Genomic DNA, 57,671 nt, shown 5'->3' with positions numbered 1-57,671 from the left:
CGGTGTGATGCAAATACCCGGTTACGACGTCTCCGCCGTCAAGAAAGCGGTGGAGGCGAGCGGCCATGCTTGATGCCATCCTCAAACAGGCCGGCGCGTCCGAACCCGGCTTCACCCGCAAGACCGTCAAATGGGCCATCACCTGCACTCGGGACGGACGTTACACCGGCGTGGTTCCGCTCGGTGAGGATAAGGGGCAGACGTTCGACGGCTGTCCCCAGCTGAGCCAGCCCGAGTTGGTGGGCGGCGACGGCGCCCGCGCGCATTTTCTGGTTGAAGGTTTGCCCACCATCGCCTTGTTTTGGAAGGAGGGCCTCGATGACAAGGAGCAAGAAAAATTCCGCGCCAAACATGCCTATTTTCGCGGGCTGCTGGCACAGGCTGCGGAAGTCGCGCCATACCTCAAGGCTGCTGCCGCCCTGCTGAACGACGAATCCGCAATGAATGAGGTGCGGGCCGACTTGAGTCGGCAAAAGGCCAAGCCTACCGAATCCGCTTGTTTTCGCATCGATGGCCTAAACCCGCTGGAGCAAACCGATTGGCACGACTGGTGGCGCGCCTTCCGTGGCACGCTGAAAACGCCGAAAGCCAAAGCCGCCCCCAAAATGCGTTGCCTGCTGACCGGCGAAATCGTCGAACCCATGTCGACCCATCCGAAAATCAAAGGGCTAGCCGGTGTCGGTGGGTTGGGAACGGGCGACGTGCTGGCCGGCTTCGACAAACAGGCCTTCCAATCCTTCGGACTGGAACAGGCGGCCAATGCAGCGATGTCGGAGGAAACCGCCACCGCCTATGCCGAGACCCTCAACCGCTTGATTGCCGAGAAAAGCATCAAGCTGGGCAACGTGCTCGCCGTGTACTGGTTCGATCGAAACATCCCCCTCGATGACGATCCATTGTCTTGGCTGAAGGAGCCGGAAGCGCAAACCGCCGCCGGCGCCGAACTCAAAGCCAGGAAGCTCTTGGAAGCCATCCGCAGCGGCCAGCGACCGGACTTGAGCAATAACGTGTATTACGCCCTGTTGTTGTCAGGTGCGGCGGGTCGGGTGATGGTGCGTGAGGTCATGCACGGGTCGTTCGAGGCGCTGACCGCCAACGTGGAAAACTGGTTCAGAGACTTGGCCATCGTGGCGCACGACGGGAAAATGCTGGCGCCTACGCCCAAATTCCTCGCCGTGGCCGGGAGCTTGGTGCGCGATTTGAAAGACCTGCCCGCGCTCATGGTTCAACACCTCTGGCGAGCCGCCATCACCGGCGGCGATATTCCTTATGCCGCTTTGGCCCAAGCCACGTTACGCGCACGCATCGATGTCATCAACGATACCCCCGTCTCCCATGCCCGCATGGGACTCATCAAAGCCTACCACCTGAGAAAAGGAGACTCGTACATGCAAGCTCATGTAAACCCCGAACACCCAAGTCCCGCGTACCACTGCGGCCGACTCCTCGCGGTACTGGCCCGGCTGCAACGCGCGGCATTGGGCGATGTCGGCGCGGGCGTGGTGCAGCGTTATTACACCGCCGCCAGCCAGACTCCCGGCCTGGTGATTGGCCGTCTCGCCGCCAATGCCAAGAACCATTTGAACAAGCTGGAGGGTGGCTTGGCGTACTGGTACGAAAACCAGATCGCCGACGTGATGGCGGCCATGAACGACATACCCGGCATTCTCACGCTGGAACAACAAAGCCTCTTCGCCCTCGGCTATTACCAGCAGCTTGCCGCGCTCAACGCGGGCAACAAAAACAAGCCCGCCGAATCTGAGAACAAAGCCGAACCCCCTGCCGACCTGTTCGCAGCCCATGCCTAACCTCACACCTCAAGGAGAAACCTATCATGGCAATCGATAACCGCTACGAATTCCTCTTTTTGTTCGACTGCGAAAACGGCAATCCCAACGGCGACCCGGACGCCGGCAACGCGCCGCGCATCGATCCCGAAGATATGCATGGGCTGGTATCAGATGTAGCACTCAAACGGCGGGTGCGCAACTACGTGCAAATTGCACGTGGAAATCAGGCTCCGCATGCGATCTTCGTCGAGCACTCTACAAATTTGAACAAACCCATCGCCCTAGCCCATGAAACCGTCAACGGTTCTGTTCCAAAGGATGGCAAGGCCACCAAACGCCAGGCTGGGGAGGCAAGACGATGGATGTGCCAGAGCTTTTACGACGTGAGAACGTTTGGGGCCGTGATGAGCACTGGAGCCAATGCGGGACAAGTTCGTGGACCTGTTCAGTTTTCTTTTGCTCGTTCCATCCATCCGGTTCTTCCTATGGACATCGGAATTACACGGATGGCGAAAACTCCAACTACCAAGGAGATCAAAAGTGATGCGAGCTACCAGGAACACGCCGAATGGGAGTCTAAACAGCCGGAGGATGAGCTCCGCACCATGGGCCGCAAAAACCTGATCCCCTATGGACTCTATGCCGCCAAGGGTTTTATCAGCGCCAACTTGGCCCAGGAGACCGGCTTCGGTGAAGAAGACCTTGCCCTCTTTTGGGAAGCGCTGGCGAACATGTACGACCATGACCGCTCCGCCAGCAAGGGCATGATGTCGTGCCGAGGTCTCTACGTGTTCAAGCATGTGGGCACCGACAGTAACGAGGAGCAGCGCCGGCGTCAGGCCATGCTCGGTTGTGCTCCCGCCCATCGATTGTTGGATTACACCCGTGGTGCGGACGACAAGGAGCAAGCAATCATAGAAATCCACAAGCTCGAAACCCCCCCTCGCACCTTTGGGCATTACCAGGTCAGCATGTTTCCAGAACGTTTGCCGGCCGGGATCGAACTCTGGTCCTGGGTCGATGGCGGGCTGAGGCGTATTTAATCCTGACCCTACTCGGAGAACCCTCATGGGCTTATCCCACATCACAACCACCGTAACCAACCTGTCGAAAACTCAACCGCCCTACGAAGCCGAGTTCCTCGTCGACACGTGCGCCATCGATTGCCTGGTGCCGGCATCGGCCCTGAAGGCCGCAGGTGTCGAGATAGAGGGGCGCGATGCCTACGAACGCGCCAATGGCGAAGTCGTGGAATATCCCTATGACTTTGCGAGGATCAACTTCATGGGGGCGGAAACGGTTGCGCAGGTCATTTTCGGGCCGGAGGATTGCGAGCCGATACTCGGCGTTGTCGCACTGGAAAACACTGGCATCGGTGTCGATCCGGTTTCTCGTGAACTTAAGCGCATGGCCGCCAAGCCGCTCAAATAGCGGGCGGGAGCGGTAACTGAGTGGCGAAAACCGTTCTCCCGTCGCCAACCAATTCCGTTACGGCTGCTCGAACGACGCGACAATCACTTCGCTCAATTTCAACCCCACCGAGGTACACCATGAACTGGAAAGACCGCATTGTCGTCGACCCCGATATTTTGGTTGGCAAGCCCATCATCAAAGGCACGCGTATTTCGGTCGAATTGCTTTTGGATCGGCTGGCCGATGGGTGGTCCATCGACGATATTCTCCGATCCTATCCACATCTTACGCGCGACGATGTCTTGGCGGCGCTGTCCTTTGCGGCCGAGTTGTTCCGCGAGGAAAGATTCGTCGCCGTGGGTAAGGTCACGTCGTGAGCGTGCGCATCCTGCTCAATGAAAATTTTCCTGCGCCTTCGGTGCAGCCATTGCGCGACGCCGGGTTGGATGTGCTTGCCATCGCGGAATCGTGTCCCGGCATGAAAGACCCCGAGGTACTTGAACTGGCCGTCGCCGAACAGCGATGGCTGGTGACATTCGATCGGGATTACGGCGAGCTGATTTTTGCCCGGAAGAATCCCGCTCCACCTGCGGTGATATTGTTTCGGGGAGCGTCTTACCGACCTGAAGAACCGGCGGAATGGATGTTGCGCCTACTTCAGAACCGTGAGGAGTGTCTGGGCAAATTTGTGGTCTTCGACGGCGAGACCAGCAGAAGCCGACCCTTGCTTCGTCGGATCGTCCATGGACAAGAATGACGGCTCCGCCGGCAGGAAACCCACTTGAGTACCCACGGAGAATCCTTATGTGCCCAGGTATTTTGAAACTTTCCAGGAATTTCGCATGAGTACTGCAGAACAGGTCTATGAACAGGTCAAGGCGTTACCGGAACCTCTGGCGCGCGAAGTCCTGGATTTCGTCGGCTATCTCGCCATGAAAGCGCATCGCGAGGAGGTTAAGGACCTGGTTTTTGCGCAGGAGAGCAGTCTGGACGAAATCTGGAACAACACGGAAGACGATGTGTGGAACGATGTGTAAACCGGCTTCCATCGTCGTGCTGCCTTATCCGTTTTTCCGATGCAGCGCAACACAAAAGGCGGCCGGTTCGGGTGCTGACTACGCCTGACGAATTTGGCGACTTCATCGGCCTTGCGGTCACCTCCAAGGGACATCTTGAGGCTGCTGTCGTGCTTCTTCAGCAAGAGATAACCTCGGGTACCTTGCCCAAATCCTGTTGGATACGCACGGACAAGGTTTTCACCTTGTATTCGGAAATTGATCGTCAAAAGTGTCGGCGAGGTGGGACAGACTGTCTTCCTGCAGGCGCGACGGGCGATCTGCGGCAAAATCGGCTGTCACCCGGGCACACCCGAATAAACCAGGCTATTGAGTAGGAACGTAGATGAGCCGGCCCACGGATGCATTGCTGCAGATTCCGCTTTCCAGCCTCAACCAATACGCCTACTGCCCGCGCCGTTGTTATCTGATTCACGCCGAGGGTGAGTTCAAGGACAACGTCCACACGGTCAGTGGCACTCTGGAACATGAACGGGTGGATCAGAGCGAAAGCCGGGGACAGGTGGGGATTCGGATCGAATACGCGCTGTCGGTCTGGTCAGACAGTCTGGGCTTGAGCGGCCGTTGCGATGTCGTGGAGTTCCATCCCGACGGCACGATTTATCCCGTGGAATACAAACACGGCAAGCGCAAGCAGTGGGACAACGACGATTTGCAGCTCGCCGCGCAGGCTCTGTGTCTGGAAGAGATGACCGGCAAACCCGTGATCCGCGGGGCCATTTTTCACCAGCAGTCGAAACGTCGGCGCGAGGTGCTTATCACCGAAGCGTTAAAGCAAGCCGTGCGCGAAGCCGTCCCCCGTATTCGCACGCTTCTGAACGGAGCCATCCGCCCACCTCCACTTCAGGGAGCGGACACCAAGCGCTGCGGGGAGTGCTCACTGCGGGACATTTGCGAGCCGGAATTAGCCGGCGCCGACCCAACCTTGAGCGCTCTCGCAAAAAGTTTATTCGAACCGGAAGAGGACCTTCCATGACCGTGCTGCAAAATACTCTCTATGTCACCACGTCCGAGGCCTATCTGCGACTGGAGGGCGAGACCGTGTGCGTGATGATCGAGGATCAAAAGCGCCTGCAAGTCCCGCTGCATCACTTGTCCGCCTTCGTGCTGTTCGATCACGTCATGCTCAGCCCGGCGCTGCTCGGCCGCTGTGCCGAGGATGGCCGTTCCGTGGTGTGGCTCAATCGCTCGGGAAAATTCAGCGCCCGCTTGGAGGGGCCGGTCAGTGGTAATATCCTGCTGCGACAGGCGCAATTTCGGGCGGCAGAAGATGGCGCCCAAACCTTGCGCATCGCTCGGGCGGTTGTGGCCGGCAAGCTGCGCAACAGTCGGCAGGTGTTGATGCGCGGCGCGCGCGAAACGGATGATGGTGACGAAAAAGAGGCTCTAGTGCGCACCGCTAAGCTCATCGCCAACCAGGTGCGTAAGATTCCTTTGGCTGAAGACCTCGATACCCTGCGCGGGCTGGAAGGCGATGCGGCCAGGCTTTATTTCGAGGCCCTGCCCAAGGTCATGAAGCCGCAAGCGCGCGCCGAATTTCCCTTCGACTGCCGCAACCGGCGACCGCCGCGCGACCGCTTCAATGCGCTGATTTCGTTCCTTTACGCGCTGGTGCTGAGCGACTGCCGCGCCGCCTTGGAAACCGTGGGGCTCGATCCGCAACTGGGTTTTCTGCATGCGGTGCGGCCGGGTCGCCCGGCCTTGGCGCTCGACCTTTTGGAGGAATTCCGCGCCCCGCTGGCCGACCGGCTGGCTTTGACTCTCATCAATCGCGGCCAACTGCAGGCCGGCGATTTCGACGAACGGGAGGGTGGGGCTGTGCTGCTCAACGACAAGGGGCGCAAGACCGTCATCGCCGCCTACCAAACACGTAAACAGGAGGAAATCACTCATCCGGTGCTCAAACAAACCCTGCCGGTTGGCCTGCTGCCGCATTGGCAGGCGCGCCTGTTGGCCCGTTATCTCCGTCAGGACGTGGCGCATTACGTGCCTTATCTGTACCGGTGAACCGTCAGCAAACGATGCGCAAAGCGTTTTCCTCCCAGGACGCCATCGGCGACCCCTTGTTCTCGTCGGAGCCCGCTTGCGGGCGATGGGACCTATAGGATTGATGGCATGTTGATTTTGGTTTCCTACGATGTCTCCACCGAATCCGCCGCCGGCCGCCGGCGTTTGCGCCGGGTTGCCAAGGTATGCCTGAATTACGGTCAGCGGGTGCAGAAATCCGTCTTCGAATGCAAGGTCAACCTTGCGCAGATGGAAATCCTCAAGGCCGAACTGTTGGACGAAATCGACGAGGAAGAGGATAGTCTGCGCATTTACCGCATCAGCGAACCGCTGGATAAAAACCTCATGGAATTCGGCAAGTTCAAGGCGGTGGATTTTGAAGACACCCTCATCGTTTGACAGGCGCGAACCCCAAGCCATGCTGTTTTGGCGGGAGGTCCGCGCAGCGCCCAAGAGATTGAAATGCAAGCAAATCAGCGTCTGCCTCTCAGTCTTCGTCGCCGCCGCCCGGGCCTCGTCCCGCCACTTCGCGCTTTGCTCACCCAAAAGTCTTTCGTATCATACGCCTGCGGCCAAGCTGTATCTCCCGGCTAAATAGCCGGGAGTGGATTGAAACGCGCAGGCGGGCAGCAGACGCGCGTGGACTTCGGAGTATCTCCCGGCTAAATAGCCGGGAGTGGATTGAAACGTCAGCCGCCACGTACAAGTGGGAACACCGCGTCCGTATCTCCCGGCTAAATAGCCGGGAGTGGATTGAAACTCATTAACGTTGCCAAATACTGCTTTATCTTTTCGTATCTCCCGGCTAAATAGCCGGGAGTGGATTGAAACCAGGTCGTCAACCCGGAGACCGGGCAGGCATCCATGTATCTCCCGGCTAAATAGCCGGGAGTGGATTGAAACATGACGTAGACCCGCGAAGATAATTTCGCTCTTGCGTATCTCCCGGCTAAATAGCCGGGAGTGGATTGAAACGTTTTGATGTTGATTGCCATGGTATCTCCTTCAGGGTATCTCCCGGCTAAATAGCCGGGAGTGGATTGAAACGTATTCCTCACGGGCCTGGATCAAGATCAAATCAGTATCTCCCGGCTAAATAGCCGGGAGTGGATTGAAACTAGGTCTTGCTCATGTCTATCTCCTTTTCGATGCTGTATCTCCCGGCTAAATAGCCGGGAGTGGATTGAAACTTCGTACTCTGCGAGTGCCTCTGGGTGAAACTCGTATCTCCCGGCTAAATAGCCGGGAGTGGATTGAAACGTCGGGCCGCAGGCCGGCGACGCGGAGTTGGGCGTATCTCCCGGCTAAATAGCCGGGAGTGGATTGAAACCTCGCTCGCGCCTTTCCGATTCCAATTTCCGCATACGTATCTCCCGGCTAAATAGCCGGGAGTGGATTGAAACCCCTCCAGCGCCACCGGAGCCGGACGGATGCGGCAGGTATCTCCCGGCTAAATAGCCGGGAGTGGATTGAAACTTCGCTCACTCCGTATCGTTTGAGCTGTACTGCGTATCTCCCGGCTAAATAGCCGGGAGTGGATTGAAACTCAGTGGCGTTGGGCTTGCGTTCGAGGAGGTAGGTGTATCTCCCGGCTAAATAGCCGGGAGTGGATTGAAACACTTCGTCATCTGATAAATGCCATTGCCCATAATTGTATCTCCCGGCTAAATAGCCGGGAGTGGATTGAAACCCATCGCATCGACCACCTGTTCGGCGGTATGCACAGTATCTCCCGGCTAAATAGCCGGGAGTGGATTGAAACCGGCTGGTCTACGCCGAGCAGTTGGGCATTGATCGTATCTCCCGGCTAAATAGCCGGGAGTGGATTGAAACCCGAGCAAATCCGGGAGGCAATCCTATCGTATCGGGTGTATCTCCCGGCTAAATAGCCGGGAGTGGATTGAAACTCGTCGACGACCGCGCCATCAACCAAGAATGGCGTATCTCCCGGCTAAATAGCCGGGAGTGGATTGAAACCTTGTCGTGCACGAAGTCCTTGCGACCCAGACTGGGTATCTCCCGGCTAAATAGCCGGGAGTGGATTGAAACTTCGGCAAGCCGAACCTGCTCAAGAATTCCACCTGTATCTCCCGGCTAAATAGCCGGGAGTGGATTGAAACCGCTCATCTCATCCACTCCGCCAGCCGGGCTAATACGTATCTCCCGGCTAAATAGCCGGGAGTGGATTGAAACCATTACGGGGCGCAGATTCTCCGTGCCGGCTTTGGTATCTCCCGGCTAAATAGCCGGGAGTGGATTGAAACATCATGCGGACGGCGGATGTGGCTGAATTCCAACGGGTATCTCCCGGCTAAATAGCCGGGAGTGGATTGAAACATGCGGCCCGTTCATTTCTTCATCTCCTCTCGCTGTATCTCCCGGCTAAATAGCCGGGAGTGGATTGAAACAACCTCCAGCTCGGCGAATGCTGGGAGGACCGCGGGTATCTCCCGGCTAAATAGCCGGGAGTGGATTGAAACCATCGAGCCGCTGCTGCGCAGGACCGTGCAGGACGTATCTCCCGGCTAAATAGCCGGGAGTGGATTGAAACCCGGTCGCCTACCACATCCGCAAGGCCCACCCCGGGTATCTCCCGGCTAAATAGCCGGGAGTGGATTGAAACGACAAATTGAGCGGCGACGTGCTGCCGGCTTTGCAGGTATCTCCCGGCTAAATAGCCGGGAGTGGATTGAAACCCTCCTCGATCCAGCAGATGTCCACCCCCTCCAAGGTATCTCCCGGCTAAATAGCCGGGAGTGGATTGAAACCATCCTGGCATGACGAGGTGAACGGCATCATCCGGGTATCTCCCGGCTAAATAGCCGGGAGTGGATTGAAACTGCGCGGAATGAAGAACAACGCCCAGGCCCTGAAGTATCTCCCGGCTAAATAGCCGGGAGTGGATTGAAACAGGCCCGAGCGATGGCTTGAACAAATCTCCCAGGCGTATCTCCCGGCTAAATAGCCGGGAGTGGATTGAAACGTCTTGAACCTGGAGAATTTCGCCGCCGGCATCGGTATCTCCCGGCTAAATAGCCGGGAGTGGATTGAAACTTCATGCGCAAGGGAAAGAGCCGGTTGCCCATCGGTATCTCCCGGCTAAATAGCCGGGAGTGGATTGAAACTTCGAGGCTGGAGTCGAATTGTCGTGTCCGCTATAGTATCTCCCGGCTAAATAGCCGGGAGTGGATTGAAACAAGTCTGCCTCCGTTTCAATGCGGACGCTCGACGTATCTCCCGGCTAAATAGCCGGGAGTGGATTGAAACGCCAAGGCCGCCGCTGATGCGACCGCGCAAATGGCGTATCTCCCGGCTAAATAGCCGGGAGTGGATTGAAACCGTCGATACCTGGTCGTCGTTGCCGTAGCTCAGCGGTATCTCCCGGCTAAATAGCCGGGAGTGGATTGAAACAAAAACGGCAATCCATTGTCATCGAATGAGGCGCATGTATCTCCCGGCTAAATAGCCGGGAGTGGATTGAAACTACGATGGACGATGGGCGTAATGTGACGCTTGCCACGTATCTCCCGGCTAAATAGCCGGGAGTGGATTGAAACCCAGGCGGCCTGCCACTCCGCCAGCATTGCGGGGTGTATCTCCCGGCTAAATAGCCGGGAGTGGATTGAAACCCGAGAAATGCCCGAACGTAGTCCAGCTCTTGGGGTATCTCCCGGCTAAATAGCCGGGAGTGGATTGAAACCCGGTATCGATTGGTGACGGCGCAAACGTGTTCGGCGTATCTCCCGGCTAAATAGCCGGGAGTGGATTGAAACAACGTGGGATTGGCGGCCACCGCATCGGCATAGACCGTATCTCCCGGCTAAATAGCCGGGAGTGGATTGAAACCGTCGAGCAGCAGAAAAAGGCCATCCTCGACCAGGTATCTCCCGGCTAAATAGCCGGGAGTGGATTGAAACTTGGTTGCCTGCGCCCCGGTGCAGGTCGGGCCGAAAGTATCTCCCGGCTAAATAGCCGGGAGTGGATTGAAACATCGTCATTCCGCCATCATCGGGCCACATCCGGGTGGTATCTCCCGGCTAAATAGCCGGGAGTGGATTGAAACGTCCACGGGGCGGATCGTGCCATCCATTGCCAGGTGGTATCTCCCGGCTAAATAGCCGGGAGTGGATTGAAACGAGCAGTCCGTGACGCTGATGCAAGCCCCGAACATCGTATCTCCCGGCTAAATAGCCGGGAGTGGATTGAAACATTAGCGACTTGGCGTAATCCGCGATATTCTTGATGTATCTCCCGGCTAAATAGCCGGGAGTGGATTGAAACATGTACTGCCCCATCTCATCCTGGAGCGTGCTTACGTATCTCCCGGCTAAATAGCCGGGAGTGGATTGAAACGGATTGAAGCCGGCGGAGGAATCGAAGCCGGCGGGTATCTCCCGGCTAAATAGCCGGGAGTGGATTGAAACAGGTCTTGCGCGTCTTTCGTAGCTTGGGTCGCAGCGGTATCTCCCGGCTAAATAGCCGGGAGTGGATTGAAACGGTTACCGCCAGAGGCGAATTCGAGTTCCGCTTGGGGTATCTCCCGGCTAAATAGCCGGGAGTGGATTGAAACACATCAATGCCGGCGAAGGAATCAAGGCAGGCTTAGGTATCTCCCGGCTAAATAGCCGGGAGTGGATTGAAACCCGATACCGGCGGCAGATACGGCAGAACTCAAGGCGTATCTCCCGGCTAAATAGCCGGGAGTGGATTGAAACATCGGTCATCAGCTCCGGTTGATGGCGACGCCAGAGTATCTCCCGGCTAAATAGCCGGGAGTGGATTGAAACTACGAATTCACACGCGACAAGCTGCGCCGCAAAGGTATCTCCCGGCTAAATAGCCGGGAGTGGATTGAAACGCGATGCTCACGGCTTGCTGCATGTATTGGCCAGCGGTATCTCCCGGCTAAATAGCCGGGAGTGGATTGAAACATGTGGACGCGCTCGTCGCCGACAACGTTGCGGTGTATCTCCCGGCTAAATAGCCGGGAGTGGATTGAAACACGACCGCAGGTCTGGAAGACCTGCTCCAGGGAAGGTATCTCCCGGCTAAATAGCCGGGAGTGGATTGAAACTTCGCTGGCGATAAGCCGATGGATTGCGATGAGTGTATCTCCCGGCTAAATAGCCGGGAGTGGATTGAAACTTTTTCAAATATTTTTATCGCCAGCCTCTATAGGTATCTCCCGGCTAAATAGCCGGGAGTGGATTGAAACCCTGGTCGTAGAGGTTGCACTGATTTCATGGTTGAGGTATCTCCCGGCTAAATAGCCGGGAGTGGATTGAAACTCCGATGCCGGTTAGCTGAAAAAAGCGGATTAGGCGTATCTCCCGGCTAAATAGCCGGGAGTGGATTGAAACCGCCCAGACGAACAAAAACTTGACGCCCTTCTTGATGTATCTCCCGGCTAAATAGCCGGGAGTGGATTGAAACTCCATCTGCGCGGCAGTGCGGACGATCTCGCCACGTATCTCCCGGCTAAATAGCCGGGAGTGGATTGAAACACCTCACAAAAGATACAGGCCGGCACGCCCGCCAAAGGTATCTCCCGGCTAAATAGCCGGGAGTGGATTGAAACTGGCGCATCGCGGCGGTATTGATGCCAATTCCAGGTATCTCCCGGCTAAATAGCCGGGAGTGGATTGAAACAATCGGACAAGTACGGCGGTCTGCTTCTCGTACTCGGTATCTCCCGGCTAAATAGCCGGGAGTGGATTGAAACAGCAGATTGCGCTGACTGTTGATATCATCATCGGTATCTCCCGGCTAAATAGCCGGGAGTGGATTGAAACATGGAATCGCTGAATCCGAGCGTTGGCGCAGACTCGTATCTCCCGGCTAAATAGCCGGGAGTGGATTGAAACCTCACACCCGAGGTACATCTATGAGCACCAAAGAAGTATCTCCCGGCTAAATAGCCGGGAGTGGATTGAAACGAATGAGAACGTGCCGACCTGGCGGACGCTCAGGTATCTCCCGGCTAAATAGCCGGGAGTGGATTGAAACGCCTACCACATCCAGAAAACCCATCCTGGTGACTGTATCTCCCGGCTAAATAGCCGGGAGTGGATTGAAACGAGGAGGACCCAAGCGTCCGCTATCTGCTGATGCAGTATCTCCCGGCTAAATAGCCGGGAGTGGATTGAAACCTCCTGATCAGCCCGCAGCTCGCCGGTGTTCGCGCGTATCTCCCGGCTAAATAGCCGGGAGTGGATTGAAACTCCGCCGCCTTCCTCGAGGTGGGTGTTGTACAAATGTATCTCCCGGCTAAATAGCCGGGAGTGGATTGAAACGCCCGCTTCGGCTGTTTTGGGTGCAGATTAATTACGTATCTCCCGGCTAAATAGCCGGGAGTGGATTGAAACCACCTGCACGACAAAGACCGCGACGGACAGACCCGCGGGTATCTCCCGGCTAAATAGCCGGGAGTGGATTGAAACGTCAGCCCGGTGAGCAATGAGCCCCACCCGTTATGTATCTCCCGGCTAAATAGCCGGGAGTGGATTGAAACTTCGCCGGCTACGGTGCCAACATCGGACAGGGATTGAGTATCTCCCGGCTAAATAGCCGGGAGTGGATTGAAACAGATCAAGGCGCTGCTGGGCAAAGCGGATCAGTTCGTATCTCCCGGCTAAATAGCCGGGAGTGGATTGAAACTCGATCCAGCCCCGCTTCGGCCTGGCCCAGGTGACGTATCTCCCGGCTAAATAGCCGGGAGTGGATTGAAACCCAGAGGGATATGGCGGGCGGCTGACCGGGCAATGGTATCTCCCGGCTAAATAGCCGGGAGTGGATTGAAACTTCGCCGGCTACGGTGCCAACATCGGACAGGGATTGAGTATCTCCCGGCTAAATAGCCGGGAGTGGATTGAAACATGCTTTCGTCGGGCGACGACATCGAGACTTGGCAGGTATCTCCCGGCTAAATAGCCGGGAGTGGATTGAAACCTTGTCGTGGACGAAATCTTTGCGGCCCAGACTGGGTATCTCCCGGCTAAATAGCCGGGAGTGGATTGAAACCTGACCGTTGCCGCGCCAGATAATCCCGCGCCTTTGTATCTCCCGGCTAAATAGCCGGGAGTGGATTGAAACGATGAAATCGGAGCGGGTGCGATCTATGCGATTGGGGTATCTCCCGGCTAAATAGCCGGGAGTGGATTGAAACATTCCAGGGCGCGGCCTTGATGATGGATCGCAATGGTATCTCCCGGCTAAATAGCCGGGAGTGGATTGAAACATGCGGCTGCGGCTGGAAAAAGAGCAGGCCGACTTGTATCTCCCGGCTAAATAGCCGGGAGTGGATTGAAACCGTTCGGGGACATCGACTGGATGATAGGCACGCCGGTATCTCCCGGCTAAATAGCCGGGAGTGGATTGAAACATGCCGAGAGCGGCGGCCATGGCCACCATTCCGCCGTATCTCCCGGCTAAATAGCCGGGAGTGGATTGAAACATTGCGGAGCCGGATTTCAGTGCGCGTGGCGTCGTCCGTATCTCCCGGCTAAATAGCCGGGAGTGGATTGAAACGATCTGGCGGGCACTGGATAACCGGGAACTGTGCGTATCTCCCGGCTAAATAGCCGGGAGTGGATTGAAACCCAGTACGAGCAGCGGGAACCGCAGAAGCCCGAGTATCTCCCGGCTAAATAGCCGGGAGTGGATTGAAACTTGTATGGTTGATGACGGTGGACCCGTCTTTGATGTATCTCCCGGCTAAATAGCCGGGAGTGGATTGAAACACCGATCACGGCTACTGGTCGCGGCTAGTCATCGGTATCTCCCGGCTAAATAGCCGGGAGTGGATTGAAACGCGATGCGCGTCCAATTTTGGTGGCAGCGCGCGCCCGTATCTCCCGGCTAAATAGCCGGGAGTGGATTGAAACCTGCCGCACTGGATCGAGGCCGGAGAACCACGGCAGTATCTCCCGGCTAAATAGCCGGGAGTGGATTGAAACTCAGCCGACGATGAAACCGGGGAAATCCGAGAGGTATCTCCCGGCTAAATAGCCGGGAGTGGATTGAAACAACAGATAGATGCGGCCGCCGTGCCCATCCTTCCGTATCTCCCGGCTAAATAGCCGGGAGTGGATTGAAACAAAGACTGTTGCCCGTGCCGCAGCCACTCCGGAATGCGTATCTCCCGGCTAAATAGCCGGGAGTGGATTGAAACCGGTATCGCCAAGCATGAGGGCGAGGAGCAGGCGGGTATCTCCCGGCTAAATAGCCGGGAGTGGATTGAAACTTCGGGAAGCCAGCCGATCAATACGAGCCCATGCTGTATCTCCCGGCTAAATAGCCGGGAGTGGATTGAAACTGCTTGGCATGCGATAGTCGGCTGTAGCCCTTACAGTATCTCCCGGCTAAATAGCCGGGAGTGGATTGAAACCCTGGAACGGCTGACCCGTGACGGCCGCGACTTCTGCGTATCTCCCGGCTAAATAGCCGGGAGTGGATTGAAACAAAACACATGGACGCCAAGATGGACTACGACTACCGTATCTCCCGGCTAAATAGCCGGGAGTGGATTGAAACCATCCGGCCTTCGCCGAACAGCGCGAGCTGGGGAGGTATCTCCCGGCTAAATAGCCGGGAGTGGATTGAAACATGATCGCCGCCCTTTGCCACCATGCGGCCACGGGAGTATCTCCCGGCTAAATAGCCGGGAGTGGATTGAAACACTGCGCCGTTGCGGATGTGCACGTCCTCAATCGGTATCTCCCGGCTAAATAGCCGGGAGTGGATTGAAACAAAGGCCTGCTGGGCGATGTGAATACGTACATCGGTATCTCCCGGCTAAATAGCCGGGAGTGGATTGAAACCATTTCATGCCCTCAAAGTGATTCAGAAAGAAAGGTATCTCCCGGCTAAATAGCCGGGAGTGGATTGAAACAGCCTGCGGTTCGCCGAACCGTAGGCTGTACTGCAAAGTATCTCCCGGCTAAATAGCCGGGAGTGGATTGAAACTGTCGAGCCCGGACGCTATGACAGGGATTACCGAAGTATCTCCCGGCTAAATAGCCGGGAGTGGATTGAAACTTCGTCCGCCGATGGCGGTAATGATCCCTTGATCCGTATCTCCCGGCTAAATAGCCGGGAGTGGATTGAAACTGAAAAAGAGGCTTGCAACACATGCAATGTAAACGTATCTCCCGGCTAAATAGCCGGGAGTGGATTGAAACCGGCATATTGCCGCGCTCGATCTGACCGCCAAGCGTATCTCCCGGCTAAATAGCCGGGAGTGGATTGAAACAAGGCGAGCAAGATGGAGTTCGACGGCTATCTGGGTATCTCCCGGCTAAATAGCCGGGAGTGGATTGAAACTCTTTCGCCTTGGGCATGCCCTGGAAGCCGAAATCGTATCTCCCGGCTAAATAGCCGGGAGTGGATTGAAACAACTCGACGTTCATTTGCCATCCTCCCCGGAAGCGGTATCTCCCGGCTAAATAGCCGGGAGTGGATTGAAACATCGAGCTTCGCCAGGTGGTGGCCGATCTGGTGGAAGTATCTCCCGGCTAAATAGCCGGGAGTGGATTGAAACTCCGAATTGCCGGAATTGCCGGTTCGTATCTGTCGTATCTCCCGGCTAAATAGCCGGGAGTGGATTGAAACCCACGTGATCCAGCGACCCGCGAAACCGAGGAAGTGTATCTCCCGGCTAAATAGCCGGGAGTGGATTGAAACACGACGACGAACCAGACCTACACCTACACCGACAACGTATCTCCCGGCTAAATAGCCGGGAGTGGATTGAAACGAAAGTGCTGCCTTGGGATTTATGCGCCGTCATGGTATCTCCCGGCTAAATAGCCGGGAGTGGATTGAAACGGCTCGTGGCCCGACACCGTCGCCGTCAGCGTCACCGTATCTCCCGGCTAAATAGCCGGGAGTGGATTGAAACATTGCCGGCTGGGACATCACCGGCTACACCTACCGTATCTCCCGGCTAAATAGCCGGGAGTGGATTGAAACCATTGACCGAATGGCGAATGGTCTCAAGGGGATCGGTATCTCCCGGCTAAATAGCCGGGAGTGGATTGAAACAGCGTAACTGTCAATACCTGGAGCAACCTGGAAGGGTATCTCCCGGCTAAATAGCCGGGAGTGGATTGAAACCTGTACTGTCGGGCGGTAGTACGTCGACAGCAGGATGTATCTCCCGGCTAAATAGCCGGGAGTGGATTGAAACGTTCCACACCTCAATGCAAATGCCGCCTGCTGGGGTATCTCCCGGCTAAATAGCCGGGAGTGGATTGAAACCTGGCCGGCCGGATTCACGTGGGACGACATCACGGTATCTCCCGGCTAAATAGCCGGGAGTGGATTGAAACCGCATAGCCGGACACCCTACTCGCACCGGCACATGTATCTCCCGGCTAAATAGCCGGGAGTGGATTGAAACCATTCTCGGCGCCTATGACGGAAACCTCTATTACGTATCTCCCGGCTAAATAGCCGGGAGTGGATTGAAACCGTCAACGGCCTTGGGAAGACGCGCTACCCCACACTGTATCTCCCGGCTAAATAGCCGGGAGTGGATTGAAACTCCGGGCTGCTCGACCCCATGATCGACGATTTCAGGTATCTCCCGGCTAAATAGCCGGGAGTGGATTGAAACTACGTGATGTCGTCCCACGTGAATCCGGCCGGCCAGGTATCTCCCGGCTAAATAGCCGGGAGTGGATTGAAACTTGGATTGGCGGCCGCGCTGGACGACCCTGTGATTTGTATCTCCCGGCTAAATAGCCGGGAGTGGATTGAAACCCAAGAGACGTACTTCCGTTTAACCATTCGATCTCGTATCTCCCGGCTAAATAGCCGGGAGTGGATTGAAACTGCGCCATCGAGCGCCGGGAGTTTCGGGGCCGAGTATCTCCCGGCTAAATAGCCGGGAGTGGATTGAAACTTCAACAAGCCCCGGCCGCGACTGAGGGAGGCACGGTATCTCCCGGCTAAATAGCCGGGAGTGGATTGAAACTCGGACGGGGACACCATCACCGTGCTCGATGCCTGTATCTCCCGGCTAAATAGCCGGGAGTGGATTGAAACTTGAGGATCTTGAACTTCTCTGCCGTGACCTGGCCGTATCTCCCGGCTAAATAGCCGGGAGTGGATTGAAACAAGCGATGCTTGACCAATTTCCGGAGTACTGGCCGGTATCTCCCGGCTAAATAGCCGGGAGTGGATTGAAACAGTTTGATCCCACTCAGCCGGTTTGGCGTGTGGAGTATCTCCCGGCTAAATAGCCGGGAGTGGATTGAAACCTCTGCTTTGACTTGGCCGAGCGTCATCCGATACCGTATCTCCCGGCTAAATAGCCGGGAGTGGATTGAAACCCCGGATGGACAGATTCATGATTACGAAACTGGGCAGTATCTCCCGGCTAAATAGCCGGGAGTGGATTGAAACCAGGGCGGTACGCAGGGAAAACTTTAGCCAGTCAGGTATCTCCCGGCTAAATAGCCGGGAGTGGATTGAAACCAGGGCGGTACGCAGGGAAAACTTTAGCCAGTCAGGTATCTCCCGGCTAAATAGCCGGGAGTGGATTGAAACTCGAGAATCTCGAAATCCTCTGCCGCGACCTTGCCGTATCTCCCGGCTAAATAGCCGGGAGTGGATTGAAACGTGAACTGCTTTCCCGAGCGGGTGAAGTGGGGCTGTATCTCCCGGCTAAATAGCCGGGAGTGGATTGAAACAGTAATTTCACCAGTATCCAAGACGCCAACCAGCTTGTATCTCCCGGCTAAATAGCCGGGAGTGGATTGAAACTGGCAGCCTATGACACCGACGAGGCGGACTGGCAGTATCTCCCGGCTAAATAGCCGGGAGTGGATTGAAACTCTCCGACACCTTGGCGGGTCTCTCGCTCCTTAAGGTATCTCCCGGCTAAATAGCCGGGAGTGGATTGAAACGTTCAGTGCCCCCTATGATTTGGTCCAACAGGTATCTCCCGGCTAAATAGCCGGGAGTGGATTGAAACTTCTCTCTTTTTTCCGGTTTTTCTCTCTTTTGGGGAGTATCTCCCGGCTAAATAGCCGGGAGTGGATTGAAACTTCATATTCTTTCCTCAAAAAACCTACCGCGGCTAAGTATCTCCCGGCTAAATAGCCGGGAGTGGATTGAAACTTTGAAATCAAAAAAAGTGCAAAATCCCCATGGCGTATCTCCCGGCTAAATAGCCGGGAGTGGATTGAAACCCTGCCAGAGCGAAGCCGGCCATGGATGGCTGGCGTATCTCCCGGCTAAATAGCCGGGAGTGGATTGAAACTCTTCGCGTACTCAATGACGCCGTGACGCTGATTGTATCTCCCGGCTAAATAGCCGGGAGTGGATTGAAACACGGAAGACAGAAATTTTCTTTACGCTGCCGTCGGGTATCTCCCGGCTAAATAGCCGGGAGTGGATTGAAACCGCGAAGCGCGGCGGCGAGTGGCCCCATCATCCAGTATCTCCCGGCTAAATAGCCGGGAGTGGATTGAAACAGTGCATTGATTCTTTTATCATGATTGCCGCTCTGTATCTCCCGGCTAAATAGCCGGGAGTGGATTGAAACCTTTCAACGCGGCTGCCAAGACCGGCATCATCCAGTATCTCCCGGCTAAATAGCCGGGAGTGGATTAAAACGGCAGTCGGATAGGGATGGCGGTGATCGCTGCGGGCGGTATCTCCCGGCTAAATAGCCGGGAGTGGATTGAAACTGGTTGTGAGTTCGGCAGGTCTTCAGCCCACTGCGGTATCTCCCGGCTAAATAGCCGGGAGTGGATTGAAACCTGGTGGTGGGGTTGTTGGGGTGGCTGGCTCGCTGTATCTCCCGGCTAAATAGCCGGGAGTGGATTGAAACCCCTCTCCCTCGCTGGCAGCGGCCAATTCGAAGTCCGTATCTCCCGGCTAAATAGCCGGGAGTGGATTGAAACCTCCAGCCCGCCCAAGACGACGCCCAGAATCACTGTATCTCCCGGCTAAATAGCCGGGAGTGGATTGAAACGAATACCATGCCGTCGAGCCAGTTGGCGTCGGAGATTGTATCTCCCGGCTAAATAGCCGGGAGTGGATTGAAACATCCTATTTCTACTCCTACGCCCACGCCTACTCCGTATCTCCCGGCTAAATAGCCGGGAGTGGATTGAAACCTTGGCGCTGGAGGTCCAGGACGCGCTGGTCGACAGTATCTCCCGGCTAAATAGCCGGGAGTGGATTGAAACGATACCGGGGAGAACCTAACCCATGCTCCCCCAAGTATCTCCCGGCTAAATAGCCGGGAGTGGATTGAAACCTCGACCGCGACCGTCGCCTTGCGGTCGCCGCCCGTATCTCCCGGCTAAATAGCCGGGAGTGGATTGAAACCTGGGTGTTCGGCTTGGCCTTCGGCCTGCTTGTCTGTATCTCCCGGCTAAATAGCCGGGAGTGGATTGAAACCGACGCCGAATGGCGCGCTGGCGTGACGCTGTGGGTATCTCCCGGCTAAATAGCCGGGAGTGGATTGAAACAATGCCCCTGAAGCAGAGCAGCCAGATATGAAGCGTATCTCCCGGCTAAATAGCCGGGAGTGGATTGAAACCGAGCCCTATCAAAAGTATGCACGAGAGACGAAAGGTATCTCCCGGCTAAATAGCCGGGAGTGGATTGAAACTGAATCCGGTGACCTGCGTCGAAACTCTGGTGAGGGTATCTCCCGGCCAAATAGCCGGGAGTGGATTGAAACCGATATTCTTATCCTCAACAAGCCTAATAATTTCAAGCCATCAGTCGGTCTTCATAAACGTTGCGCTGAGCAATTCGCTGCCGCTGGCGTCTTTCAATAGTACGACGTCGCCGGGTTTTACATCGGGGATTGCCTGCTCGGCGATTTCGGTCGAGATATCCGGATCGCATATGCCGGATTTGATTTGCAGTATGCCGCGTCGATAGAGTTCTTTGGCTGAGAAAACAGCCTCTCTCGTCTTGGCTTGTTTGAGGTCGAGTTCGCATTCGGCAAACGCAGCCCCGTCGGAGTGCCGGAATTCCACCAGGAAGTCATGCCGATTCTTCGCTTCGTCGGCCGTCATGAGCTTCAGGGTGGAGTTTGGTATTTTCACCGTGAGGGAAACTTCGATTCGGTCTTTGTTGGCGGACCACCAGGTTCGCTTCACCGTCAGCACGGCTCCGTCCTGCTTCCGCTTGGCCACAGTCACGAGAGGCTGGGCTTGTGGTCGGGGCGTCGGCGTCGCCACGGGATTCGTGGCGCTGGCGACGGCATCATAAACCGGGAAGTCCGCTTGCAATGTGCTTACCGCGACCGACAGCGCCACCGCGCCGCTCAACGGTATCCACGAGTGCCTGGTCCGCATGGATGGTGACATCGAATTACCTCTTCATCGTAGTTTCATGGAACTCGCCGGAGTACCGGCTCACGGTTGCCGCCAGCCATGAACCGCCACACAAGCCCAGGCCGCGAGAAAAGCCACGCCGCCGAGGGGCGTGATCAAGCCCAACCAGCGGATGCCGGAGACGGCTAGCAGATACAGGCTGCCGGAAAACAGAAAGATACCGGCGAGCATCAGCCACGCCGCCCAGGCCAACGGCCGGGACTGAGGAGCCTGTTGCCTCAAGAGGGTGATCAAACCCAGCCCCAGCGTGTGCCAGAGATGGTACTGCACGCCCGTGTGGTAGACCGCCAGTATCTCTGGCGCGAGGACGTTTCTGAGCCCATGGGCGCCGAAAGCACCCATGACCACGGCGGTAAAGCCGGCGATGCCCGTCGTCACGAGCCAGCCGTTGGTTCCTCTCCTCTTATTCATTGTATCTCCTGTCCTCCAGGGCCTTGGCGATAATTGCAGCCTGCCGGAAAATAGTTCAGGCTACCGCTCTTCGAGTGTAGCGCCTTCGCTTTTTTCGCATATCCAATATCATGATCAGACATTTTGCTTCCGGATGCGCCGCTGTATTTTTCACCGCCGCGGTGTCCGCCAATCCTGCCCCGGACTGCCAATTGACCCGGTATCAGGACGGGACTCCCCTGAATATCGCCGGATTCAAAGGCAAGGTGACCTATGTCGACTTCTGGGCCTCCTGGTGCGGCCCTTGTCTGCAATCGTTCCCGTTTATGGCCGAAACCTACAAGGACTTCAAGCCCAAGGGTTTCGAGCTGATCGCGGTCAACCTCGATGAGGAGCGGGAGGGCGCAGACGCTTTCCTGGCGAAACAGCCGGCCGACTTCACCATCGCCTCCGATCCAGAGGGCGATTGTCCCAGACGGTACAACGTCCAGGCGATGCCGTCCTCCTTCCTCATCGACCGGAAGGGCAATATTCGCCATGTCCATCTGGGGTTCAGGGAAAAGGACAAGATGGAAATCCGTGCCCAGATCGAAGCGCTGCTCAACGAGCCGTGACCGCTGTCCGAACATACCACAATGAAGCCCTCCCCGGTTCGACGGCGAGGACGGGATGCCTCTATGAAACAGGTGATTTTGCTGTGCTGCTTCCTTGCCTTTCTATCCGGCTGCGTGCAGACGGTCGCTCCGTGGGAGCGAGGCACACTGGCCAAACCGCAGATGGCGCTGGTGCCTGACGTCCAGCATTCGGCGCTCATGCTGCACACCTATGGTTCCAAGGAGACCTCGTCGGGCGGCTATGGCGTAGGCGGTGGGGGCTGTGGCTGCAACTGAAAGGCTGGCGGCTTTCACGGCGGCGGCCCTGGCGCTGCCGGGCATGGTGGCCGCGCAAGGGCTGGACCTCAACCCGGAAGCGCTGGCCATCGACGGCAGCTATTCGAACTATCAGGAAAGCAAAGGGCGCATGTCGGTGCAAGCGTTCCAGAACGACGCCGCGCTTCAGCTAGGTGATGACGTCAATTTCCGGGTAAACAGCACGCTGGACTTCATCGGCGGCGGCTCGAATCCGATGAACCTCGACCAGATCGGCGGCGCTTCCCCCACTTTCTACTGGGGGAGAAACAACAATTACGGCAGAAAATACGGCGAGCTGGAACTATCCCAGGCCACCCAGGGCCCGCAGCGCGGCCGGCAGGGTGGCATCCACGACCAGCGTCTGGCCATCGACGGTGCCCTGAGCGTGGTGCTGGACGACCTGACCCTGGGCCTGGCCGGCGGCAACTCCAGGGAGTGGGACTATATTTCCAACTTTTTTAACCTGGACGCGCGCTGGAACCTCGACCGGAAAGCGACGACCCTCGCCGCCGGCTTCGGCTATGCCTCCGACACCGTATGGGCCGACGGCGGCAACCAGGGCCGCATCCACCAACAATACACCGACGGCACGGTAATCGGCGGCGACAAGAACACCTACCAGGGGCTGCTGGGCCTGACCCAGGTGCTGGACAAAAACTCGCTGCTCCAGGTCAATCTGACCGTCAGCAATAGCTCAGGCTTCCTGTCCGATCCCTACAAATCCGCCTGGGTGAATGACGTGCCCGCGGTCCGCTCGCCATCTCCCCGTTCCGCGTCGGCTCGGGCCGCTCCGGACATGTCGACGCGTAGCGGTGCCAGCGGTGGGAGCCCCGAGCCGTCGCCGAGTCCCGTTCCCTCGCCCGACCGGCCGGCCGAGGTTCCCGCTACGCCGGTCAACACGTTTTGCCGGCAAAACGTGCCGTTTTCCTTCCAGGCCAATCTTTGCGCCGATACCAGGCCGGGCTCGCGCATTCAGTCCGCGGTGCTGCTGCGCTACGTGCGCAACATCCCGGAGCTCAATGCGGCCGCCCTGCACCTGGACTACCGATTCTATTCGGACAACTGGAACATCGACTCGCACACCTTCGAAGCCGGCTGGCTGCAGCCGCTGCCGTACGAGACGATGCTGACGTTCCGCCTAAGGTATTACACCCAGCGCTCCGCCTATTTCTACCAAACCGTTTACGACCGACCCACCGCCGATGGCCTGTATTCCTCCGACTACCGGCTCGCCAGTTTCGGCGCGGTCGGTGGCGGACTCCAGGTGAACAAGACCTTCTTCGGGATGTTGCAGATCGGCGGTGGGGTGGATCTGTATCAGCGCACCCAAGGCATGGGCTTCATGGGCGGCACCGGCAGTCACGTGGACAATTTCAGTTTCGCCCTGTATTCGGTCAACCTGAATCTCAAATTCTGACGAACCTTTGGACCTGCAGCCCTTCCGTTTCCCATTCCGGGCGATGGGTTCGCCCTGCCACCTGATCCTCTATGCCGAAACCGAAACCGAGGCTCAGGCCGTGGCGAGGGAAGTGATCGGCGAAGTGCAGGTCCTGGAAGCCCGCTACTCGCGCTACCGGCCGGACAGTCTGCTGTCCAGGATCAACGCTCGGGCAGGACGCAAAACCGGGGTAGTGGTCGATGAAGAGATGGCGGCATTGCTCGACTACGCCAAGACCTGCTACGAACAGAGCGGCGGCCTGTTCGACGTGACCTCCGGCATCCTGCGCCAAGCCTGGAATTTCGCGGGCGACCGGCTACCCGAGCCAAGCGAGATCGAAGCCCTACTGGAACGGGTCGGCTGGGACAAACTGCGCTGGGACCGGCCGGTGCTGAAATTCGAGGTGCCCGGCATGGAGCTCGATTTCGGCGGCATCGGCAAAGAATACGCCGCCGACCGGGCGGCAACGCGCTGCCTCGAACGCGGCATCACGGCCGGCGTGGTGAATTTCGGCGGCGACCTGCGGGTGATCGGGCCGCACCCGGACGGTACGGCCTGGGAGGTTGGCATCAACCATCCGCGCGAACCCGGCAAGCTCCTGGCCACCCTCAGCGTTCGCTCCGGCGCGGTCACTACCAGTGGCGACTACGAACGCTGCATCAGCGTGGCTGGCAAACGCTACGGCCATATCCTCGATCCCCGGACCGGCTGGCCCGTGCAAGGGCTGGCCTCGGTCAGCGTGGCCGCCTCTCATGCGCTCATCGCCGGCAGCGCCTGCACCATCGCCATGCTGAAGGCATCTGACGGCCCGGAATGGCTGCGGAGCCTGGGGCTGCCGGCTCTGTGGATGGACTTGGCCGGCCACATCGGGCAACATGAAGCGTCCGCAGGACGGGCTGGGTTCAAAAGGTAAGTCAAAGATCGCTGTCATGCCGTATCGGATTCCGCCTGCCAAGCTCCAGATGGGAGACCGGGCGGACTCCGCGGATGCAGGAACAGCGCCTGAAGTAGAATACGCGCCTTCAGAACTGGCGGACTCTCCCCTCCCATGTGCGAACTGCTGGGCATGAATTGCAACGTGCCGACGGACATTTGCTTCTCTTTCCGCGGCTTCACTCTGCGGGGCGGGCGCACCGGGCACCACACCGACGGCTTCGGTATCGCCTTCTTCGAGGATCGTGGCTGTCGGCTGTTCCTGGACTACCAGCCCTCCGCCGGATCGCCGATCGCCGAACTGATCCGGAACTACCCGATCAAGTCGACCCATGTCATAGCCCACATCCGCAAGGCCACGGTCGGCGGGACTACACTCGCCAACTGCCACCCTTTCCAGCGGGAGATGTGGGGACGGAATTGGATCTTCGCGCACAACGGCAACCTGGAGAACCTGCCGGTCTTGCGCCAGCGCCATTACCGTCCGGTCGGCACCACTGACAGCGAGCGGGCATTCTGCCTGATCCTGGAAACCCTGCGTGACCGTTACGCCGAGCCCCCCGGAAGCGCGGATCTGGCCCGCATGATCCTCGAGGTCACGCGGGATATTGCCGAACACGGCACTTTCAACTACATCCTGTCCGACGGCGATCTCATGTTGGCACACTGCTCCACCCATCTCCACTACATCGTGAGACAGGCACCGTTCAGCCATGCTCACCTGGTCGACGAAGACCTCACGGTGGATTTCGCCGACCTCACCACGCCGGAGGACCGGGTAGCGGTCATCGCCACCCAGCCGCTGACCGACAACGAATCCTGGACCGCCATGGAGCCCGGCGAACTGATCGTGTTCAAAGACGGTGCGCCCGCGGCCTTTCCGACCCGAGACATCGAATGACCCATCGCATCCACATCGTCGGCTGCTCGCCTCGCAGCGGCACGACACTGCTCAACGAACTCATGGTGACCTGCTTCGAGATCGGTGGTTATGCCGAGCACGAACAGAGCATCTACCAGCCCTATGACTACAGCGACGAGATCCTGCTGACCAAGTATCCGCTGCAAACCACCGTGGTCGCCCCATTCCTGGCGGTGGACGCCGACCTGTGGGTGATCTACCTGCTCCGCGACCCAAGGGACGCTATCTCCAGCCGTAGCCACCGCAAGGACACGCAGCGCTATTGGAGCAACCTGGGGCTCTGGCGCGAACTGCACGGTGCGGCTAAGAAACTCATGGACCATCCGCGCTTCATCACCGTCCGTTATGAAGACCTGGTCACCGGCCCCGACGCTGTGCAACGCGAGTTGATGGCGCGCCTACCGTTCCTCAAGCAGCGCCATCCCTTCAGTGAATTCCACCGCCATGCCCGGCCCTCCCGGGATTCGCTCGATGCCTTGGGGAGTCTGCGGCCGATCGACCCCGGCAGCATCGGCAACTGGCGCCAGCACAAGCCGCACTTGGTGGCGCAGATGGCGAAGTACGGCGATCTGTCCGAGCTTCTGATCGAGCTCGGCTACGAGAAGGACAAGAGCTGGCTGGCCGAGCTGGAAGGCGTGACGCCTGATGAGAGCGGCGCTCTGGTGCTGCCGGAGCGGCCCTGGTATTGGCATCTGGGCAAGCGTCTGGACCTTTACTGGCGCGCGGCGGTGTACTGGCTCACTCGACAGCCTGCGCTGACCCCGACACTCTACCAACTGCGCACCCGCCGCCGGCAAAGGAAGTCCGCTCGATGAACGATGCACCTTTGATCTATGTTGCCCGCTGTCGTTTGCACCGCAATGGCGCCAACCTGATCCAGGCGCTGCACGTGGCCGAAAGCTTCGCCCGGATCGGCGTGCCGACCCGGTTATACCTGCCGCCCGCCAAAGGCGTCACCGTCGCAGCGCGTCTGCGCGATTTCGGCATCGACGAAGCCCTGGACCTGCGGCTCGATCCCTGGCTGCACACCCGTTTCGGCCTGTGGCCGTTCTTCGTTCGCAAGTTCGGCGAGCTGCGCCGGGCCCGCGGCATCTTCACCCATAACCTGATGGTCAGCCGCTGGCTGGCACAGTTCGGCCTCAAGCACGTGCTGGAAATCCACGATGCCGACCGCGACCTGATCCAGGGGGGCTGGATGCCCTATGTCATAGGTTACCATCGGCGCCGCATCATCGACTGGCTGGTTCCGGTCAGCCGCGCCGCCGCGCGGGTGCTGATCGAGGCCGGGGCCGAACCGGAACGCGTGCTGGTCGCTCCCAACGCAGTCGACCTGAAAGCCTACGCCGCGCTGTCGAAATTCGACCCCACCCGACTCGATCACCCGACTTTCGTCTATCTGGGAACGCTGGCCGCGGACCGCGGGCTGCACATCTTCGACACCCTGGCACAGCGCGGCATCGGTAAAGCCGTGCTGATCGGCGAGGTCGAACCGGGCTCCGGCTTCGCCATGCCGGCCGGCGTGGAATCCCACCCCTTCGTGCCGCACCACGAGGTGCCCGGCTGGTACGGCCGCAGCGACATCACCCTACTGCCCTATCCGCCGCACTTGGCTACCGCCGATTCCATGAGCCCGATGAAGCTGTTCGAGGCGCTGGCCGCCGGGCGGCCGATCATCGCCAGCGACCTGCCGGTACTGCGGGAGTTGCTGGAGCACGAGAAGACCGCCCTGCTGGTCGACCCCGAAGACGTGGAGGCCTGGATCGCCGCCGTCCGGCGGCTTCAGTCCGACCGCGGACTGGCTGTCCGTCTCGCCCAGGCCGCTGCCGAACGCGCGCGCGGTTTTTCCTGGGAGAACCGGGAAGAGAAGATCGCTCGGGTCTGCGGCTGGCTGTGACGGTCTTTCAGGGAAAGAACGTCTCCAGATGCATCCGGATGCTGTTTTCGACGGTATAGCCCTGCACCGCCTCCCGGAGTACGGCGGGGGGCAAAGGATGATCCAGGGTCGCCGTCATCGCCCCGGCCATCGCCTCCGCATCGCGCATCGGCACCAACGGGCCGAAACGACCGTCCTGCAGGATTTCCCGCGGTCCGCTGCGACAGTCGGTGGCGACTACCGGCGTACCGACCGCCATCGCTTCGATGAGCACGTTCGGGCAACCCTCCCATAGCGAGGACAGCACGAACAGCCCGGACCGCGCCATGTAGGCGTAAGGGTTGGAAACGAAACCGGCCAGCGTGAAGTCCGCTTCGACCCTAAGCTCACGGGCTTGCGCCTCCAGACGTTCCTTCTGACGGCCCTGGCCGAGGATCATCAGTCGGCAAGGGCGGTTGCGCCGCAGCAAGGCGAAAGCTTTGAGCAGTGTCCCGAAATCCTTGGCCCGCCCCAAGCGACCGGCGCCGAGAATCACCGGCGGCTCGCCGGCTGCGAACCAGGGATGGGTGAGGGGTTCCTCCGCCGCCGCCAGCAGTTCACGGGTGATGGTGGGATTCGGCAACACAGCGATGCCGTCACGGGGCAGGTCCAGGAACGTCACCAGATCGTCCGCCACCCCTTCGGAATTGCAGATCACACCATCGCCATGACTGTAGATCCGCCGGAGTCTGCGCCGGTACAGCGAGCGGTTCAGCCGGAACCGGTATTGGTTCGCCAGCCGTACCGACAAGGTCGTGACCATCCGCAGGAAGAAACGGACCCGGTTGTCCCCGAGCTCCTCGCGCACGGCAACCGCGATCCCGTCGTCACGCTCTTCGGTCGTCAACACGACATCCGGCCAATAGGCCCGGATGAAGGCCAGCAGTTCGCGCGCCAGACCCCGGTCGCTGCGGCTTGGCAGCACCACTTGGCGTACCTGCGGATACAATTGCTCAGTGAACAGCTCGTTCGGGCGGTTCACCAGAACGCTGACTTCCATACCAGCCCGTAGGAAACCGTTAGCGAGATTGACGATGTCGCGCGCAACGCCCCCTTCCCCGAAACTCGGGCCGAACAGGACGATGTGACGGGACCCGCTGGCAAGCGTCTGCATGGGAAAATCCGCTTAGCCTTCAGCGGAAGGCGCGGATGATCTCCAGCGCCGCCGGCAGGGCTTCCGTGCCCGCATAAACCGCCAGCGCCAGAAACAGAACACCACTGAGCCGGTGTAACCAGATCAGCGGGATCGTCTGAAGGACTGTCCGCCCAGCCCAGATGCCCAGCACCGAGGTCAGGGCCAGGGCGAACGAAGCCCCGGCCCACACTGCCGAAGGCGGGACCGAAGTACCCAGCCCGGCCACCGCCAGCTGAGTCTTGTCTCCGAACTCCGCGAACAGGATCATGAGGAAAGTCGTGACGAAGACCCCATGTCCGGGTTTTTCCTCGACCGCTTCCCCCTCCGCATCTTCCCGCGCCAGCACCGATTTCAGACCGAATCCCAGGAACAGCAGGGCGACCACACCGGCCACGAGGGGCCGCGGAATCCAGTGGACCAGGGCCGCGCCGAACAGCACGGCCGCCAGATTGAGCAGGCCGAAGGCCGCTGTCGCACCCAGCAGCACCGGCAGGCCGCGGTGACGGGCCGCCAGTGTCATGCACACCAACTGGCTTTTGTCGCCGATCTCGGCGGCGGCGATCAGGGCAAAAGTGGTGAGGGATGCCGTGGCCCATTCCAGGGCACCGGCCGGCAACGACAGTGAGCCGGCCCAATCGGGCAAGCTCCAGGACCAGAAACAGGACATGTCAACTGAACAGATTATCCAGAATCATCATGACGATGAAGCCGACCATGACGGCGAAGGTCGCCACGCGCATTTTGCCGCGGGACTGAGTCTCGGGAATGATGTCGTCGCTGATCACAAACAGCATCGCCCCAGCGGCGAACGCCATGCCCAGCGGCAGCAGCGGGAAAAAGGCCGAGACCATGCCCAGTCCCATGACCCCGCCGAGCGGCTCCACCAGCCCGGTCAGCGTCGCGATCAACACAGCCTGGCGGCGCTGGTAACCCATCCCCACCAGGGGCATGGCAACCGCAAGCCCTTCGGGAATGTTTTGCATGGCCACGGCGATCGCCAGGGTGGCACCGTGGTGCCAGTCACCGCCGCCGAAGCTAACGCCCACCGCCATGCCTTCGGGAAAGTTGTGCAGGGTGATGGCGACGATGAAAAGCCAGATCTTCCGGAGCGAACCGATCAATTCGCCCTTGTCCGCCAGAAACCGCTCATAAGGCAACATACGGTCGGCCGCTTCCAGGAACAGGGCACCGGCCATCATGCCGAACGCCACGGCGAAAATGCCTTTGCCGGGCCAGACCTGATTGCCATGCTGGATGGCCGGCACGATCAGGGAAAACGCCGTCGCCGCCAGCATGACGCCGGCAGCCCCGCCCAACATGATGCACAGGGTACGGTGGGAAACGTCGCGGACGAACAGCGTAGGCAAGGCTCCCACGCCGGTCGCGAGTCCCGCCAGAATGCTGGCGAGAATGCCAGCGGCGATCACCTCGCTAGTGTAGGTGTAGACCAGCGCCAGCACCAGGGTGAGCGATACGACCGCCGAAGCGACCAAGACCAGCCGCTGCATCAGCGGTGGCAGAGCGCGGTACCGCTGTGCCAGGGCCGAGCTGCCGATACGCTCGCTCAGTTGCTTGAAGACAGCCGCCGCCATGTTCCCTCCTGCCTGATGCCGAAAAATAAGGTTAATGCCGGAATGCGGCCACGACGGCCCTGCCCCGGTTTTCATTGGATTATACCTTTATGCCAACACGCTCAACCGGTACGGGCGTTTTCTGGTTAGAATGAAGACCACTGGTTCGATCCTTCCGTCCTTCATGCATATACTCCTCAGTAACGACGACGGCTACGCAGCCCCCGGTCTTCATGCCCTGGCCGCCGCCCTTTCCCCATTAGCCAAGATCACGGTCGTCGCCCCCGAGCGCAACCGCAGCGGCGCCAGCAACTCACTGACGCTCGAGCGGCCCTTGCGTGCCTCCCGTGCCGAAAACGGCTTCATCCGGGTCGACGGTACCCCCACGGACTGCGTGCACCTGGCCATCACCGGGCTACTGGACAGCGAACCGGACATGGTGTTCGCCGGCATCAACCACGGCGCCAACCTGGGTGACGATGTCATCTATTCCGGCACCGTCGCTGCTGCCACCGAAGGGCGTTTTCTCGGCTTGCCGGCCGTGGCGATCTCGCTGGCCGCCCACAACCCGGAGCACTTCGAAACCGCCGCGCAGGTGGCCGTCGAGCTTCTAGATCGCATCCGGGAAAAGCCGTTGCCGGCGGACACCATATTGAACGTCAACGTCCCCGACATTCCCCTGGACGAACTCCGGGGTTATCGGGCCACGCGGCTCGGCGCCCGTCACAAAGCAGAAGCGGTCATCCGCACCCGCGACCCGCGCGGGCGGGAGATTTTCTGGGTGGGCTGCGCCGGTCCCGAGGCCGATGCGGGCCCCGGCACCGATTTCCACGCCATCCGCCAGAACTGTGTGTCGGTCACTCCGCTGCAGATCGATCTCACCCGCTACGAGCGACTCGATCAACTGGGCGCATGGCTGCCGGGCGGAGTCCCCGCATGAACGTCCGCCTGCGGGGCATCGGCATGACGTCGCCGCGCACCCGCGAGCGCATGGTCAACCGCCTGCGGGAACTCGGGATCCGCCACACCAAGGTGCTGGCGGCCATGCGGAACATTCCACGCCATATCTTCGTCGAAGAAGCTTTCGCCAGCCGGGCCTACGAGGACATGGCTCTGCCGATCGGCTTCGGCCAGACCATCTCGCGGCCTTACACGGTCGCCCGCATGACCGAACTGCTGATCGAAGGCGGTCCCTTGCGCCGCGTGCTGGAAGTGGGCACCGGCTCCGGGTACCAGACCGCCGTCCTGGCCCAGCTGGTCGGCACCGTCTATTCGGTGGAACGAGTCCAGGCTCTGCAGGAGCGCGCCATCCGCAGCCTGGGCGACCTGAACCTCCGGAACGTGCGCCTGAAACACGGTGACGGCCAACTGGGGTGGCGCGAATCCGGCCCCTTCGACGGAATCATCGTGACCGCCGCACCGCCGCGCCTGCCAGACGCGCTGCTGGACCAGCTCAATCCCGGCGGCGTGCTGGTCGCACCGGTCGGCGTGGACCGGGAACAGATGCTCGAACGCGTCGTGCGCACCGACGCAGGCTACGACAGCCGCTCCGTGGAGCCGGCCGTGTTCGTTCCCCTGCTGGCCGGCACGGTGTGACGGCATGGCCGGCCCGTACCTCGACACCCTGTTCCGGCCCCGCAGCGTTGCCGTGTTCGGAGCCAGCGAACGGCCCGATTCGGTGGGATTCCGCCTCTTCGGCAATCTGCTTGAAGGCGGCTTCCGCGGCCCGGTCCACCCCATCAATCCCAAGTACGAAAAAATCCTGGGTCAGCGTTGCTACAAGTCGCTGAGCGAGGTCGATGGCACCGTCGATCTCGCCCTGATCGCCACCCCGGCACCGACTGTCCCCGGAATCCTGAGGGAATGCGGCGAACAAAACGTTCGCACCGCGATCGTGTTCTCGGCAGGTTTCGGCGACGGTGATGGCCAAGGCCGCCGCCTGTCCCAGGCCTTACTTACTGAGGCCGGAAATCAAGGCATAAGGCTGCTCGGGCCGAACTGCCTCGGACTGATGCGGCCCAGCCTGAACCTCAACGCCACCTTCAGCAACAACGTCGCCCTCCCGGGCGGGCTCGCCCTGGTCTCCCAATCGGGGGCCCTGTGCACGGCGATTGTCGACTGGGCCAGCGCCCACCGCATCGGTTTTTCTGTCGTCGCCTCCATCGGTTCGGCTTACGATCTCGATTTTGGCGACATACTGGATTACCTGGCGCTGGATCAGGAAACCCGCAGCATCCTGCTTTATGTGGAGGGCATCCGCGACGCCCGCCGCTTCATGAGCGGCTTGCGGGCGGCAGCCCGGCTCAAACCCGTCATCGTCATCAAGGCCGGCCGCTACGCCGAAGGCTGCCGGGCCGCTATCTCCCACACTGGTGCCTTGGTGGGCGCCGATGACGTGTTCGATGCGGCGTTGAAACGGGCCGGCGTGGTCCGCGCCAAAACGATCGAGCAGTTGTTCGCCGCCGCCCAGTTGCTGGCGAGTGCCCACCCCGTACAGGGGGAGCGTCTGGCCATCGTCACCAATGCTGGAGGACCCGGGGTGATGGCAACCGATGCGGCGGTCGAACGCGGGCTGCACCTGGCGGAGCTGTCCGAGACCACGCTGCAACGCCTCGACCAGGTGCTACCGGCATTCTGGTCACATGGTAATCCCGTCGACATCCTTGGTGACGCCACACCGGAGCGCTATGCCGCCGCAGTCGAGGCCTGCCTGGCCGATCCCGGGATAGACGGCCTCTTGGTGATGCTCACGCCGCAGGCCATGACTGATCCTACCGGCGCGGCGAAACGGACGCTGGAAGCCATCGGGAATTCGACAAAGCCGGTCCTGGCCTGCTGGCTCGGCGAAACCCAGGTCCGAGAGGGCCGGACTCTATTCACCGACCATGGCATCCCCTCCTTTCCCAACCCGGAAAGCGCCACCCAAGCCTTCAGCTTCCTCGCCGAACATCATCGCAACCAGCAGATGCTGCTGCAGGTGCCCGGTCCCCTGACCGAACTCGAACCGCCTGACATCGCCGGAGCCCACCTGATCGTGGAAGGTGCACTGGGAGACAAGCGCAGCCTGCTTTCCCCGCTGGAAACACGGGCCATCCTCGGCGCTTTCCGCATCCCCATGTTGCCGGCCATCCCCGCCCATTCCCCCAATGAAGCGCTGGCCGCTGCGGAGTGCCTGGGGTTTCCGGTCGTTCTGAAAATACTCTCACCCGACATCACCCACAAATCCGACGTAGACGGAGTGATGCTCAACGTGACCCATGCCGAATCGGTCCGGCAGGCCTACAACGAGCTGCTGACGCGCGTCGGCCGGCGCAGACCGGACGCCCGTATCGAAGGGGTTTCGGTGGAAAAAATGTACACCGGGCGCAATGGGCGCGAACTGCTGGTGGGCGTGATCGACGATCCTGTGTTTGGCCCTGTGATCGGCTTCGGCGCCGGCGGCACGGCGGTGGAGATCAGCCGCGACCGGGCGATCGGCCTGCCTCCGGTCAATGCCCACATCGCCCGCACCCTGATCGGCCAGACCCGCATCTCCGTCGCCCTTGGCGCTTTCCGCAACCTGCCGCCGGTGCAGATGGAATCGCTGGTCCAGACACTGCAACGGGTCTCGGAAATGGTGTGCGAGCTACCGCAGATCCGCGAGATGGACATCAATCCGCTGATGGCCGACGAAACCGGCGTTTATGCACTCGATGCCCGGATCGTGGCGCGCCACCCGCCGCCCGGACGCCGGCGCTACGATCACATGGCGATCCATCCCTATCCCGCACAATGGGTCAGCCGGTTCCAGCTCAACGACGGGACGATAGTTACCATCCGACCGATACGGCCCGAGGATGCGGCGATGGAACAGGCGTTCGTCCGCGGACTGTCGGAGGAAGCCAAGTATTTCCGCTTCATGCAGTCGGTCCAGGAATTGAGCCATGAAATGCTGGTACGCCTGACCCAGCTCGATTACCACCGGGAACTCGCACTGATCGCGACCGTCGACACCAAGGAAGGGGAGACCGAGGTGGCGGTCGCGCGCTTTTTCAGCAATCCGGGCGGAGAGACCGCCGAGTTCGCCATCGTCGTCGCTGACGCCTGGCAGCGCCGCGGCATCGGCACCCGCCTCATGGCCATGCTGTGCGATGCGGCACGCGAAAAAGGAATACAAAAGCTGCAAGGCGAAGTGCTGGCGGGCAATGGCAAAATGCTACACTTCGTGGAAGCGCTGGGCTTCTCGGCAACCGCAGCGGCCGAGGATGCTTCGATCGTGCAGGTGTTCCGAAACCTGTGACGCCGAATCACCCTGCGCAGCCGGCCGAGGAACGGCCGCATCCTCACCGGGTTTCCGATCTCATCCCCCGGAAAACCCTGGCAGCCTACCTGGCACGCATCGAAAGCCACCGGAGGCTGCTGGAAACCATACGGCATCTGCTGCCACCGCCTCTGGCCGCCCGTTGCCGGGACTGTGTGGCGGCAAGCGACACCTTGGTGGTCTATGCCGAATCCGCGGCCTGGGCATCGCAACTGCGCTTCTACCTGCCCCGGATCATCAACGAGCTGGCGCAAGACGGCCACGGACGGTTCCGCCACGGCAAGGTCCGGACCTTGCCCCTGACCCTGGCCGCACCGCACGTCCCCGCCCCCCGGCCGAACCTGCACCGCCCTCGCCCGACGACGATCGCCGCACTCGATGCGGCGGCGCGGGCCAGCGAAGGTGAAATCGGCGCCGCCCTCGCCCGCCTGTGCGACACCCTGCGGCGGCTGCCGCGTTGAACGGTCAGCGCGCCGCGGGAGCCGTCCGCATATAGGAGATCGGGGCGAACTTCTCGTCTTCGAAACTCACGGTTTCCCAGGCATCACGCGCCTTCAGGAGTTCGCGCAGCAGGTGATTGTTGAGCCCGTGGCCGGACTTGTAACCGGTGAATGAACCGATCAGGCTGTGCCCGAGGAGATAGAGGTCGCCAATGGCGTCGAGGATCTTGTGCTTGACGAACTCGTCCCCGCTGCGCAGCCCGTCCTCGTTGAGCACTCGGTATTTGTCCACGACGATGGCGTTGTCCATGGAGCCGCCCAGGGCCAGACGGTTTTTGCGCAGCATTTCGATGTCGCGCATGAAGCCGAAGGTACGGGCGCGGGCGATCTCTTTGACAAAACTGGTCGAGGAAAACTCGACGCTGGCGGTCTGCGAGTCCTTGTCGAACACCGGATGGTCGAAATCGATGGTGAACGTCACCTTGAAACCGTCATAAGGCTCGAACCGAGCCCATTTGTCGCCCTCCTCGACCTGCAACGGCCGCTTGATGCGGATGAACTGCTTTGGCGCCTCCTGTTCCTGCACCCCAGCGGACTGGATCAGAAAAACGAAGGGGCCGGCGCTGCCGTCCATGATCGGTACTTCCGGCGCGCTGACGTCGACGTAGGCGTTGTCGATACCTAGCCCGGCGAAAGCGGAAAGCAGATGCTCCACCGTGGAGATGCGCACCTCGCCCTTCACCAGCGTCGTCGACAGGGTGGTGTCGCCGACGTTGTCGGGCCGCGCGTCGATCACCACCGGCTCGGCGAGATCGACCCGTCTGAATTTGATGCCTGAATTGGGTGCCGCCGGCCTGAGTGTAAGATAAACTTTCTCACCGGTATGAAGACCCACGCCGGTGGCGCGGATGACGTTTTTCAAGGTTCTTTGTTTGATCATACAAATGTCCCCCTTCTGTGGGGCCGCCGCGCGGCGGCCAATCCGGTAGGTCTTTCGATGCGTCATCCGGGCCACGGTCCACGTGTTTCCCGAAAGAGCTGTTCAAGGCGTGGAGAAAGAGCAGGTGTCCTAAACTCAATCAGCCTGGCGGCGCAGGAATGCAGGGATATCGAGATACTCGAGATCCATTTCTTTGCTGGGTTCACCGCGCGGCTCGTGTTTGGGCTGTTTGCGCAGCACCGTCGGGCGCTGCATCTGTTCGTAGTCGATTTCGCCGGTCTGTTTGTGCACCAGCTTCAGCGGCGCATCGGAAACGGTCTGCGACTGGCCCGAGAGTCCGGTCGCCACCACGGTAACGCGAACTTCGTCCTGCATCTCCGGATCAATCACGGTTCCGATGACGACCATCGCCTCGTCGGAAGCGTAGTCCTTGACCGCATTGCCCACTTCGTCGAATTCGCCGATGGCGAGATCGAGCCCACCGGTGATGTTGACCAGAATGCCCTTCGCGCCGGACAGGCTGATGTCTTCCAACAGCGGGCTGGCGATCGCACGCTCGGCAGCGTCCCGCGCACGAGTCGGGCCGCTGCCTACCCCCGTACCCATCATCGCCACACCCATTTCCGACATGACCGTGCGCACGTCGGCGAAATCCACGTTGATGAGTCCGGGACGGGTGATCAGCTCGGCGATGCCCTGCACCGCCCCCAGCAGCACGTCGTTCGCCGCCGCGAACGCGGCCATCAGGCTCACATCCTTGCCCAGCACGGGAAGGAGCTTCTCGTTCGGAATGGTGATGAGGGAATCCACGAACTGGCTGAGCTCTGCGATTCCCTTGTCCGCAACCAGTCGGCGCTTACGGCCTTCGAAGGGGAACGGTTTGGTCACCACTGCAACGGTAAGAATGCCGGCTTCCTTGGCGATTTCCGCGATGACGGGCGCCGCGCCGGTACCGGTGCCGCCACCCATGCCCGCGGTAATGAACACCATGTCCGCACCATCCAGCACTTCGAGGATGCGCTCGCGGTCGTCGAGCGCAGCCTGCCGGCCGATGTCCGGGTTGGCCCCGGCACCCAGACCCTTCGTCAGATTGTTGCCCAGCTGGATGACGGTGCGCGCACCGAGGTTCCGCAGCGCCTGGGCATCGGTATTGGCGCAGATGAAATCCACGCCCTCGATCTGACTGCTCACCATGTGATTGACGGCATTGCCGCCGCCGCCGCCGACGCCGATCACCTTGATGACCGCGTTCGGGCTGAATGAATCTACGAGTTCAAATTTCATGTTCCCATCCCCTCTGAATACGGGCTATCCGGAAAAACCGAAAATCTCAGAAATTTCCCTGAAACCAATTCTTCATGCGCAGCCAAATACTCCTGAAACCGCCACCTCCCAGCAGGGGGCGATCCCCGGAAAACAGATGCTGCCGTCCATGCAGCAACAACCCCACTCCGGTGGCGTAGGCCGGATTGCGAATCACGTCGTTGAGACCGGAAACCGTATAAGGCACGCCCAGCCGCACCGGCATGTGGAAGATTTCTTCCGCCAGCTCCACCAGTCCTTCGACCCGCGAACTACCGCCACTCAGCACGATGCCTGCCGCGATCAGATCGTCGAAACCCGCCCGGCGCAGTTCCGCCTGCACTAGCAGCAACAATTCTTCATAACGCGGCTCCACAATCTCGGCAAGATTGAGCCTGGAAATCTGCCGGGACGGCCGGTCACCGATGCTGGGCACTTCGATCGTGTCTTCGATGTCTGCGAGCTGGGTCAGCGCACAGGCATGCTTGAGCTTCAGTGTCTCGGCATGGGGCGTGGGCGTGCGCAGCGCCACGGCGATGTCGTTGGTCACCTGATCGCCGGCGATGGGGATCACGGCGGTGTGGCGGATGGCGCCGTCGGTGAACACCGCGATGTCCGTGGTCCCGCCGCCGATATCCACCAGGCACACGCCGAGTTCCTTCTCATCGTCCGTCAGGACGGCCTGGCTCGACGCCAGTTGTTCGAGCACGATATCGTCGACCTCCAGGCCGCAGCGCTGGATGCATTTCTGGATGTTCTGGGCCGCACTCACCGCACCGGTGACGATGTGCACCCGGGCTTCGAGACGTATGCCCGACATGCCGATGGGTTCCTTGACACCCTCCTGCCGGTCGATGACGAATTCCTGGGGCAGAATATGCAGGATTTTCTGATCGGCGGGGATGGCGACCGCCCTGGCAGAGTCGATGACACGGTCGACGTCCCCCTGGGTGACCTCCTTGTCCCGAATTGCCACGATACCGTGGGAATTCATGCTGCTGATATGGCTGCCGGCGATGCCCGCATAGACCGAGTGTATGCGGAAACCGGCCATCAGCTCCGCTTCCTCGACCGCGCGTTGAATGGAATGAACGGTGGTTTCGAGATTGACGACGACGCCTTTCTTGAGTCCTCGCGACGGGTGGGTGCCCAGTCCGACCACCTCGATCAGGCCATCCTCGTTGACCTCACCCACGAGACAGGCCACTTTGGAAGTGCCGATGTCCAGCCCTACGATTACGTTCTTGTCAGACTTTTTGCCCATGAAGTGATATTCGAAGGATATGTCAGACGCATGTCCAGCCTATTGCGTTCAATAGCCGACCCTGCCGTTCGCCGCCCGACCGGGCGGGTTGTGCGGGATGAGATTCCCTGTCGTCGCTGCGCGGCCGCCTCTTCATGCGGGAGGGACCGCCCCAGGCGGTTCGGGGGGAGCCTCCACGTCGGGCTGATACGTTTTCCAAACCACCGCGAAGCCATAAGGATACCTCAAATCGATACTTTGGAGCAGAGCCATGCGATCTTTGCCCAACAGCGGCAGAAGGCTCAGGAGGCTGGCAATGGCCTCGACCGGCTCCCGGCGACCGAACTCTATCCGGAGGTCCGATTCCAGCCGCAGCGACCATGACCAGCGGTCGGTCAAGCGAAGTTCGGCGACCCGTGTCCCCCAGCTTTCGAACCGTTCGTCGAGATCGATCAGCACCTTGATCAGGCGGCGTTCCTGACCATCCGGTCCCGTCAACAGCGGCAGATGCTCGAACCCCAGGGTACTGCCGATATGAAAACGGTTCATGCGGTCGTCGATGAAGTCCCCATCGCCCCAACGTGCCACGGGGCGATGCTCCTGCACCTCTACTTCGATGCGGTCCGGCCACCGCCGTTCCACCGTGGCCTCGGCCACCCAGGGGATGGAGGTTACCGCTTGGCGGATTTCGGCTAAGGGGATCCGGAAATAGGTTTTGCCGCCGCCCAGCTTCCCTCTGACGATGTCTTCCACCACCGTCGGATCGATATGGCGGAAAGCGCCCTTCACACGGACAGTGTGCACCCGCTGCTCGGCGAGCCATGATACCCCCCAGCCCACTCCTCCCCATATCAGGCCAAGAGCGAACAGCGCCATGATGGAAACGCGCAGGCTGCGGCCCCCCGGGATGGCCGCATTCCCGTCGGGTTGCCGCCGTTTCGGCTTCAGGCGACACTGGTTTCCAGGATGTGCCACACCAGCTCCTGAAAATCGATACCTGCCGCCTTGGCGGCCATCGGAACCAGACTGTGATCGGTCATACCGGGCACGGTATTGACCTCGATCAGCCAGGGCTGGCCACTGCGGTCCACCAGCAGATCGACCCGGCCCCAGCCGCTGACGCCGACGATCTGGCAGGCGCGCAGGACCAGCGCCTGCAGCTCGGCCTCGCGCCCGGCATCCAGTCCGCAAGGACAGAGGTAACGGGTGGTTTCCGCCCGGTATTTGGCATCGAAATCATAGAAGGCATGCGGGGTTTCCAGGCGAATCAGCGGCAACGGCACACCTTTGAGCATGCCGCCGGTGTATTCGATGCCGTCGATCCAACGTTCGGCGAAAACGGCACAGCCGTAACCAGAGGCACGCTCCCATGCCTGCGCCAGTTCTTCGGCCGTCGCAGCACGGCTCATGCCGATGCTCGATCCCTCCTCCGCCGGCTTGACGATCACCGGAAAGCCCAGGGCTTCCCGGCAACGCTCGAGATCGGCGGGCGAATCCAGCCGCAGCCAGGGAGGAGTCGGCAGACCGGCTCCCTTCCAACACAATTTCGTGCGCAGCTTGTCCATGCTCAGCGCAGAAGCCAGCACGCCACTCCCGGTGCAGGGGACGCCCAGACAGGCCAGAGCTCCCTGCAGCACGCCGTCCTCGCCGCCGCGGCCGTGAATGATGTTGAACACGCGATCGAAGCGGCGCTCCAGCAACGGGGCGATCATGTCGCGCCCGACGTCGAAACCTTCGGCATCGATCCCGCAGCGCCGCAATGCTTCCAGGACAGCCTTCCCGCTCTTCAGCGAAATCTCCCGTTCCGCCGCGGCCCCGCCCATCAGGACTGCGACCGTGCCGAACTCCGATGCCTGCTGAATCCGTTTCTCCACTCGGTTCCTCATCAAAAATTAAGGTTTTACACCAGGGTTTCGCCCACGATCCGGACTTCGGGCTCGAGCCATATGCCGCAGTGCAGGGCCACCCGGTCGCGCACTTCCGCGATCAAAGTCTCGATGTCGGCCGCCGTCGCGCTCCCGCAGTTAACGATGAAATTGGCATGTTTGGGGGACACTTGGGCACCGCCAACGGCATGCCCCTTGAGGCCGCAAGCTTCGATCAGGCGCGCGGCGAAGTCGCCGGGTGGATTCCGGAACACCGATCCGCAGCTCGGCTGATGGGTCGGTTGGGTCGCCGAGCGCCGCGCCAGCAGGGCTTTGATGCGCTCGCGCCCGGCCCGCCCGTCGCCGGGCGCGAGTTCGAGTTCCGCCGCGACAAACCACTCCCCTTCCGGCCCATGCACATGACGGTAGCCCACTTCGAATTCTTCGGGGGCCCGCCAGATCGTCCGGCCGTCACGGTTCACCGTGAGCGCACGCCGCACCAGGCTCCAGATTTCGCCCCCAAATGCACCGGCATTCATTGCTAGGGCACCGCCCAGGGTGCCGGGAATCCCGGCCAGGAATTCGGCACCGACCCAGTCCCGCTCGGTGCAGAAGCGGGCCACATGAGCGCAGGGAATGCCGGCTTCGGCATAGATGCAGGCTGGGCCCCGGGCTTCGATGACGCGGAGGCGGTTCCTGGTGCAGACCACCGTGCCGCGGATACCGCCGTCCCGGACCAGCACGTTGCTGCCCAGACCCAACCAGAACAACGGCTCCTGGGGCGGCAATGCACGCAGGAATTCGACCAGGTCGTCGAGATCGGCGGGCTGATAAAATCGTTCCGCCGGTCCACCCACCCGCCAACTGGTATGCCCAGCCAGCGGCTCGTGTTCGAGCCAGGTTCCGCGCAACGGCATTGCAGTGCCGGCCACAAACTCGCGGGCCGTCATGGCACCGGCTCCGCGCCCAGGCGCTCGGGCAACTGCTGGGCGAGCGCGCCGACACTGCCTGCACCCAGTGTCATCACGACATCCCCCGGCTTCAGGACGTTCGGCAGGATATCGAACACGTCTTCCGGCGTTTCGGCGAAAATCGGATCGATCTGTCCCCGCACGCGGATGGCCCGGCTGAGGGAACGCCCGTCGGCACCGGCAATGGGCGCCTCGCCGGCGGAGTAAACGTCCAGCAGGACCAGCACATCGACCCGAGACAGAACCTGCACGAAATCCTCGAACAAATCGCGGGTCCGGGTATAGCGATGGGGCTGAAACACCACGACCAGGCGCCGGTCCGGCCAGGCATAGCGGGCGGAATCCAGGGTCGCCGCCAACTCGCTCGGGTGATGGCCGTAATCGTCGACGAAGGTGATTTCGCCGCCGCCGAAGTTCAAGCTGGCGTTGATCTGGAAGCGCCGGCCGATGCCGCGGAATCCCGCCAGCGCCCGCTGGATCACGGCATCGGCAACCCCCAGCTCGGTGGCCACGCCGATCGCCGCCAGGGCATTGAGAATATTGTGGTAGCCCGGCAAATTGAGTGTGATCTCCAGCGGCCCGGCACCCTCTCGCAGCACGCTGAACCGGCTCTTAAGTCCTAAGCGTTGGATGCCGACGGCGCGGATGTCGACGCCTTCCCGCTCTCCATAGGTGCGGTATGGCTTGCTCAGGCGCGGCAGGATGTCACGCACGCCGGGGTCTTCGGCACACAGCACCGCCGCCCCGTAGAATGGCACGTGGTGGAGAAACTCGACAAACGCGTCCTTGAGCCGGCCGAAATCGTTGCCGTAGGTGCCCATGTGATCCTGGTCGATGTTGGTCACCACGGCGATCATGGGCTGGAGATGCAGGAACGACGCGTCGCTTTCATCGGCTTCGGCGACCAGATACTCGCCTTGCCCCAGCTGGGCGTTGGCACCCACACTGTTCAGCCGGCCGCCGATCACGAAAGTCGGGTCCAGCCCCCCTTCGGCCAGGATGCTGGCGGTCAGGCTGGTGGTCGTGGTCTTGCCGTGGGTACCGGCCACCGCCACGCCGTAACGGAAGCGCATCAGCTCCGCCAGCATTTCGGCCCGCGAGATGACCGGAATCCGGGCGGTCCGGGCGGCATCGATCTCCACGTTGGACTGCTCCACCGCACTGGAAACCACTACGACGTCCACGGCCTCGACGTGGCGGGCCTCGTGCCCGATCGAGATCACGGCGCCCCGCTCGGCCAGGCGGCGGGTATTGGCGTTCTGCTGCAAATCGGAACCCGATACCCGGTAGCCGAGGTTCAGCAGAACCTCCGCGATACCGCTCATGCCCGCGCCGCCCACACCGACGAAATGGATGCGGCTGATCTTCTTCATGCCTTCGGTTCGGGGCGTCATGCGCCGGCCTCCTCCAGACAGACCTTCGCGACGCGTTCGGCGGCATCGTAGCGAGCCAGGTTGCGTGCCGCCGCGCTCATCGCCTTGAGCCGGTCGCGTTCGTCCAAGAGTGCGCAGACCTCGGCCGCCAACGATTCTTCATCGAGGGACGACTGCGACATCAACACGGCCGCGCCCGCCTCCGCCAGATAGCTGCCGTTCGCGGTCTGGTGATCGTCGATGGCATGAGGGAAAGGCACGAGTATGGCAGGCAACCCCGCCGCGGCCAGTTCGCTCACGGTCATGGCACCGGCACGGCATATCGCGAGGTCGGCCCAGCCGTAAGCTTCCTCCATGTTCTCGATGAATGGGTCCACTTTCGCCGTGAGTGCGAGCTGCTGGTACAAATCCTGGGTTTCCTGGAACATGGCCTGCCCGGTTTGATGGCGAATCTCGACCGGCTCCCCGCCTAAGCGCGCGAGGGCCCGCGGTACGATGCGGTTCAAGGCCTGCGCGCCCAGGCTCCCGCCTAGGACGAGTATGTGCCGGCCTTCACGGGCCGTATGATGGTTTTGAAAGATTTCTATGTTCTGCCGCAAGGGATTGCCGGTGCAGACGGCGCCGGCGGTGGTTTGGAAGGCTCCGGGAAAGGCTTCCAGCACCCGGTTGGCTATCCGGGACAACCATCGATTGGTGGTGCCGGGAATCCGGTTCTGTTCGTGGATCACCAGCGGAATGCCGAGCACCCGGGCCATGACTCCGCCCGGACCGGCGACGAAGCCGCCCATGCCCAGTACGGCATCCGGCCTTCTGCGGCGAAGTATACGCAGGGCCTGCAGACAGGCCAAGCCCAGCATGGCCGGTGCCTTCACCTGGGAAGCCAGACCCTTGCCGCGTATGCCGCTGACGCTGAGCCAGTCGATCGGATAGCCGGCGGCCGGCACGACTCTGGCTTCCAGTCCAGTCCGAGATCCCATCCAGAACACTTCGGCTCCCGCCCGGTGCAGTTTGTCCGCCACTGCCAGTGCGGGAAACACGTGGCCGCCGGTCCCTCCGGCAAGAATCACTACACGCCGGGCCATACACCCTTCCGGCCGTTACCCAGGAAGCTGGCCACCGCCTCGCTGCGGATGCGGAACAGCAAGCCGATCGCGGCGCAGACCACCATCATGCTGCCGCCGCCGTAACTCATCAGCGGCAGCGTCAGGCCCTTGGTGGGCAGCATGCCCATGTTAACCCCCATGTTGATGAACGACTGCAGACCCAGCCAGATGCCGATGCCGTAGGCGAGGAAAGCTGCGAACAGATTGCCGCTGCGCTCCGCGAGCCGGCCGATCGCCAGCGCCCGCCACACCACGATGGCAAACAGCAGGATGACCGTGGTCGCCCCCCACAGGCCCAGCTCTTCGCCAATCACCGAAAACAGGAAATCGGTATGCGCTTCGGGCAGATAGAACAGTTTCTGCACGCTGGAACCCAACCCGACCCCCTGCCATTCGCCCCGGCCGAAGGCGATCAGGGCCTGGGTCAACTGAAAACCCGAGTTGAGCGGATCCGCCCAAGGGTCGAGAAAGCTGAGCACCCGCCTGAGCCGATAGTTAGCGGTGTAGATCAGCACAGTCCCGGCGACCGCGACCAGTCCCAACAGACCGATGAACACCCAAAGACGGGCACCCGCGAGAAACAGCATACCCAGGGCCGTTGCCATGACCACCGCAGTAGCGCCGAAGTCGGGCTCCTTCAGCAGGAGAACTGCGCCGATGGCGAGCAGACTCAAAGGATAAATCATCCCCTTGACCGAGGTCCTGACGGTTTCCAGGTGCCGGCTGATGTAGCCGGCCACGTAGATCGCCGCCACCAATTTGAACACCTCGGACACCTGGACACGTAGCCCGAACAGATTGATCCAGCGCACGCTGCCATTCACCGACTTGCCGACACCGGGGATGAGGACCAGGACCAGCAGGGCGATACCCACCCAGAACAGCGACCTGGAATGCCGTTCCAGGGTCTCCAGGCGGACTTTCGCGGCCCCCCAACCCGCAGCCAGCCCCAGCAGGATGTGCATGAGCTGATGTTTGGGGAAATAAAAGCTATCACTCGCCATCTTTTCGCCGAGATGCAGCGAGGCCGAAGACACCATGACGAAACCGAACAGCACCAGGCTCAGGGATACCGAAAGCAGAATGGTATCCAGGTAGAACCGGCCGGCCCCCCTTTTCAGCACCAGTCCTCGGCTGCCACGAATCGCTTGTGTAGTCATGACAGACTCCTCACCGTTACGGCGAAATCCCTTCCGCGCTCTTGGTAGTCCTTGTACTGATCGAGGCTGGCGCAGGCCGGCGCCAGCAGCACCGTGTCTCCCCCCTGCGCCAGCCGGCGCGCTGCGTGGACCGCCTCGAACATGGTCTTCACCCGAATAGCGGGTACGACATCCTTGAGCGCCTGCTCGATCAGCGGCCCATCCCGCCCCATGAGGACGGCAGCCCGCAGTTTTTCCGCCGCGACCGGGGCCAGGGAGGAAAAATCCGCACCTTTTCCGTCGCCCCCGGCAATGAGCACGGCCTTGCCTTCCAGCCCGGAAAGGGCTGCGATGCAGGCCCCGACGTTGGTCGCCTTGGAATCGTTGATATAGGCGACACCGTCGATATCGGCCACCCATTGCATGCGGTGATCCAGCCCCGGAAACGTGCGCAGGACCTGTGCGACGGCCTCGCGGTCGAACTTGCAGGCGTCGGCGATTGCTACGGCAGCGAGGGCATTGGCCAGATTGTGCCGGCCCTTGATCCGCACCTCGTCGGCGGGAAGCAGCGGAACCCGGTCCGCCAGCAGCCAGAGCCGGCCCTCGTGCCGGGCGAGCGAATAGTCCAGGCCGGCCCCGCCGCCCAAGCCGAACCGCACGGCCCGTCGGCCGGGCCGGTGCATGCCGGCGACGAGCGGGTCGTCCTCGTTCAGCACCATCAGACCGTTGCCGCGGAAGACTCGCCGCTTCGCCTCGGCATAGGCCGCGAGGTCGGGGTAGCGGTCCATGTGATCCGGACTGATGTTGAGCACGGTCGCGACCTCCGCTTCGAACAGCTCCGAACGTTCGAGCTGGAAACTCGACAACTCGAGCACATACCAGTCCGTCCCGCCCGGCCTGCTGGCGCCCGGTCCGGCGTCCAGGAGATCCAGCATCGGCGTCCCCAGGTTGCCACCCACCGCCGCATGGACACCGGATGCTTTCGCCATCAGGCCTACCAGGGTAGTGACCGTACTCTTGCCGTTCGCGCCGGTGATGGCCACCACCGGAGCCTGCACGCAGCAAGCGAACAGGTCCAGATCACCGAACACACGCACTCCGCGGCGACGGCTTTCGCGGATCTCGGGCAGCTCCAGAGAAAGTCCCGGACTGACCACGAGGTGCGTCGCGGCAGCCAGAGCGCTCCGGCTGAATTCACCGAGAAACAGCGGAACATCGGGAAACCCTTCGCGCAATTCTTGCAACCCCGGGGGGGCGATCCGGCTGTCCATGACCGCACATTCGAAACCATGGCGGCAAAGGAAACGGACGGTCGACAGGCCGGTCGCGCCCACACCCAGCACGAGCACCCGCGAACGGTCGTCGAGCCCAAGGCGGGCAAGCCCGCCGGGCGGATTTTCGGCAATCAGACAGTCACGCATGTTCATCAGCGCAGTTTCAAAGTCGCCAGGCCGATGAGCACGAGGATGACGGAGATGATCCAGAATCTCACGATCACCCGGGGCTCCGGCCATCCTTTCAATTCGAAATGATGGTGAATCGGGGCCATACGGAAGATGCGCCGGCCAGTCAACTTGAAAGACAGGACCTGGAGCATCACCGAGACCGTTTCCATGACGAAAATCCCCCCCATGATCATCAGCACGATTTCCTGCCGGACCAGTACGGCCACCATCCCCAGCGCGGCCCCGAGCGCGAGGGCTCCGATGTCGCCCATGAAGACCTGGGCCGGATAGGTGTTGAACCAGAGGAAACCCAGGCCGGCTCCAACCAGTGCCCCGCAAAACACCACCAGTTCACCCGCCTTGGGCAAATAAGGGATTCCCAGGTATTCGGAAAACTCGCTGTGGCCGGAGGCGTAGGCGAAAATCGCCAACCCTCCCGCGACCAGCACCGTCGGGAGAATCGCCAGTCCATCAAGGCCGTCGGTCAGGTTCACGGCATTGCTCGTCCCGACGACGACGAAGTAGACCATCGGGATATAGAGCCAGCCCAAGTTCAAGACCACGTTCTTGAAGAACGGCACAATGAACTGGGTTTCCTGCGGCGAACTCGCAGTGTGGTAGAGAAACAGGGCCACCCCCAGGCCGAACACCGACTGCCATAGGTATTTGTGGCGCGCCGCCAGCCCTTTGCTGTTTTTCAGAACCAGCTTCTTGTAGTCGTCGACGAAGCCGATAAGACCGTAAGCCAGTGTCACCAACAGCACCGCCCAAACGTAACGGTTTCCGAGATCCGACCACAGCAGGGTGCTGATGGTGATCGTCACCAGGATCAATGCGCCACCCATGGTGGGCGTGCCGGCCTTGGACAAATGACTTTGCGGGCCATCGTCGCGGATCGTTTGGCCGATCTTGTAGCTTCCCAGGTGTCGGATCATCGTCGGACCGACGATGAAAGAAATCACCAGCGCGGTCAGGACCCCCAGAATTCCGCGGAGAGTGAGATAGTGAAAGACTCTGAACACGTCGAAATGGTGCTCGAGCCAATTCGTTAAAATCAGTAGCATCGTATTTCCTTGAACTGCTTCAACATGGGGTATATCGCCGCTACAACCTTAGCCGGCATTGCGGTGCCGGCCTGACAGCGCCTTCCGCACCTCTTCCCGGTCGGAGAACTCGTGGAACACGCCGCCCACTTCCTGGAAAGTTTCGTGTCCCTTGCCGGCGACCAGCACGATGTCGCCGTCGCCGGCCTGAGCGATCGCCTCGCGGATGGCCATACGGCGGTCGCGCACAACCGTGACGGCCGCTTCCCCGCAACCCGCGAGTATGTCCGCGACGATGGCATCCCCCGGCTCGCCGCGCGGGTTGTCGTCGGTGACGATGACACGGTCGGCAAGGCGCGCGGCAATGCCCCCCATGTCTGGCCGCTTGCCCTTGTCCCGGTCGCCACCGCAGCCGAACACCACCCATAACCGGTGCCGGCAATGGCGGCGCAGGCTCGTCAAAACGTTTCGCAACGCGTCCGGGGTATGCGCATAATCGACGATCACAGTCAGGCTGTTCTGACGAAACCGCTCCATGCGTCCGGCGACCGGCCGAACCCGGCCAACCCGCGAAGCGGCAGCTTCGGCCGGATAGCCGAGGCCGACCAGAATCGCCATGGTCCCGAGGAGATTTTCGGCATTGAAATCACCATACACCGGCGCACCGACCTCGACGGTCCGGCCTGAGCAATCGACCTTCAGTCGCAGCCCTTCCGGCGTCTGCTCCAATGTCTCGGCGCGAATCACCGGGAAATCCGTCGATTTCCTGCCTTCCAGACTGTAACCAATCACCTTCACCCCGGCGGGCACGCTCGCCAGGATGGTATCCACGGATGGGTCGTCGAGCGTGACCGCGACGAACTCCAATGCGGGATTGGCCAGAAGCCCCAACTTGGCTGACAGGTAAGATTCGAACGTTCCGTGATAATCGAGATGATCACGGGTAATGCGGGTGTATAGCGCACCGCGGCAGCGTACACCGTTAAGACGGCCCTGCGCCTGCCCGTGCGAGGAAGCCTCCAAGGCCACCAGTTTGAAGCCCTGAGCCCTGAGGGTCGCAAGTATGGCATGGATCTCGATCGCATCAGGGGTCGTATGGGCGATCCGTCGCAACTTTTCGGGCTTTCCCCAGCCCAGAGTCCCGATGACCGCGGTCGGATGATCCGGCTGCAAGGCTTCCGCGATGAAATGGGTGCAGGACGTCTTGCCGTTGGTCCCCGTGACCGCGATGACGCTCAAGGCTTCCGAAGGATGCCCGAAAAAACGAGCAGCGATGCTGCCCAAGTGGCGGCCCAGATCGGGAACCGGCACGGTGAAACCGAGTTCCGGTTCCGGCATGCGGATGCCGCCCCCCGAAGAATCGTAGACGATAACGACCGCCCCCCGCCCGACCGCCTCCTCTGCATACCGGAGCCCGTGTTCCCGGCTTCCCGACAATGCGAAAAAGACATCGCCGGTGCGCGCCGACCGGCTGTCGAGACTCAGGCCATAGACCGGAATGTCCGGCACCGCCCGCCTGTCGGTCAAGCCATCCAGCAGCCACCGCAGGGAGGTCCCGCCATTTGCGCGGCTCAAAAGACTTCGTCCTTCTGGGCCGAAAGAATCGACTGGCCCATATCCTGATCCGGCTGGACGTTGAGCAGCCTTAAAGCCGGCTCCATGACCGCGGCGAATGCTGGCGCTGCCACCGCACCACCGTAATATTCCCCCCCCGAAGGCTCATCGATCATCACCACGGTGACCAGCCGCGGGTCGCTTGCCGGCGCCATGCCGGCAAACACGGAGATGTAGCGTGAGGACTGATAACCGCCGCGCCCCGCGCTTTTTTTCACCGTCCCGGTTTTTCCGGCGACCCGGAATCCCGGAATGCTGGCCTTGATCGCCGTACCATCGACCGAGACCACACCTTCCAGCATGTTGCGCACCGTCATGGCGGTCTTTTTCGACATCACCCGAACCGGTTCCGGCGGGCGGTCCAACCTCAGCAGGCTCACCGGCGGCATCACGCCATCGCTGGCCAGGGCCAGGTAAGCCCGCGCCAGATGCAGCGGCGAGGCCGACACGCCGTAGCCGAACGACAGCGTAGCCTGCGCAAACGGTCGCAGCCCTTTGCGATCCGGCATGCGCCCTTGGGCCTCACCAGGAAAACCGGTGCCCAAGACCTGCCCGAAACCGAGATCGTGATAAAAGCTCCAGAACTTGTCCGCCGGCAATGCAAGAGCCATCTTGGTGACCCCCACGTTGCTCGATTTGCGCAGCACCCCGGCGACGTCGAGCACACCGTAGTTGTGGACATCCTTGACCACATTGGAACCGACGTGCATGAGGCCAGGTGCGGTGTTGATCACCGCATTGGCGCGGAATGCCCCCATTTCCAGGGCGCAGGCGACTGCGAAGGGCTTCATCGTCGACCCCGGCTCGAACAGGTCGGTGACCGCCCGGTTGCGGGTGGCCCCGGGCACGGTGCCGCTGCGGCTGTTAGGGTTGAAAGTCGGCTGATTGACCATCGCCAGTACTTCACCCGTCTTAGCGTCGAGCATGACCAAGGCGCCCGCCTTGGCCCGGTGCTGCTGAACCGTCTTTTTCAGCTCCCGATAGGCCAGATATTGCAGCCGCTGATCGATGCTGATGCTCAGATCCTTGCCCGGGACGGGCTGGCGGACGCTTTCGACATCCTCGATGACTCGGCGCTTTCCATCGCGAATGATGCGCCTGACACCCTCGATACCCTTCAAATGCCCGTCGAATGCCAACTCCAGCCCTTCCTGGCCTTTGTCGTCGATATCGGTGAAACCGAGGACATGAGCGGTCACCTCGCCGGTCGGGTAATAACGGCGGTACTCCTCTTCCGTATAGACGCCGGACAAACCGAGTGCCGTCACCTGATCGGCAAGCTCCGGACTGACACGACGCCTCAGGTAGACGAAGGCCCGATTGGGCCCAGCCTCCCCCAGACGGCGCTTCAGGTCCTCCGGTGTATCTCCGATCAGACCCGCCAAAGCCTGATACTGGGCTTCGGTCGCCTCGAACTCTTTGGGATTGACCCAGATCGACTTCACCGGGCAGCTGGTCGCTAGCAGATCACCGTTCCGGTCCAATATGCGACCGCGATGTGCCGGCAAAGGCACGACGCCCATATGCCGCAGGTCACCCTGGTGCTTGAGAAACTGCCGATCCACCACCTGCAGGTTGACCGCTCGTCCGACCAGGACGAGCATGGCCGCCATCATGCCGATGAGCAGCAGCGACCAGCGCGCGCCGTAATCCCTTTCTCTTTGCGGATTCGTTATGTACATCATTGCAAACACCCCTCATCCCCACATGAGCTCAGGGTTTGATGTAAATGATCGACTCGCGCCCCGGCAGGATCATACCCAGCCGGGTGCGGGCCAAATGTTCGATACGACCGTGCTCAGCCCAGGTGTTCTGCTCCAGCTGAAGCTGGCCCAGCTCCACCTCATACTGATCCAAGACCAGTTCCAGACGCTGAACCTCGGCGAACAGCATGCGCGTGCGGTACTTCGCGTAGACGACGGCGAGCGCCGAACACACGGCAACCACCGACAGCAGGAGTATTCGTGTCATGCCGCCCGCTTTTCGGCTGCTCGCAATAGGGCGCTCCGCGCCCGGGGATTGATCCGGATTTCGTCTTCTTCGGCCTTGAGCGGTTTACCCAGAACTGCAAGGCGCGGACTCGAACGGAATTCGAAGATTCCCCCAGGTATCTCCCGACCGCGCGCTTCATCCCGCATGAACCTTTTGACGATCCGGTCTTCGAGCGAATGAAACGAGATCACCACCAAACGCCCCCCGACGGCGAGCACCTCGACCGCCTCATTCAATCCCTGTTGCAACTGTCCCAACTCATCATTGACGGCGATCCGGATCGCCTGAAAGGTACGCGTTGCCGGATGCTTGAATTTGTCCGCAAACGGAATCGCGGCCTCGATCAGCCGGACCAGGTCGGTCGTCGTGGCGATCGGATGCCGCCGCCGCTCTTCGACCACCGCGCGGGCGATACGTCCGGCAAAACGTTCCTCGCCATATTCCCGTAACACCCGCGCCAGCTCCCGCTCGGAAACGTCGGCGAGCCATTCCGCAGCGCTGGTTTTCTGAGTCGGGTCCATCCGCATGTCGAGCGGTCCAGCCCGCAGGAAACTGAAGCCGCGCCGGGCATCGTCCAGCTGCGGCGACGACACCCCCAGATCCATCAAAATGCCATCGACGCGGCCTGACCATCCTCTTTCGCCGACGAACCGGCCGAGATCCGAAAAACGGCCATGCTCAATGGCAAACCGAACATCGGCGGACAATCCGGAAACGTCGGCCGCCGCGACCGCTTCCTGGTCCCGGTCGATCGCCAGCAGGTGACCGCCCGCGCCCAGCCGATCCAGGATCGCCCGGCTGTGTCCGCCGCGACCGAAGGTGCAATCGACGTAAATCCCGTCCCGCCGAATCGCCAGCATCTCCAGCACCTCGGACAGCATGACGGGGAGATGTCCGCCTTCCGCCATCGCCATCAAAACGCCAGTGCCCCAAGCTCCGGACCCATGTCCTCGAGACCTTCGAGGCTCGCCTCTTCCAGCCATTCCTGACGGCAACGCTCCCAAAGTCCTTCATCCCAGATTTCGAACTTATTGCCCTGACCGATCAGGACGACTTGTTTGCCCAGGCTGGCGAACCGGCGTAACGGCTCAGGTATGAGGAAACGCCCCTGACCGTCCAGTTCACATTCGGTGGCATGACCGATCAGTAGACGTTGAAGCCGCTTCACCTGTTTATTCAAGGCCGGAAGTTTCACCAGCTTCCGTTCCAGTTCCTCGAACTCAGGCAAAGGGAAGAGCAGCAGACAGGTATCGGTTCCAATGGTGACCACCAGTTGTCCCTCGCAGGACTCCCGGAGTTCGGACCTGTAACGGGTGGGCACAGCCATGCGCCCCTTTTCGTCCAGGCTGATGGAATTAACGCCTCTGAACAAGCCGCCCCCAAGCTCCACATTCCCCCAGAAAATCCCACTTTCCACCACCTCGGGACCACTATAGAAACGCCCTGGAGGCAAGTCAAGATGAGCTGCAAAAAAACTCACCGCCTTGTTTGAAGATGATTTTTTGCCGTTTGATCGCGTCGGGACAAACGCGGGCGACACGCTCTGCAACCAAGACCCGGGTTGGCAAAACTATGGGGCGAATCCCTCGGAAAAGCCGGGGAGGAGCGCGGGCGAAAGCACGGGAAATTGTCAGGCGGATGGCAGAACGAACCGACGATGCTCAGCCACGGGAAATGACAGGGAAGACCGCTTTCGGACGGAAGACGCCCTGCCCAAAGCGGCGAAAATTATGGCCGCCCTCGCTCGAGCAGAGCCAGGAAGCCCTTCTCGTCCAACACGGGGACGCCGAGTTCGGCTGCCTTGTCCAACTTCGAACCGGGGTCCGAACCGGCCACGACGAAACTGGTGTTCCTGGAGACGCTGCCGGTGACTTTCGCCCCCAGCGCTTCGAGCCGGGCACGCGCTTCGTCCCGGCTCATCGAGGCCAGCGTCCCCGTGAGCACGAACACCATGCCTTGCAGCGGCAGCTTCCGTTCGGTCGGGGCCGGCCTCTCCCAACTCACACCGCACGCCAGCAGTTGCGCGATCACCTCCCGGTTGTGGGGTTGAGCAAAAAACAGCCGGATATGGCCGCTCACCACCGGGCCTACATCGGCGACCGCCAGAAGCTCTTCTTCCGTGGCCTCCATCAACGCCTCGAGGGAACCGAAATGCTCCGCAAGCGCCTTGGCCGTCACCTCACCGACATCGCGGATGCCGAGCGCATAAAGGAAACGCGCCAGCGTGGTGCGCTTGCTGCGCTCCAGCGCAGCCAGCAGATTGGCCGCGGATTTCTCCCCCATCCGGTCCAGCCCCGCAAGCTGGTCCAGGTTCAGGCGGTAAAGATCCGCCACTGTTGCGATCAGCTTTCTGTCCACCAGCTGGTCCACCAGTTTGTCGCCCAGACCTTCGATATCCATCGCCCGCCGGGAAGCGAAATGCTTGATCGACTCCTTGTGCTGGGCGGGACAGTACAAGCCGCCGCTGCAACGGGCCAACGCCTCGCCCGGCTCCGTTTCCACAGCGGAACCACATTCGGGACAGACTTCCGGCATCCGAAATGGCTCCGTCCCCGGCACCCGCAGCTCCGGAACAACCCGGACGATTTCCGGAATGACGTCGCCGGCGCGCCTGACGATCACGGTGTCCCCCGGCCTCACATCCTTCCTGCGGATCTCGTCGGCGTTGTGCAGCGTCGCATTGGTGATGGTGACCCCCCCGACAAACACCGGTTCCAGCCTTGCCACCGGAGTCAGCACGCCAGTACGCCCGACCTGCACGTCGATGCCCAAGACCCGCGTTCTCGCCTCCTCGGCGGGAAATTTGTGGGCGATGGCCCAGCGGGGGGCACGCGAGACGAATCCCAGCGCCGCCTGGAATTTCAAGTCGTCAACCTTGTACACGACGCCGTCGATATCGTAAGGGAGGTCGTGGCGACGCTCCCTCAATGAGCGGTAGTACTCGAGGCAGCCGGCCGCTCCCCGAACGACGCGAAACTCCGGAGAAACCGGCAAACCCCAGCGTTGCAGGGATTCGAGGAGTTCATGCTGGGTGGCGGGCAGTTTGTCGTCGGGAAACGCACCGATGCCATAGGCATAAAAGGACAAGGGACGCGACGCCGTGATCCGGGCATCGAGCTGGCGCAGGCTGCCCGCCGCCGCATTGCGCGGATTCACGAATGTTTTCTCTCCGCTGCGGCGGGCGCGCTCGTTGAGAGCGAGGAATCCGCGCTTGGGCATGAACACTTCCCCTCGTGCCTCGAAATGGGCCGGGAAGTCTTCGCCCTTCAGCCGCAGGGGGATCGCCCGGATCGCCCGGACGTTGTGCGTCACATCCTCGCCGACTTCGCCGTCGCCGCGGGTGGCGGCCCTGACCAGAATACCGTCCTGGTAGAGGAGATTGACGGCGAGGCCATCGAGCTTCGGCTCCGCGACGTATTCGAGCATGTCCTGTGACAGCTCCTTGCGCACCCGCCGGTCGAACGCGGCGAGATCCTCCTCGCTGAAAGCGTTCTCCAGCGACAGCATGGGCACTTCGTGGCGGACCTCGGCGAAGGCCTCGACGGGGGGGGCGCCCACCCGTTGAGTGGGCGAATCGGGAGTGACGAGTTCAGGATACTGGGCTTCGATGGCGAGCAGTTCGGCCATCAGACGGTCGTACTCGGCATCCGTGATGAGGGGATCGTCGAGTCGGTAGTAACGAACGTTATGAAACTCGATTTCTTCGCGCAGCTTACGTACTTTTTCGATGACTTCGGCAGGAGCGCTCACGGCTGTTCACACGCATCCGCCAGAATCTCGCGCATTTCGATCACCCGTGACTCGGTGAGCTCCGCCCGGTGTTCGTCCAGCACCCTGCCATCCAGCGCACTCGCCAGCCCCCGACAGGTATCCACGAGGTCATCGAAAACCTCCAGGGGGTCCGGCACCTTGGCCGGCTGGAAAAAGAAGACGACGCCGGGGGTGCGGAAATTCTCCATGTCGTTCACGGGAAAAGTGCCGGGCTCGACCAGACTGGCCACGCTGAACAGAGGCTCGCGATAAGCGCTGTCGTAGCGGTGGAAAATCCCCATTTCGCCGTACACGAGATCAAGATCGATCAGGGCATCGCGCAGGCGCTCGCCGGAGAACCGGCCACCGCCGCCCTTGACGACGCTGAGCTGAATGAGAAACGGCGCTCCCAACGCGCGCGAAGCGCCGGTTGGCGGTTCTTCGTCCGCCTCCCGCGGGAGCTCATTCGCCTTCACGCCTGCCGCTGTTTCGTCGGCGGCCGCTGCCGACTCTCTCGCTGCTCCAACGAAGTCCACTTCCGCCTCCGTGGACGACCAACGCGACTCCCCGGCACCTTCCTCCTTCTCGAAGACGCCGAATTCGCTGGACCGCTCCAGCATATCGAGGATCGTTCGTTTGTAACGGCCCCAGACATAAATCCCGGCAATCACCAGCACGCCTGCGACCAGAATGATGATTCGAACCGTATCTCTATCCATTTCGTCCCTCAAACCGAAGCCAGTTCAACCGCCGCATCGATGTCCACCGCCACGATGCGCGACACGCCGGGTTCCCGCATGGTGACCCCGGCCAGATATTGAGCGATTTCCATTGTGGCTTTGTTATGGGTGATGAAGAGAAATTGTACTTTCTCGGACATTTCTTTCACCAACTGACTGAACCGTCCGACGTTGGCATCGTCCAATGGAGCGTCCACCTCGTCCAGCAGACAGAAAGGAGCGGGGTTCAATTCGAAGATGGAGAACACCAGGGCTGCCGCGGTCAGCGCCTTTTCCCCCCCGGAGAGGAGATGGATCGAGCTGTTGCGCTTGCCGGGCGGCTGGGCCATCACGCTCACACCGGCGATCAGCAGGTTGTTTTCCGTGAGCTCGAGAGCAGCTTTGCCACCGCCGAAAAGCTTGGGGAACATGCGCTGAAAACCGGCATTAATCTTCTCAAAGGTCTCCTTGAACCTGGCCCGGCATTCGCGGTCGATCTTTTCGATGGCCTGCTCCAGCGTCGCCAGCGACTCGGTGAGATCGCGGTTCTGCTCCTCCAGATAGCGCTGGCGCTCCTCCTGCTCCTGATATTCCTGCATCGCTGTGAGATTGACCGGCCCGAGCCTGTCGATCTCGTCCGCCAGGCGGGTGACGGATGCCTGCCAGGCGCTTTCCTCGGCATCTTCCGGCAAACCCGCCACGACTGCCGCCGGCGCCGCTCCGAGTTCTGCAAACTGTTCCTCGATCCCCTGGCGGCGGACTTCGGCGGCCTGCCAGGCCAGCTTGATCTGGCCGATGCCTTCCCGCAAGGCCGCAAGCTCATGTTCCGCGCGCTGCCGTTCACCCAGGACGCGCCGTATGTCCGATTCGAGTTCGCTGAACCGCCGGCGCTGACGCGCCATTTCGGCCTCCAGGACGGCGCGCTCCTCCGTCAGCGCCTCCAGATGCAATCGTTCGTCTGCCAGCGGTGTCAGCGACTCCTCCAGCCGCCGGACGATGGCGGTGAGCCGGTCCGCGGTCTGGCCATGCTGCTGTTCCAACCGTTGCACATGGGAACGGGTCAAGGCTTCGTTCGATTCGAGCATGACTGTCCGGCTGCGGAGCACGCGAACGTCCTCGTGCAGCGCCTTCTCCGCCGCTTCGGCAGCGGCGAATGCCTCCTCCAGCACTTGCCGCTCTTCCATCCGCTGCGCCGCCGTATCCTGCAACCGTAGCGATTCACGCTCGGCCGCCTGCAAAGCCTCCTCGGCCTCGGCTCGCTGCTCAGCCAGTTGCACGCCCTGGTCGGCCAATTCGTCCAGCTCATGGCCGAGCTGAACCAGACGATGACCCCATTGTTCGCTTCTGGCCTCGGCCGCCGCCAACTCCGATCTCGCGCGGGAAAGCCGAGCGGAAAGATCGTCCGCCTTTTTTCTGGTCTCGCGCCATGCCGACTCCAGATCCCGCAGCTCTATCTCGGCCTCCGCGGCCTCCTTTTCCAGACGCCGGCACTGCGCTTCCATCTCTTCGACTCGCCGCCTGCATTCGCGCAGCTCCCGCTCACGGGCGAGGGTCCCGGCATGCCCGGCATCCGGCTTCTGCATCAGCATCCAGCCTTTCCCGATACGGATTCCGTCCGGCGTCACCACGGACTCATGCGGTTGCAGCGAACGCGCCCGCTCCACCGCCTCCGCCGGATCGGACGCGCAATAAATCGCGCCCAGCAGCCCTTCGAGCGCGAGGGGCGCGCGGACTTGGTCCAACAGACGCTGGCCGCCGGACCTTTTGACGCCCTCCCCTGTCCGATATTCGCATAACGCCAGAGACTCCCCCAACTCCTGAGCCAGAAGGTTTGCAGTGTAAGGCGCCAGACTGTCGACACACACCGCTTCGAGGTGCACCCCCAGTACCGTCTCCACGGCATTCTCCCAACCGGGCGCCACTTCGATCTTCTCACCCAGGCGGTCGGCGCCGGAGAGTTGCCATGCTTCGAGCAGTGCCTCCAGGGCGCCGCGGTCGCGCCCCATCGCATGGCGCTGCAGCGTCTCGAGCGAAGCGACCTTCCCCTGCAAGGCATGCAGACCGGCGCGAATCTGGTCCAGATGCTCCCGCACGAAACGCAGCCGTTCGCGCTGTTGCTCCGCCGCTCCTGCCAATGCTTCGGCCGTTCCCAGCATCTCTTCCCGCTCCGCATCGAGGCCGCCCACCTCCGCGCGGAGGGACTGCACGTCGAGACCGGCGAGCGCGTTCTCCAGCTCCGACTGCTGCTGCAACAGACGCTGGCGCCGTCCGCCGAGCAGATGCTCCTGCTCCCGCAGCTGCTGCAACCGCGAACGCAACAAAGCCGCCTGTCCTTCGAGTCTGTGCTGATCGCCGGCCAACGTTTCCCAGCCTTCGCGATGCGCCTTCAACTTCGCTTCCGCGGCTTGGCGAACCGACGCCGCTTCCGCAACCTCCCGCTCCAACGACGCCAGGGTTTCCACGAGTTCGGCCGCCTCTGCTCGCATCGCCTCGAGCCGGTGACAGTCTTGGTCGAGGTCGGATTCGACTTTCCGTAATTCGGCCTCCACCCGCTCCCGTTCCTGAATCAGG

General features: G+C 61.0%; 45 protein-coding genes and 1 CRISPR repeat array (2 of these 46 cut by a window edge). Of the genes, 21 read left to right on the top strand and 24 right to left on the bottom strand.

The genetic code is table 11. The annotated features are described in order from the left end of the window. The 10 genes from cas5c to cas2 form a co-directional block, all read left to right on the top strand. Positions 1-73 carry the final stretch of a type I-C CRISPR-associated protein Cas5c gene (gene cas5c / locus N4J17_RS07925; RefSeq protein ID WP_198322781.1) on the top strand. It extends 668 nt beyond the left edge of the window, so only the last 73 of its 741 coding nucleotides appear in the window; the start codon falls outside the window, past its left edge; the stop codon is at positions 71-73. Beyond that, positions 66-1,808, top strand: coding sequence for a type I-C CRISPR-associated protein Cas8c/Csd1 (gene cas8c / locus N4J17_RS07920; RefSeq protein WP_198322780.1), 1,743 nt, complete (start codon positions 66-68; stop codon positions 1,806-1,808). Before cas5c ends, cas8c begins: the two co-directional genes overlap by 8 nt. Before the next feature lie 26 nt (positions 1,809-1,834). Continuing rightward, on the top strand, positions 1,835-2,833 hold the full coding sequence (gene cas7c / locus N4J17_RS07915) for a type I-C CRISPR-associated protein Cas7/Csd2 (protein ID WP_198322779.1): 999 nt from the start codon (positions 1,835-1,837) through the stop codon (positions 2,831-2,833). Positions 2,834-2,858: 25 nt separating this feature from the next. Further along, on the top strand, positions 2,859-3,221 hold the full coding sequence (locus tag N4J17_RS07910; protein ID WP_198322778.1) for a hypothetical protein: 363 nt from the start codon (positions 2,859-2,861) through the stop codon (positions 3,219-3,221). A gap of 119 nt (positions 3,222-3,340) precedes the next feature. Then, positions 3,341-3,580: a DUF433 domain-containing protein gene (locus N4J17_RS07905; RefSeq protein WP_198322777.1), complete on the top strand. Its 240-nt coding sequence runs from the start codon at positions 3,341-3,343 to the stop codon at positions 3,578-3,580. Beyond that, positions 3,577-3,960, top strand: coding sequence for a DUF5615 family PIN-like protein (locus N4J17_RS07900; protein ID WP_198322776.1), 384 nt, complete (start codon positions 3,577-3,579; stop codon positions 3,958-3,960). The genes N4J17_RS07905 and N4J17_RS07900 overlap by 4 nt, the downstream gene beginning before the upstream one ends. Before the next feature lie 85 nt (positions 3,961-4,045). Further along, positions 4,046-4,240 (top strand): DUF2281 domain-containing protein, encoded by a 195-nt coding sequence (locus N4J17_RS07895; protein ID WP_198322775.1) that lies wholly within the window; start codon positions 4,046-4,048, stop codon positions 4,238-4,240. A gap of 364 nt (positions 4,241-4,604) precedes the next feature. After that, positions 4,605-5,255 carry a CRISPR-associated protein Cas4 gene (gene cas4, locus N4J17_RS07890; RefSeq protein WP_198322774.1) on the top strand — a complete coding sequence of 217 codons (651 nt, stop codon included), beginning with the start codon at positions 4,605-4,607 and terminating at the stop codon, positions 5,253-5,255. After that, positions 5,252-6,286 carry a type I-C CRISPR-associated endonuclease Cas1c gene (gene cas1c / locus N4J17_RS07885; protein ID WP_198322773.1) on the top strand — a complete coding sequence of 345 codons (1,035 nt, stop codon included), beginning with the start codon at positions 5,252-5,254 and terminating at the stop codon, positions 6,284-6,286. The genes cas4 and cas1c overlap by 4 nt, the downstream gene beginning before the upstream one ends. Positions 6,287-6,394: 108 nt before the next feature. Next, positions 6,395-6,685 carry a CRISPR-associated endonuclease Cas2 gene (gene cas2, locus N4J17_RS07880; protein ID WP_198322772.1) on the top strand — a complete coding sequence of 97 codons (291 nt, stop codon included), beginning with the start codon at positions 6,395-6,397 and terminating at the stop codon, positions 6,683-6,685. A 180-nt stretch (positions 6,686-6,865) separates the two neighbouring features. Beyond that, a CRISPR array of direct repeats spans positions 6,866-19,985; the repeat unit is 37 nt; unit sequence GTATCTCCCGGCTAAATAGCCGGGAGTGGATTGAAAC. 40 nt (positions 19,986-20,025) lie between these two features. Here cas2 and N4J17_RS07875 read toward each other — a convergent pair. Continuing rightward, on the bottom strand, positions 20,026-20,583 hold the full coding sequence (locus tag N4J17_RS07875; RefSeq protein ID WP_232470423.1) for a hypothetical protein: 558 nt from the start codon (positions 20,581-20,583) through the stop codon (positions 20,026-20,028). Positions 20,584-20,670: 87 nt separating this feature from the next. Beyond that, the gene (locus N4J17_RS07870) at positions 20,671-21,060 is read right to left on the bottom strand and encodes a DUF423 domain-containing protein (RefSeq protein WP_198322770.1); all 390 of its coding nucleotides are present in this window, start codon (positions 21,058-21,060) and stop codon (positions 20,671-20,673) included. Positions 21,061-21,170: 110 nt separating this feature from the next. Here N4J17_RS07870 and N4J17_RS07865 point away from each other — a divergent pair, with 110 nt between their 5' ends. From N4J17_RS07865 to N4J17_RS07835, 7 genes are all read left to right on the top strand, one after another. Next, positions 21,171-21,653 carry a TlpA family protein disulfide reductase gene (locus N4J17_RS07865; protein WP_198322769.1) on the top strand — a complete coding sequence of 161 codons (483 nt, stop codon included), beginning with the start codon at positions 21,171-21,173 and terminating at the stop codon, positions 21,651-21,653. Between the two features lie 63 nt (positions 21,654-21,716). Then, positions 21,717-21,929 carry a DUF4266 domain-containing protein gene (locus N4J17_RS07860; RefSeq protein WP_198322768.1) on the top strand — a complete coding sequence of 71 codons (213 nt, stop codon included), beginning with the start codon at positions 21,717-21,719 and terminating at the stop codon, positions 21,927-21,929. Continuing rightward, positions 21,916-23,367, top strand: a complete 1,452-nt coding sequence (locus N4J17_RS07855; protein ID WP_198322767.1) for a DUF3570 domain-containing protein — start codon at positions 21,916-21,918, stop codon at positions 23,365-23,367. Before N4J17_RS07860 ends, N4J17_RS07855 begins: the two co-directional genes overlap by 14 nt. 7 nt (positions 23,368-23,374) lie before the next feature. Then, complete coding sequence (locus N4J17_RS07850) at positions 23,375-24,301, top strand: FAD:protein FMN transferase (protein WP_198322766.1); 927 nt, start codon at positions 23,375-23,377, stop codon at positions 24,299-24,301. Between the two features lie 135 nt (positions 24,302-24,436). Beyond that, positions 24,437-25,222, top strand: a complete 786-nt coding sequence (locus N4J17_RS07845) for a class II glutamine amidotransferase (RefSeq protein WP_198322765.1) — start codon at positions 24,437-24,439, stop codon at positions 25,220-25,222. Further along, complete coding sequence (locus N4J17_RS07840) at positions 25,219-26,058, top strand: sulfotransferase (protein ID WP_198322764.1); 840 nt, start codon at positions 25,219-25,221, stop codon at positions 26,056-26,058. The genes N4J17_RS07845 and N4J17_RS07840 overlap by 4 nt, the downstream gene beginning before the upstream one ends. Further along, positions 26,055-27,137, top strand: a complete 1,083-nt coding sequence (locus N4J17_RS07835) for a glycosyltransferase family 4 protein (protein WP_198322763.1) — start codon at positions 26,055-26,057, stop codon at positions 27,135-27,137. The genes N4J17_RS07840 and N4J17_RS07835 overlap by 4 nt, the downstream gene beginning before the upstream one ends. Positions 27,138-27,144: 7 nt before the next feature. Here N4J17_RS07835 and N4J17_RS07830 read toward each other — a convergent pair whose 3' ends face one another. The 3 genes from N4J17_RS07830 to N4J17_RS07820 are packed head-to-tail and all read right to left on the bottom strand — an operon-like array spanning position 27,145 to position 29,882. Beyond that, positions 27,145-28,269, bottom strand: coding sequence for a glycosyltransferase (locus N4J17_RS07830; protein WP_198322762.1), 1,125 nt, complete (start codon positions 28,267-28,269; stop codon positions 27,145-27,147). A gap of 19 nt (positions 28,270-28,288) precedes the next feature. Further along, on the bottom strand, positions 28,289-28,957 hold the full coding sequence (locus N4J17_RS07825) for a TMEM165/GDT1 family protein (RefSeq protein ID WP_198322761.1): 669 nt from the start codon (positions 28,955-28,957) through the stop codon (positions 28,289-28,291). Position 28,958: 1 nt separating this feature from the next. Next, positions 28,959-29,882 carry a ZIP family metal transporter gene (locus tag N4J17_RS07820; protein WP_198322760.1) on the bottom strand — a complete coding sequence of 308 codons (924 nt, stop codon included), beginning with the start codon at positions 29,880-29,882 and terminating at the stop codon, positions 28,959-28,961. A 163-nt stretch (positions 29,883-30,045) separates the two neighbouring features. Between N4J17_RS07820 and surE the strand changes: the two genes are divergently transcribed. Genes surE through N4J17_RS07800 form a run of 4 tightly spaced genes read left to right on the top strand, consistent with a single transcriptional unit; the run spans position 30,046 to position 34,622 of the window. After that, the gene (gene surE, locus N4J17_RS07815; RefSeq protein WP_198322759.1) at positions 30,046-30,801 is read left to right on the top strand and encodes a 5'/3'-nucleotidase SurE; all 756 of its coding nucleotides are present in this window, start codon (positions 30,046-30,048) and stop codon (positions 30,799-30,801) included. Continuing rightward, positions 30,798-31,457, top strand: coding sequence for a protein-L-isoaspartate(D-aspartate) O-methyltransferase (locus tag N4J17_RS07810; protein WP_198322758.1), 660 nt, complete (start codon positions 30,798-30,800; stop codon positions 31,455-31,457). Before surE ends, N4J17_RS07810 begins: the two co-directional genes overlap by 4 nt. Positions 31,458-31,461: 4 nt before the next feature. Further along, positions 31,462-34,140, top strand: coding sequence for a bifunctional acetate--CoA ligase family protein/GNAT family N-acetyltransferase (locus N4J17_RS07805; RefSeq protein WP_198322757.1), 2,679 nt, complete (start codon positions 31,462-31,464; stop codon positions 34,138-34,140). Further along, positions 34,137-34,622 (top strand): DUF721 domain-containing protein, encoded by a 486-nt coding sequence (locus N4J17_RS07800; RefSeq protein WP_198322756.1) that lies wholly within the window; start codon positions 34,137-34,139, stop codon positions 34,620-34,622. Before N4J17_RS07805 ends, N4J17_RS07800 begins: the two co-directional genes overlap by 4 nt. 4 nt (positions 34,623-34,626) lie before the next feature. Here N4J17_RS07800 and lpxC read toward each other — a convergent pair whose 3' ends face one another. The 19 genes from lpxC to smc form a co-directional block, all read right to left on the bottom strand. Beyond that, on the bottom strand, positions 34,627-35,541 hold the full coding sequence (gene lpxC / locus N4J17_RS07795; protein WP_198322755.1) for a UDP-3-O-acyl-N-acetylglucosamine deacetylase: 915 nt from the start codon (positions 35,539-35,541) through the stop codon (positions 34,627-34,629). A 135-nt stretch (positions 35,542-35,676) separates the two neighbouring features. Beyond that, complete coding sequence (ftsZ, locus tag N4J17_RS07790; RefSeq protein ID WP_198322754.1) at positions 35,677-36,825, bottom strand: cell division protein FtsZ; 1,149 nt, start codon at positions 36,823-36,825, stop codon at positions 35,677-35,679. 46 nt (positions 36,826-36,871) lie between these two features. Then, positions 36,872-38,107, bottom strand: a complete 1,236-nt coding sequence (gene ftsA / locus N4J17_RS07785; protein WP_198322753.1) for a cell division protein FtsA — start codon at positions 38,105-38,107, stop codon at positions 36,872-36,874. Between the two features lie 132 nt (positions 38,108-38,239). Further along, a complete protein-coding gene (locus N4J17_RS07780) occupies positions 38,240-39,061 on the bottom strand; it encodes a cell division protein FtsQ/DivIB (protein WP_198322752.1) in 822 nt (273 codons plus the stop codon). Further along, positions 39,031-39,960: a D-alanine--D-alanine ligase gene (locus N4J17_RS07775; RefSeq protein WP_198322751.1), complete on the bottom strand. Its 930-nt coding sequence runs from the start codon at positions 39,958-39,960 to the stop codon at positions 39,031-39,033. The genes N4J17_RS07780 and N4J17_RS07775 overlap by 31 nt, the downstream gene beginning before the upstream one ends. Before the next feature lie 26 nt (positions 39,961-39,986). Beyond that, complete coding sequence (murB, locus tag N4J17_RS07770) at positions 39,987-40,901, bottom strand: UDP-N-acetylmuramate dehydrogenase (RefSeq protein ID WP_198322750.1); 915 nt, start codon at positions 40,899-40,901, stop codon at positions 39,987-39,989. Next, complete coding sequence (gene murC, locus N4J17_RS07765) at positions 40,898-42,316, bottom strand: UDP-N-acetylmuramate--L-alanine ligase (protein ID WP_198322749.1); 1,419 nt, start codon at positions 42,314-42,316, stop codon at positions 40,898-40,900. Before murC ends, murB begins: the two co-directional genes overlap by 4 nt. Continuing rightward, the gene (murG, locus tag N4J17_RS07760) at positions 42,313-43,377 is read right to left on the bottom strand and encodes an undecaprenyldiphospho-muramoylpentapeptide beta-N-acetylglucosaminyltransferase (RefSeq protein ID WP_198322748.1); all 1,065 of its coding nucleotides are present in this window, start codon (positions 43,375-43,377) and stop codon (positions 42,313-42,315) included. The genes murC and murG overlap by 4 nt, the downstream gene beginning before the upstream one ends. After that, a complete protein-coding gene (gene ftsW / locus N4J17_RS07755) occupies positions 43,362-44,558 on the bottom strand; it encodes a putative lipid II flippase FtsW (protein WP_198322747.1) in 1,197 nt (398 codons plus the stop codon). The genes murG and ftsW overlap by 16 nt, the downstream gene beginning before the upstream one ends. Further along, entirely contained in the window at positions 44,555-45,958 is a 1,404-nt protein-coding gene (gene murD, locus N4J17_RS07750) for a UDP-N-acetylmuramoyl-L-alanine--D-glutamate ligase (RefSeq protein ID WP_370525872.1), read from the bottom strand. The genes ftsW and murD overlap by 4 nt, the downstream gene beginning before the upstream one ends. 5 nt (positions 45,959-45,963) lie before the next feature. Continuing rightward, on the bottom strand, positions 45,964-47,046 hold the full coding sequence (gene mraY, locus N4J17_RS07745; protein ID WP_198322745.1) for a phospho-N-acetylmuramoyl-pentapeptide-transferase: 1,083 nt from the start codon (positions 47,044-47,046) through the stop codon (positions 45,964-45,966). A gap of 48 nt (positions 47,047-47,094) precedes the next feature. Further along, complete coding sequence (locus N4J17_RS07740; protein WP_198322744.1) at positions 47,095-48,600, bottom strand: UDP-N-acetylmuramoyl-L-alanyl-D-glutamate--2,6-diaminopimelate ligase; 1,506 nt, start codon at positions 48,598-48,600, stop codon at positions 47,095-47,097. Further along, on the bottom strand, positions 48,597-50,324 hold the full coding sequence (locus tag N4J17_RS07735; RefSeq protein ID WP_198322743.1) for a peptidoglycan D,D-transpeptidase FtsI family protein: 1,728 nt from the start codon (positions 50,322-50,324) through the stop codon (positions 48,597-48,599). Before N4J17_RS07735 ends, N4J17_RS07740 begins: the two co-directional genes overlap by 4 nt. Positions 50,325-50,352: 28 nt before the next feature. After that, a complete protein-coding gene (ftsL, locus tag N4J17_RS07730) occupies positions 50,353-50,610 on the bottom strand; it encodes a cell division protein FtsL (RefSeq protein ID WP_198322742.1) in 258 nt (85 codons plus the stop codon). Continuing rightward, positions 50,607-51,512: a 16S rRNA (cytosine(1402)-N(4))-methyltransferase RsmH gene (rsmH, locus tag N4J17_RS07725; RefSeq protein ID WP_232470430.1), complete on the bottom strand. Its 906-nt coding sequence runs from the start codon at positions 51,510-51,512 to the stop codon at positions 50,607-50,609. The genes ftsL and rsmH overlap by 4 nt, the downstream gene beginning before the upstream one ends. Positions 51,513-51,544: 32 nt before the next feature. Next, a complete protein-coding gene (mraZ, locus tag N4J17_RS07720) occupies positions 51,545-51,958 on the bottom strand; it encodes a division/cell wall cluster transcriptional repressor MraZ (protein ID WP_232470421.1) in 414 nt (137 codons plus the stop codon). 401 nt (positions 51,959-52,359) lie between these two features. Then, complete coding sequence (gene ligA, locus N4J17_RS07715; RefSeq protein WP_198322740.1) at positions 52,360-54,381, bottom strand: NAD-dependent DNA ligase LigA; 2,022 nt, start codon at positions 54,379-54,381, stop codon at positions 52,360-52,362. Next, positions 54,378-55,100, bottom strand: coding sequence for a cell division protein ZipA C-terminal FtsZ-binding domain-containing protein (locus N4J17_RS07710; RefSeq protein ID WP_198322739.1), 723 nt, complete (start codon positions 55,098-55,100; stop codon positions 54,378-54,380). Before N4J17_RS07710 ends, ligA begins: the two co-directional genes overlap by 4 nt. Before the next feature lie 8 nt (positions 55,101-55,108). Next, on the bottom strand, positions 55,109-57,671 hold the 3' portion of the coding sequence (gene smc / locus N4J17_RS07705) for a chromosome segregation protein SMC (protein ID WP_198322738.1). Its footprint extends 947 nt past the window's final position; only the last 2,563 of its 3,510 coding nucleotides appear in the window; the start codon falls outside the window, past its right edge — the gene reads right to left on this strand; it ends in the stop codon at positions 55,109-55,111.

Origin of the sequence: Methylococcus capsulatus (assembly GCF_036864975.1) — a bacterium.
Lineage (GTDB): Bacteria > Pseudomonadota > Gammaproteobacteria > Methylococcales > Methylococcaceae > Methylococcus.
This window is presented reverse-complemented; position numbering and strand designations above follow the sequence as displayed.

Excerpts from the sequence above, each read along its gene's own strand:
- cas8c (WP_198322780.1), top strand. The coding sequence starts at position 66 with ATGCTTGATGCCATCCTCAAACAGGCCGGCGCGTCCGAACCCGGCTTC.
- cas7c (WP_198322779.1), top strand. The coding sequence starts at position 1,835 with ATGGCAATCGATAACCGCTACGAATTCCTCTTTTTGTTCGACTGCGAA.
- N4J17_RS07910 (WP_198322778.1), top strand. The coding sequence starts at position 2,859 with ATGGGCTTATCCCACATCACAACCACCGTAACCAACCTGTCGAAAACT.
- N4J17_RS07905 (WP_198322777.1), top strand. The coding sequence starts at position 3,341 with ATGAACTGGAAAGACCGCATTGTCGTCGACCCCGATATTTTGGTTGGC.
- N4J17_RS07895 (WP_198322775.1), top strand. The coding sequence starts at position 4,046 with ATGAGTACTGCAGAACAGGTCTATGAACAGGTCAAGGCGTTACCGGAA.
- cas4 (WP_198322774.1), top strand. The coding sequence starts at position 4,605 with ATGAGCCGGCCCACGGATGCATTGCTGCAGATTCCGCTTTCCAGCCTC.
- cas1c (WP_198322773.1), top strand. The coding sequence starts at position 5,252 with ATGACCGTGCTGCAAAATACTCTCTATGTCACCACGTCCGAGGCCTAT.
- cas2 (WP_198322772.1), top strand. The coding sequence starts at position 6,395 with ATGTTGATTTTGGTTTCCTACGATGTCTCCACCGAATCCGCCGCCGGC.
- N4J17_RS07870 (WP_198322770.1), bottom strand. The coding sequence starts at position 21,060 with ATGAATAAGAGGAGAGGAACCAACGGCTGGCTCGTGACGACGGGCATC.
- N4J17_RS07865 (WP_198322769.1), top strand. The coding sequence starts at position 21,171 with ATGATCAGACATTTTGCTTCCGGATGCGCCGCTGTATTTTTCACCGCC.
- N4J17_RS07860 (WP_198322768.1), top strand. The coding sequence starts at position 21,717 with ATGAAACAGGTGATTTTGCTGTGCTGCTTCCTTGCCTTTCTATCCGGC.
- N4J17_RS07845 (WP_198322765.1), top strand. The coding sequence starts at position 24,437 with ATGTGCGAACTGCTGGGCATGAATTGCAACGTGCCGACGGACATTTGC.
- N4J17_RS07840 (WP_198322764.1), top strand. The coding sequence starts at position 25,219 with ATGACCCATCGCATCCACATCGTCGGCTGCTCGCCTCGCAGCGGCACG.
- N4J17_RS07835 (WP_198322763.1), top strand. The coding sequence starts at position 26,055 with ATGAACGATGCACCTTTGATCTATGTTGCCCGCTGTCGTTTGCACCGC.
- N4J17_RS07830 (WP_198322762.1), bottom strand. The coding sequence starts at position 28,269 with ATGCAGACGCTTGCCAGCGGGTCCCGTCACATCGTCCTGTTCGGCCCG.
- N4J17_RS07825 (WP_198322761.1), bottom strand. The coding sequence starts at position 28,957 with ATGTCCTGTTTCTGGTCCTGGAGCTTGCCCGATTGGGCCGGCTCACTG.
- N4J17_RS07820 (WP_198322760.1), bottom strand. The coding sequence starts at position 29,882 with ATGGCGGCGGCTGTCTTCAAGCAACTGAGCGAGCGTATCGGCAGCTCG.
- surE (WP_198322759.1), top strand. The coding sequence starts at position 30,046 with ATGCATATACTCCTCAGTAACGACGACGGCTACGCAGCCCCCGGTCTT.
- N4J17_RS07810 (WP_198322758.1), top strand. The coding sequence starts at position 30,798 with ATGAACGTCCGCCTGCGGGGCATCGGCATGACGTCGCCGCGCACCCGC.
- N4J17_RS07805 (WP_198322757.1), top strand. The coding sequence starts at position 31,462 with ATGGCCGGCCCGTACCTCGACACCCTGTTCCGGCCCCGCAGCGTTGCC.
- lpxC (WP_198322755.1), bottom strand. The coding sequence starts at position 35,541 with ATGATCAAACAAAGAACCTTGAAAAACGTCATCCGCGCCACCGGCGTG.
- ftsZ (WP_198322754.1), bottom strand. The coding sequence starts at position 36,825 with ATGAAATTTGAACTCGTAGATTCATTCAGCCCGAACGCGGTCATCAAG.
- ftsA (WP_198322753.1), bottom strand. The coding sequence starts at position 38,107 with ATGGGCAAAAAGTCTGACAAGAACGTAATCGTAGGGCTGGACATCGGC.
- murB (WP_198322750.1), bottom strand. The coding sequence starts at position 40,901 with ATGACGGCCCGCGAGTTTGTGGCCGGCACTGCAATGCCGTTGCGCGGA.
- murC (WP_198322749.1), bottom strand. The coding sequence starts at position 42,316 with ATGACGCCCCGAACCGAAGGCATGAAGAAGATCAGCCGCATCCATTTC.
- murG (WP_198322748.1), bottom strand. The coding sequence starts at position 43,377 with ATGGCCCGGCGTGTAGTGATTCTTGCCGGAGGGACCGGCGGCCACGTG.
- ftsW (WP_198322747.1), bottom strand. The coding sequence starts at position 44,558 with ATGACTACACAAGCGATTCGTGGCAGCCGAGGACTGGTGCTGAAAAGG.
- murD (WP_370525872.1), bottom strand. The coding sequence starts at position 45,958 with ATGCGTGACTGTCTGATTGCCGAAAATCCGCCCGGCGGGCTTGCCCGC.
- mraY (WP_198322745.1), bottom strand. The coding sequence starts at position 47,046 with ATGCTACTGATTTTAACGAATTGGCTCGAGCACCATTTCGACGTGTTC.
- N4J17_RS07735 (WP_198322743.1), bottom strand. The coding sequence starts at position 50,324 with ATGATGTACATAACGAATCCGCAAAGAGAAAGGGATTACGGCGCGCGC.
- ftsL (WP_198322742.1), bottom strand. The coding sequence starts at position 50,610 with ATGACACGAATACTCCTGCTGTCGGTGGTTGCCGTGTGTTCGGCGCTC.
- rsmH (WP_232470430.1), bottom strand. The coding sequence starts at position 51,512 with ATGCTGTCCGAGGTGCTGGAGATGCTGGCGATTCGGCGGGACGGGATT.
- mraZ (WP_232470421.1), bottom strand. The coding sequence starts at position 51,958 with ATGGCTGTGCCCACCCGTTACAGGTCCGAACTCCGGGAGTCCTGCGAG.
- N4J17_RS07710 (WP_198322739.1), bottom strand. The coding sequence starts at position 55,100 with ATGGATAGAGATACGGTTCGAATCATCATTCTGGTCGCAGGCGTGCTG.